Origin of the sequence: Streptomyces sp. QH1-20, from assembly GCF_041283565.1 — a bacterium.
GTDB classification, from domain to species: Bacteria; Actinomycetota; Actinomycetes; order Streptomycetales; family Streptomycetaceae; genus Streptomyces; species Streptomyces syringius.
The window spans coordinates 684160-740502 of the sequence record NZ_CP166299.1 but is presented as its reverse complement, the minus strand read 5'-3'; the positions used below and the strand labels follow the sequence as shown (position 1 = coordinate 740502).

General features: G+C 71.4%; 53 protein-coding genes and 1 pseudogene (2 of these 54 cut by a window edge). 24 read left to right on the top strand and 30 right to left on the bottom strand.

Annotated features, from left to right (window positions below; genetic code table 11):
* On the top strand, positions 1-782 hold the 3' end of the coding sequence (locus AB8O64_RS03475; protein ID WP_370417794.1) for a TIR domain-containing protein. The gene continues 5200 nt to the left of window position 1, outside the view; the window shows 782 of its 5982 coding nt (coding positions 5201-5982); its start codon lies beyond the left edge, outside the window; it ends in the stop codon at positions 780-782.
* A 328-nt stretch (positions 783-1110) separates the two neighbouring features.
* Here AB8O64_RS03475 and secD read toward each other — a convergent pair whose 3' ends face one another.
* The 7 genes from secD to AB8O64_RS03440 all read right to left on the bottom strand — a co-directional run bounded on the left by secD (position 1111) and on the right by AB8O64_RS03440 (position 9979).
* On the bottom strand, positions 1111-3447 hold the full coding sequence (gene secD, locus AB8O64_RS03470; RefSeq protein WP_370417793.1) for a protein translocase subunit SecD: 2337 nt from the start codon (positions 3445-3447) through the stop codon (positions 1111-1113).
* Between the two features lie 120 nt (positions 3448-3567).
* Entirely contained in the window at positions 3568-4038 is a 471-nt protein-coding gene (locus AB8O64_RS03465; RefSeq protein ID WP_370417792.1) for a hypothetical protein, read from the bottom strand.
* Positions 4039-4199: 161 nt separating this feature from the next.
* Complete coding sequence (locus tag AB8O64_RS03460; RefSeq protein ID WP_370417791.1) at positions 4200-5063, bottom strand: DMT family transporter; 864 nt, start codon at positions 5061-5063, stop codon at positions 4200-4202.
* A 214-nt stretch (positions 5064-5277) separates the two neighbouring features.
* Positions 5278-6381 carry a methyltransferase domain-containing protein gene (locus AB8O64_RS03455; protein WP_370417790.1) on the bottom strand — a complete coding sequence of 368 codons (1104 nt, stop codon included), beginning with the start codon at positions 6379-6381 and terminating at the stop codon, positions 5278-5280.
* A gap of 126 nt (positions 6382-6507) precedes the next feature.
* A complete protein-coding gene (locus AB8O64_RS03450; RefSeq protein ID WP_370417789.1) occupies positions 6508-7071 on the bottom strand; it encodes a TIGR03086 family metal-binding protein in 564 nt (187 codons plus the stop codon).
* Between the two features lie 130 nt (positions 7072-7201).
* Positions 7202-8677: a M28 family metallopeptidase gene (locus AB8O64_RS03445; protein WP_370423780.1), complete on the bottom strand. Its 1476-nt coding sequence runs from the start codon at positions 8675-8677 to the stop codon at positions 7202-7204.
* A 303-nt stretch (positions 8678-8980) separates the two neighbouring features.
* Entirely contained in the window at positions 8981-9979 is a 999-nt protein-coding gene (locus tag AB8O64_RS03440; RefSeq protein ID WP_370417788.1) for a serine protease, read from the bottom strand.
* Between the two features lie 309 nt (positions 9980-10288).
* Between AB8O64_RS03440 and AB8O64_RS03435 the strand changes: the two genes are divergently transcribed.
* The 3 genes from AB8O64_RS03435 to AB8O64_RS03425 all read left to right on the top strand — a co-directional run bounded on the left by AB8O64_RS03435 (position 10289) and on the right by AB8O64_RS03425 (position 12191).
* Positions 10289-11173, top strand: coding sequence for a hypothetical protein (locus tag AB8O64_RS03435; RefSeq protein WP_370417787.1), 885 nt, complete (start codon positions 10289-10291; stop codon positions 11171-11173).
* A gap of 77 nt (positions 11174-11250) precedes the next feature.
* The gene (locus tag AB8O64_RS03430) at positions 11251-11661 is read left to right on the top strand and encodes a VOC family protein (protein ID WP_370417786.1); all 411 of its coding nucleotides are present in this window, start codon (positions 11251-11253) and stop codon (positions 11659-11661) included.
* A gap of 95 nt (positions 11662-11756) precedes the next feature.
* Positions 11757-12191 carry a helix-turn-helix transcriptional regulator gene (locus AB8O64_RS03425; RefSeq protein ID WP_370417785.1) on the top strand — a complete coding sequence of 145 codons (435 nt, stop codon included), beginning with the start codon at positions 11757-11759 and terminating at the stop codon, positions 12189-12191.
* Here the strand turns inward: AB8O64_RS03425 and AB8O64_RS03420 are convergent.
* Complete coding sequence (locus AB8O64_RS03420; RefSeq protein WP_370417784.1) at positions 12188-13243, bottom strand: hypothetical protein; 1056 nt, start codon at positions 13241-13243, stop codon at positions 12188-12190. The two genes, AB8O64_RS03425 and AB8O64_RS03420, sit on opposite strands and share 4 nt — an antisense overlap.
* Positions 13244-13320: 77 nt before the next feature.
* Entirely contained in the window at positions 13321-14016 is a 696-nt protein-coding gene (locus AB8O64_RS03415) for a hypothetical protein (RefSeq protein ID WP_370417783.1), read from the bottom strand.
* A gap of 183 nt (positions 14017-14199) precedes the next feature.
* Between AB8O64_RS03415 and AB8O64_RS03410 the strand changes: the two genes are divergently transcribed.
* Positions 14200-14859 carry an NADPH-dependent FMN reductase gene (locus AB8O64_RS03410; RefSeq protein ID WP_370417782.1) on the top strand — a complete coding sequence of 220 codons (660 nt, stop codon included), beginning with the start codon at positions 14200-14202 and terminating at the stop codon, positions 14857-14859.
* Between the two features lie 406 nt (positions 14860-15265).
* A complete protein-coding gene (locus AB8O64_RS03405) occupies positions 15266-16381 on the top strand; it encodes a WD40/YVTN/BNR-like repeat-containing protein (RefSeq protein ID WP_370417781.1) in 1116 nt (371 codons plus the stop codon).
* A gap of 118 nt (positions 16382-16499) precedes the next feature.
* Here AB8O64_RS03405 and AB8O64_RS03400 read toward each other — a convergent pair whose 3' ends face one another.
* Positions 16500-17150 (bottom strand): DUF4360 domain-containing protein, encoded by a 651-nt coding sequence (locus tag AB8O64_RS03400; RefSeq protein ID WP_370417780.1) that lies wholly within the window; start codon positions 17148-17150, stop codon positions 16500-16502.
* A gap of 263 nt (positions 17151-17413) precedes the next feature.
* On the opposite strand from AB8O64_RS03400, the gene AB8O64_RS03395 reads away from it, so the two are divergent.
* Positions 17414-18748, top strand: a complete 1335-nt coding sequence (locus tag AB8O64_RS03395) for a cytochrome P450 (protein WP_370417779.1) — start codon at positions 17414-17416, stop codon at positions 18746-18748.
* Positions 18749-18770: 22 nt separating this feature from the next.
* On the opposite strand, the gene AB8O64_RS03390 is transcribed toward AB8O64_RS03395, so the two are convergent.
* A complete protein-coding gene (locus AB8O64_RS03390; protein WP_370417778.1) occupies positions 18771-19469 on the bottom strand; it encodes an ester cyclase in 699 nt (232 codons plus the stop codon).
* A gap of 150 nt (positions 19470-19619) precedes the next feature.
* On the opposite strand from AB8O64_RS03390, the gene AB8O64_RS03385 reads away from it, so the two are divergent.
* The 7 genes from AB8O64_RS03385 to AB8O64_RS03355 all read left to right on the top strand — a co-directional run bounded on the left by AB8O64_RS03385 (position 19620) and on the right by AB8O64_RS03355 (position 28237).
* Positions 19620-20567 (top strand): hypothetical protein, encoded by a 948-nt coding sequence (locus AB8O64_RS03385; protein ID WP_370417777.1) that lies wholly within the window; start codon positions 19620-19622, stop codon positions 20565-20567.
* Between the two features lie 7 nt (positions 20568-20574).
* A complete protein-coding gene (locus AB8O64_RS03380; protein WP_370417776.1) occupies positions 20575-21702 on the top strand; it encodes a hypothetical protein in 1128 nt (375 codons plus the stop codon).
* Positions 21703-21712: 10 nt separating this feature from the next.
* Complete coding sequence (locus AB8O64_RS03375; RefSeq protein WP_370417775.1) at positions 21713-24676, top strand: AAA family ATPase; 2964 nt, start codon at positions 21713-21715, stop codon at positions 24674-24676.
* Positions 24673-25827: a trypsin-like peptidase domain-containing protein gene (locus tag AB8O64_RS03370; RefSeq protein WP_370417774.1), complete on the top strand. Its 1155-nt coding sequence runs from the start codon at positions 24673-24675 to the stop codon at positions 25825-25827. Before AB8O64_RS03375 ends, AB8O64_RS03370 begins: the two co-directional genes overlap by 4 nt.
* Position 25828: 1 nt before the next feature.
* Positions 25829-26890, top strand: a complete 1062-nt coding sequence (locus AB8O64_RS03365; protein WP_370417773.1) for a serine protease — start codon at positions 25829-25831, stop codon at positions 26888-26890.
* A 41-nt stretch (positions 26891-26931) separates the two neighbouring features.
* Complete coding sequence (locus AB8O64_RS03360; RefSeq protein WP_370417772.1) at positions 26932-27672, top strand: N-acetyltransferase family protein; 741 nt, start codon at positions 26932-26934, stop codon at positions 27670-27672.
* A gap of 139 nt (positions 27673-27811) precedes the next feature.
* Positions 27812-28237, top strand: coding sequence for a hypothetical protein (locus AB8O64_RS03355; protein ID WP_370417771.1), 426 nt, complete (start codon positions 27812-27814; stop codon positions 28235-28237).
* On the opposite strand, the gene AB8O64_RS03350 is transcribed toward AB8O64_RS03355, so the two are convergent.
* Positions 28234-29565, bottom strand: coding sequence for a chloride channel protein (locus AB8O64_RS03350; RefSeq protein WP_370423779.1), 1332 nt, complete (start codon positions 29563-29565; stop codon positions 28234-28236). The genes AB8O64_RS03355 and AB8O64_RS03350 overlap by 4 nt on opposite strands.
* Positions 29566-29677: 112 nt before the next feature.
* On the opposite strand from AB8O64_RS03350, the gene AB8O64_RS03345 reads away from it, so the two are divergent.
* Positions 29678-30265: a potassium channel family protein gene (locus AB8O64_RS03345; RefSeq protein WP_370417770.1), complete on the top strand. Its 588-nt coding sequence runs from the start codon at positions 29678-29680 to the stop codon at positions 30263-30265.
* Between the two features lie 42 nt (positions 30266-30307).
* On the opposite strand, the gene AB8O64_RS03340 is transcribed toward AB8O64_RS03345, so the two are convergent.
* The 8 genes from AB8O64_RS03340 to AB8O64_RS03305 form a co-directional block, all read right to left on the bottom strand.
* The gene (locus tag AB8O64_RS03340) at positions 30308-31363 is read right to left on the bottom strand and encodes a PhlD (RefSeq protein ID WP_370417769.1); all 1056 of its coding nucleotides are present in this window, start codon (positions 31361-31363) and stop codon (positions 30308-30310) included.
* A 129-nt stretch (positions 31364-31492) separates the two neighbouring features.
* Positions 31493-32311 carry a helix-turn-helix domain-containing protein gene (locus AB8O64_RS03335; RefSeq protein ID WP_356455864.1) on the bottom strand — a complete coding sequence of 273 codons (819 nt, stop codon included), beginning with the start codon at positions 32309-32311 and terminating at the stop codon, positions 31493-31495.
* A gap of 641 nt (positions 32312-32952) precedes the next feature.
* Positions 32953-34113, bottom strand: coding sequence for a hypothetical protein (locus AB8O64_RS03330; RefSeq protein ID WP_370417768.1), 1161 nt, complete (start codon positions 34111-34113; stop codon positions 32953-32955).
* Between the two features lie 219 nt (positions 34114-34332).
* On the bottom strand, positions 34333-34707 hold the full coding sequence (locus AB8O64_RS03325; RefSeq protein WP_356455860.1) for a hypothetical protein: 375 nt from the start codon (positions 34705-34707) through the stop codon (positions 34333-34335).
* Positions 34708-34802: 95 nt separating this feature from the next.
* Complete coding sequence (locus AB8O64_RS03320; RefSeq protein ID WP_361930722.1) at positions 34803-35237, bottom strand: roadblock/LC7 domain-containing protein; 435 nt, start codon at positions 35235-35237, stop codon at positions 34803-34805.
* Between the two features lie 37 nt (positions 35238-35274).
* Positions 35275-36087, bottom strand: coding sequence for a transcriptional regulator (locus AB8O64_RS03315; RefSeq protein WP_370417767.1), 813 nt, complete (start codon positions 36085-36087; stop codon positions 35275-35277).
* Positions 36084-36503, bottom strand: a complete 420-nt coding sequence (locus AB8O64_RS03310) for a hypothetical protein (protein WP_370417766.1) — start codon at positions 36501-36503, stop codon at positions 36084-36086. The genes AB8O64_RS03315 and AB8O64_RS03310 overlap by 4 nt, the downstream gene beginning before the upstream one ends.
* 234 nt (positions 36504-36737) lie before the next feature.
* Entirely contained in the window at positions 36738-37220 is a 483-nt protein-coding gene (locus AB8O64_RS03305) for a DUF1453 domain-containing protein (RefSeq protein ID WP_370417765.1), read from the bottom strand.
* A 67-nt stretch (positions 37221-37287) separates the two neighbouring features.
* Between AB8O64_RS03305 and AB8O64_RS03300 the strand changes: the two genes are divergently transcribed.
* The gene (locus tag AB8O64_RS03300) at positions 37288-37905 is read left to right on the top strand and encodes a TetR/AcrR family transcriptional regulator (protein WP_370417764.1); all 618 of its coding nucleotides are present in this window, start codon (positions 37288-37290) and stop codon (positions 37903-37905) included.
* Positions 37906-37953: 48 nt separating this feature from the next.
* On the opposite strand, the gene AB8O64_RS03295 is transcribed toward AB8O64_RS03300, so the two are convergent.
* Positions 37954-39504 carry an AMP-binding protein gene (locus tag AB8O64_RS03295; protein WP_370417763.1) on the bottom strand — a complete coding sequence of 517 codons (1551 nt, stop codon included), beginning with the start codon at positions 39502-39504 and terminating at the stop codon, positions 37954-37956.
* Between the two features lie 292 nt (positions 39505-39796).
* Between AB8O64_RS03295 and AB8O64_RS03290 the strand changes: the two genes are divergently transcribed.
* Positions 39797-40159 carry a DUF4190 domain-containing protein gene (locus AB8O64_RS03290; RefSeq protein ID WP_370417762.1) on the top strand — a complete coding sequence of 121 codons (363 nt, stop codon included), beginning with the start codon at positions 39797-39799 and terminating at the stop codon, positions 40157-40159.
* Positions 40160-40224: 65 nt separating this feature from the next.
* On the opposite strand, the gene AB8O64_RS03285 is transcribed toward AB8O64_RS03290, so the two are convergent.
* Positions 40225-41613, bottom strand: coding sequence for a cytochrome P450 (locus tag AB8O64_RS03285; RefSeq protein ID WP_370417761.1), 1389 nt, complete (start codon positions 41611-41613; stop codon positions 40225-40227).
* Between the two features lie 285 nt (positions 41614-41898).
* Positions 41899-42354: a Crp/Fnr family transcriptional regulator gene (locus tag AB8O64_RS03280; RefSeq protein WP_370417760.1), complete on the bottom strand. Its 456-nt coding sequence runs from the start codon at positions 42352-42354 to the stop codon at positions 41899-41901.
* 384 nt (positions 42355-42738) lie between these two features.
* Between AB8O64_RS03280 and AB8O64_RS03275 the strand changes: the two genes are divergently transcribed.
* Together AB8O64_RS03275 and AB8O64_RS03270 are read left to right on the top strand one after the other, a co-directional pair.
* Positions 42739-43425, top strand: a complete 687-nt coding sequence (locus AB8O64_RS03275; RefSeq protein ID WP_370417759.1) for a DUF4142 domain-containing protein — start codon at positions 42739-42741, stop codon at positions 43423-43425.
* Positions 43426-43431: 6 nt separating this feature from the next.
* Positions 43432-44856, top strand: a complete 1425-nt coding sequence (locus AB8O64_RS03270; RefSeq protein WP_370417758.1) for a DUF1996 domain-containing protein — start codon at positions 43432-43434, stop codon at positions 44854-44856.
* A 127-nt stretch (positions 44857-44983) separates the two neighbouring features.
* Here the strand turns inward: AB8O64_RS03270 and AB8O64_RS03265 are convergent, their stop codons facing one another.
* Complete coding sequence (locus AB8O64_RS03265; RefSeq protein WP_370417757.1) at positions 44984-46102, bottom strand: PucR family transcriptional regulator; 1119 nt, start codon at positions 46100-46102, stop codon at positions 44984-44986.
* A gap of 530 nt (positions 46103-46632) precedes the next feature.
* On the opposite strand from AB8O64_RS03265, the gene AB8O64_RS03260 reads away from it, so the two are divergent.
* The 3 genes from AB8O64_RS03260 to AB8O64_RS03250 all read left to right on the top strand — a co-directional run bounded on the left by AB8O64_RS03260 (position 46633) and on the right by AB8O64_RS03250 (position 49893).
* Positions 46633-47184 (top strand): hypothetical protein, encoded by a 552-nt coding sequence (locus AB8O64_RS03260; protein WP_356455839.1) that lies wholly within the window; start codon positions 46633-46635, stop codon positions 47182-47184.
* Positions 47181-48689, top strand: coding sequence for an NADH-ubiquinone oxidoreductase-F iron-sulfur binding region domain-containing protein (locus tag AB8O64_RS03255; protein WP_370417756.1), 1509 nt, complete (start codon positions 47181-47183; stop codon positions 48687-48689). Before AB8O64_RS03260 ends, AB8O64_RS03255 begins: the two co-directional genes overlap by 4 nt.
* Positions 48690-48828: 139 nt before the next feature.
* A complete protein-coding gene (locus tag AB8O64_RS03250; protein WP_370417755.1) occupies positions 48829-49893 on the top strand; it encodes an SCO0930 family lipoprotein in 1065 nt (354 codons plus the stop codon).
* A 68-nt stretch (positions 49894-49961) separates the two neighbouring features.
* Here the strand turns inward: AB8O64_RS03250 and AB8O64_RS03245 are convergent, their stop codons facing one another.
* The 5 genes from AB8O64_RS03245 to AB8O64_RS03225 all read right to left on the bottom strand — a co-directional run bounded on the left by AB8O64_RS03245 (position 49962) and on the right by AB8O64_RS03225 (position 53784).
* Positions 49962-50612 (bottom strand): DUF4360 domain-containing protein, encoded by a 651-nt coding sequence (locus tag AB8O64_RS03245; protein WP_370417754.1) that lies wholly within the window; start codon positions 50610-50612, stop codon positions 49962-49964.
* Between the two features lie 93 nt (positions 50613-50705).
* Positions 50706-51347, bottom strand: coding sequence for a DUF4360 domain-containing protein (locus AB8O64_RS03240; RefSeq protein WP_370417753.1), 642 nt, complete (start codon positions 51345-51347; stop codon positions 50706-50708).
* A gap of 102 nt (positions 51348-51449) precedes the next feature.
* On the bottom strand, positions 51450-52511 hold the full coding sequence (locus AB8O64_RS03235) for a zinc-binding alcohol dehydrogenase family protein (protein WP_370417752.1): 1062 nt from the start codon (positions 52509-52511) through the stop codon (positions 51450-51452).
* Between the two features lie 100 nt (positions 52512-52611).
* Positions 52612-53049 (bottom strand): Rrf2 family transcriptional regulator, encoded by a 438-nt coding sequence (locus AB8O64_RS03230; RefSeq protein ID WP_370417751.1) that lies wholly within the window; start codon positions 53047-53049, stop codon positions 52612-52614.
* 81 nt (positions 53050-53130) lie between these two features.
* A complete protein-coding gene (locus tag AB8O64_RS03225; RefSeq protein ID WP_370423778.1) occupies positions 53131-53784 on the bottom strand; it encodes an aminotransferase class I/II-fold pyridoxal phosphate-dependent enzyme in 654 nt (217 codons plus the stop codon).
* A gap of 40 nt (positions 53785-53824) precedes the next feature.
* Between AB8O64_RS03225 and AB8O64_RS03220 the strand changes: the two are divergent.
* Positions 53825-54253 (top strand): annotated as a pseudogene (locus AB8O64_RS03220) (pyridoxal-dependent decarboxylase); the annotation flags it as partial.
* A gap of 46 nt (positions 54254-54299) precedes the next feature.
* Here the strand turns inward: AB8O64_RS03220 and AB8O64_RS03215 are convergent.
* Positions 54300-55430 carry a PP2C family protein-serine/threonine phosphatase gene (locus AB8O64_RS03215; protein WP_370417750.1) on the bottom strand — a complete coding sequence of 377 codons (1131 nt, stop codon included), beginning with the start codon at positions 55428-55430 and terminating at the stop codon, positions 54300-54302.
* 136 nt (positions 55431-55566) lie between these two features.
* Between AB8O64_RS03215 and AB8O64_RS03210 the strand changes: the two genes are divergently transcribed.
* A protein-coding gene (locus AB8O64_RS03210) for a PP2C family protein-serine/threonine phosphatase (RefSeq protein WP_370417749.1) crosses the window boundary here: on the top strand, positions 55567-56343 show its 5' portion. 363 nt of this gene lie beyond the right edge of the window; only the first 777 of its 1140 coding nucleotides appear in the window; its start codon is at positions 55567-55569; its stop codon lies beyond the right edge, outside the window.

Here is a 56343-nt window from a genome sequence, read left to right as displayed (position 1 = left end):
GGGCGGAGGCGTTCAGCGCCGACGGCGAGATACTCGCCACCGCGAACGACGACGACACCGTCCGCCTGTGGTACCGCAGCACCGGCGCCCATGTGGCGACGTTCGCCCAGCACCGGGGGCGGGTGCGGTCGATAGCGTTCCACGCGGACGGCTCCCGGCTGGCCACCGGCTGCGACGACCGGTTCGTCCGGCTGTGGGATCTCGCGGAGCACCGCCTGACCGCCGAGCTCGACGGCCACACCGACCGGGTCTACGCGGTGGTCTTCGGGCCCGGCGACGACTGGCTGGCGAGCGCGTCGTGGGACGGGCAGGCCGTCGTCTGGCGGGACGGCAGGCCCCGGCACCGGCTGACCGGTCACACGGGCCGGCTGTGGACCGCCGCGGCCCACCCGAGCCGCCCGCTGCTGGCCACGGCCGGCGACGACCGGGTCATCCGGCTGTGGAACCCCCTCTACGGCTTCGAGACCGGCCGTCTCGCCGGCCACACGGGCCGGATCCTCGCCGTCGCCTTCAGCCCCGACGGCTCCCTGCTGGCCAGCGGCGGCGAGGACGGCACGGTACGGCTGTGGAGCGTGCCAGCCGAGGGCGAGCCGACACCGCGCGCCACGCTGATCGGCGTGCCGGGCGGCTGGGCGGCGCTGGCGCCCTCGGGCGGTTACAAGTACGACGGCGACATAGCCGGTGAGTTCTGGCACGTCGTGGGGATGTGCCGGTTCGAGCCCGGCGAGCTCGACGACCATCTGCCGGGCGTTAGACGGCTGGCGACGGACGACCCGATCTGACCGGTGCCCGAGTGCAGGCTCCCCGACCGGTCGCGCCGGACGCGGTGACGCCGACGACGAGGCCCGGGCCTGCCCCGGGGTTGGGGCTCCGGGCTCGCCCGCACCTTCGCGCAGCGGGCACGGGACCACTGCGCGAAGGTGCGGGCGAGCCGCCCCGTGACGGCCTCCGCCGTCCTGGCGTCGCCGAGTTCGTCACGACCGCCCGCCACCATGCCCGTCTGATGCCCGAGCACCTGGCCGGGCAACTCCCCTGGACGTGCGTCATCCGTCAGGTCTCTCGGCCTGGCAAGGATGATCCGGGGCTGTCCGACAGGCGCTCGGGCCCCGCTCAGACCACCGCGCCCGAATCCCGCCGCGACCGCGCTCCCGCACGGGTGCGCACCGGCACCGGGCCGGGGCTGCGGCCCTCCAGAGTCACGGCGATCGGCGCGGCCGTCAGTACGGTCGAGACCATGCCGAACAGGACACCGGCGAGCAGCGCCAGCGAGAAGTCGGCCAGGGAGTCGCCGCCCAGGGCCGTGAGCGCGGTGAGGACGAACAGTACGCCCATGCCCGTGTTGACCGTCCGCGGCAGTGTCTGGAGGATCGCCTCGTCGACGACGGACGCCAGCGAGGCACGGACCGGCGCTTCGGGCTGCCGGCCGCGGGACCGGCGCATCTCCCGAACGCGGTCGAAGACGACCACCGTGTCGTTGACGGAGTAACCGATGACGGTCAGGAGCGCCGCGAGGAAGACGCTGTCGACGGGCTTGCCCAGCCAGGCGAACAATCCGACGACCAGCAGCACATCCTGCACCATGGCCCCGACCGCCGCCGTGGCGAACGTCCAGCGGAACCGGACGCTGAGATAGACGAGCTGGGCGGCGACCGCCGCACCCAGCGCGATGAGGGCCTTGCCGCGCAGCTCACTGCCCAGGGCGGGCCCGATCCGCTCGTCGCGTTCGACCGTGGCCGTGCCGCCGTGCGCCTCCAAGGACGCACGGATGCGCCGCTGGTCGTCGTCCGTCGTGCCGCCGGTACGGACGACGATGTCCCCGTCGCCCGCCTTCTGCACGACCGCACGCGGGAAGCCGGCCTCGCCGACGGCGGCACGTGCCTTCTCGACGTCCAGCGGACGGCTCGTGGCGTACTCGACGAGGCGGCCGCCGGTGAATTCGACGCCCAGGTGCAGACCGCGCAGCCCGATGCCGGCGACGGCGAGCGCCAGCAGCCCCCCGCTGACGGCAAGCCAGGTGCGGCGACGCCGCATCGGGCGGGGTGCGCGCCGCGCGAGGAAGGCGCGGACGCGGCCGCCCGAGGCCACACCGGCCAGTCCCGGCCGCCGCCGGACCACCTCCCGCTGCAGCGCCCAGTCCGCGAGGACACATGTGATGACCAGGGCGGAGACCATGGAGGCCGCGACACCGACCGACAGAGTGACCCCGAATCCCTTCACGGGGCCCGTCGCGAAGAAGAACAGCAGCCCGGCGGCGAGAAGCGTGGTGACGTTGGAGTCGACGACGGCGTTCCACGCCTTGCCGAATCCCTTGTGCAACGGCTTGCGGAGGTCCGCCGGCCCCTGCCGGCGCCGAGGGAGCCGCGCGTACTCCTCCCGGGTCCGTTCGAAGACCAGGACGTTGGCGTCGACCGCCATGCCGATGGTCAGCACGAAGCCGGCCAGCCCCGGCAGGGTCAGGGTGGCGCCGAGAGCCACCAGGGCCGCGTACGAGATCAGCCCGTACAGCGCCAGCGCGACGGTGGCCAGCACTCCGAGCAGCCGGTAGACGGCGATGACGAACAGCGCCGTGCCGATGAGACCGATGACCGCCGCACCGGCGCCGGCACGGATCGCCTCGGCCCCGAGTGTCGGGCCGACGGTGCGCTGCTCGACGACCTCGACCGGCACCGGCAACGCACCGCCCTTGACGAGCGCGGCCAGCTCACGCGCCTCGGCGGAGTCGAAACCGCCGCTGATCTGGGCGCTGCCGCCGCCGATCCCGGTACGACACGGCACGCTCCGCTGCATCGCCGGGGCCGAGACGACACGGTCGTCGAGGACGATGGCCACACGCCGGGAGGAGTCACCCGGTGCCGCGCAGGCGGCGGCACCGGTGACACGGGCCCAGGCCTTCTCCCCGCTGCCACGGAAGGACAGCGCGACCGTCCAGCCGTTGCCCGACTGCGTGTCCAGGACGGCCTTGGCGTCCTTCACATCACGACCGGTCAAGGCGGGGGAGCCGAGGTGCAGAAGGCGCCCCGGGGCGTCGGGATCGGGCAGGGCCCGGGTGCCCGGGGCCCTCCCGCTGCCACCCGCCCCTTCCGTGGAGTCGGCGGACGCGAGAACCGGGTGGAACGAGAGCTGGGCGGTGCGTCCGATGACCTCGACTGCCTCCCGGGGGTCGTGGACACCGGGCAGTTCGACGATGACGCGTCGCTCGCCGGAGCGCGTGAGCGACGGCTCCGCCACACCGAGCGCGTCGACACGCTGGCGCAGCACCTCGAGGGCCCGGTCGGTGGCGGTGGAGTCGGCACGGGTACCGGGCGAGTCCCGTGTCTCCAACACGATGTGGGTGCCGCCGCGCAGGTCGAGGCCGAGGCGGGCAGGGGTGGTCAGGGCGAAGTACAAGGACGCGACGACGACGGCGAGCGCGATCAGCGCACGCCACAGCGGGGCGCGGGGTGACATGGATTCTCCACTTCACGGCGTACGGGAGAGAGACGCCGACGCCGTGGACGCTCCGGCCGGCCGTCGCGCGCCAAGGCGTGCGGGCATGCCGGGGAGCGGGGCGGCCGACGTCTCGGGGTGTCAGCTGCTCCGTACGGAGGGAGGGCCGCGTGTGCAGCGTGAAGTGAGGACCGCCGGGGGCGGCGCGCGCTCCTGTCGCGGCCCGACGATCTCGCCGGGCAGGAGCGGGAGCCGCAGCGGCCCGGTGACCGGACCCTGCGTCATGACCGGGAGGGCATGCGGGCGTTGGCTGTGAACGACCGCGTGCGCGTCCGGTGTCGAGACCCGGGAGCGATCGTTCACCGCCGGATGGGTATCGGTCGGTTCGATCCGGGTCTGCGCGCGGCCGTCCAGGCCGGCCACCGGGGCGGTGGACGGGGACGGGGACGGGACCGAGGTGACGACCGATGCCGCGGATCCTGGCAGCGGCATGGCGGCGGCCGCAGTCGGAGCGGCCGCCGAGCCGGCCAGGAGCACGAGGAGCAAGGCCCACAGCCCGGCCAGGGCCGTGGCGACGGCGGTTGACGGCGCCCGGCGTACGCGCTCGCTCACCCGGCCTCCCGTCTCCTCGGCCCCGTGCCCGTCCGTGCCCGGGTCGGCCGGCCCCACGGCAAGCCCCGGCTCACCCTAACCTCCGGTGCCGCCGGGCTCCCAGGCGACAACGAGCCGACGACCGGCCGGGACAGTCCGCGCGATGGTGCCGTCGGCTCTCATCAGAGCTTGGACGGGCTCTTCGCGTCGACCCTCGGCAGGATCAGCACCCCCCAGGTGACCAGCACCGCCCCGATGCCCTCCGGGAGCAGCCACCAGCCGGTGCGTACGCGTTCGCCGTACACCAGCATGCCCAGGGCGAGGCTGACCAGGGCTTCGCCGAGGGTGAGGGCGGGCTGGGAGGCGATCAGCGGGCCGGATTCCATGGCGTTGGCGAGGAGGAAGAGCGCGCAGGCCCCGGTGGCCACGAACCCGTAGAACTGCCAGGAGGTGAAGAACGCTCCGGCGCCGTCCCGCTCGAAGACGTCGGTGGCGGCCGCCATGAGGGTGGCGGTCAGGGCGTAACCGATCGCCGAGGCGGAGCTGAACAGGGCCGCCCGGAGCGGACCGCGCGGCCTCGGCAGGGCGCCCAGGACGCAGAGCGCCATGGCTCCGCCCGTGGCCAGCAGGGCCAGTGCCCACGTACCGGCCGGGACCGCGCTGTGGCCGCCTGACGGTGCGGCGGCGGCGAGCCCGAGGCCGAGGCCGACGGCGACCATGACGGAGGCCGCCCATCCGACCGCGGGCAGCCGACGGCGGGCGAAGGCGGAGGCGATGAGGAGGGTGAAGGGCAGTTCGGTCACCAGGATGGGCTGCACCAGCGACAACGAGCCCAGGTTGAGGGCCAGCGCCTGACAGGCCGCGGCACCGAGGATCACGGCGATGCCTCCGAGCCACGCCGGGCTGTGGAGCAGGTGCCGGATCAGCCGGAAGCTGAAGGCGTCCCCGTGCGGCACCGTGCGGGCACCCGCGCGTTGCAGCACCGTGCCCGTGGCATTGCCGACGGCCGCCAGGAGGGCGAACAGCGCGGAGAGCGCGACTGGCACGAGACGGGTTCCTCCGGTGGCGTGTCATTCACTGATTACGGCGATCACACAGCGACGATCACACGGCCGGGCGCGCCCACAGGCAAGGCGCGCGGAGTGGCAGTCACTTCTCCGCATCGTCGGGCCGCTGACTGGGCATCTCCTCAGCTGTACCCGCCGGATGGCGCCGCACTCGGCGCGGCATGACGACAGCGCTGCCACGGCACCGCCGGGCTCAGCGGCGCAGGAGATACAGGCGCCAGAACATGTGCTCGATCGGGAGGACCTCGATGTCGGCGTAGCCGGCCCGCTGGGCGTACTCGCGGAAGAGGGGCGTTCGCATGACCGTGCCGGTCGCGGCGGACGGCTGTTCGGCCATGCCCGTGGGCAGGCAGTACAGCAGACTCGCCCCGTAGAAGAACCGCTGGATCTCGTCCGCCGGCGCCTCGAAGGTGTCCGGTACCCGCTCGTCGGCGATGAGTGCCACACCGCCCTCGGCCGTGATCCGCCGGATGGTGCTGAGCACATCGACCGGGCGGGCCATGTCGTGGATCGCCTCGAAGACGGTGACCAGGTCATAGCGCCCGGCGATGTCCGGATCGGCGGCGTCGCGCGCCCGGAAGTGGACCCGGTCCGAGACGCCCTCCGCCCTGGCGTTGGCGTGGGCGTCGTGGATGGCGGCGGCGTCGAGGTCGTAGCCGTCGACGGTGGCCTTGGGGTAGGCCTTGGCCATCACGATGGTCGACCAGCCGGCGCCGCAGGCGATGTCGGCGATGCGCGCCGGGGGATCGGCGAGCAGCCGGGCGTGCACCTCGGGGACGGCGGGCAGCCATTCGTCGGCCAGCAGATGCAGGAACTGGGGCCGGTTGCCTGCGGCGATCATCTCGCGGATGTCGCTGCCGTACACGGCGGCCGGCACACCGCCACCAGTGCGGAAGGCATCCATCAGCAGACCGGTGCGCGGCTGCATCATCCCACCGACCAGCCACCCGAGAAAGCCGAGGTAGTTCAGGCTGTCCCCGTCGAGCAGCACCTCGGCGTGCTCCGGCGGCAGTGTGTAGCGCCGCTCCCCGGAGGGCCGGGCCGGGTCGTCGACGTCCAGGATCCCCGCGGTGGCCTCCTGCTCCAGCCACTCCCGGGCGTACCGTTCGTGGACCCCGGCGGCGTCCGCGAGGCCGGGCGTGGTCAGCGGACCGTGGTCGGCCAGTGCCCGGTACAGGCCGAGTTTGTCACCGAGGTATACGCAGACCAGCTCCAGGGAGCCGATCCCCGCGTCGAACAGACGCCCGACGAAGGCGTCCCGCCGGTCGGTGTCGATCGGTACCGATGGGATGGTCATGTGCCTTCACACTCCCGCCGCACGGGCCGCGCCCGTCGGCCGGCGCCGCGCGCCGGAGGGGCGCGACAGGGGCTCCTACCATCGTCTGCCCGTCGCGGACCGCTGTCCACCGCCCGCCGGACCGGGTCAGGGCCGTCGGCCCAGGAGGGCGACGAGGCGGTCCTGGACGGGGGAGTCCTCGGGCACCGGCACGGGTGGGTCGAAGATGCCCGCTCCCTGCCAGCTCTTCGCCTGGGGTTCCACGACCGCGTACACGGCCCGGGCGAGTTCTTCGTCGAGGCGGTCGTCGGCGCCGATGCCGCGCGCCAGGTCCCAGGCGTGCACCGTCAGGTCGCAGATCATCTGCCACGCGTAGTCGCCCGCGGCGCCGGCGCCGGCACTGGTGTGTACCTCGCCGTCCAGCGCGCCGGGCGTGTGGAAGGCCTCCCGCGACGCCGCCGCGGCCCGGTCCCAGGCGCGCCGGGGGTGGTCCCCGAGCACATCACCGTCGAAGCGGTCCCCGACCTCGGCCAGGGTGGCGCCGCGCAGCAGCCACGGCGCCCAGAGGTGTTCGGCGGTCAGATGGTTGACCAGGTCGCGCACCGACCACTCGGTGCACGGCGTGTCCGCCGTCCACTGCGCCTTGTCCACCTCGCGCACCCGGCGGTCGAATTCCCCCATCGCCCTGTCGTACGCGTCGAGAAGTCGCATGTCTTCCAGTAGAACACCGGTGTCTTCCAGGACAACACCGGAAGGTGCGCGCCGCCCGGCCTCCAAGGACCCGTCGGCGCGGTGTACGGGGCTCTCCTCCCGCACACCGCGCCGACGGGAGATACGAGTGCTACTTGCCTGCCGGGCCGGTCAGCGAGCGGAGGTCGTGGGCGTAGATGCCGACCGCGTGCGCGATGACGTCGATGTTGGTGTCGAAGGCCTTGAGGTCGAGGTTCTCCAGGGTGTCACCGGCGTGGTGGTAGTTCGGGTCGTACGCGGTACCAGCCGTCCCGCCGTACTTCGCGGCCTGCTCCGCCGTCTTGATGCCCTCGGCGCCGGTGAAGGTGCCACCGGCCGGGATGCCGACCTCGATGAAGGGGCCGTAGTCGGAGCGGCCGGTGAAGTCGGTGCCCTCGTGCGGCTTGCCCTTGCGGTCGAGGAAGCCGTTGATCAGCCGCTCGATCTGCGCGGAGCCCTTGGGGCCGGGGCCCGCGCCCGTGTGGTCGGAGTCGTCGCCGTCGTAGACGAACTGGGCCGAGTTCGGAGAGGCGATCATGTCGAAGTTGAGGTACAGGGCGATCTGCTTGCGCTGCTTCTCGTCGAGCTGGGAGACGTAGTGCTTGGAGCCCAGCAGCCCGCCCTCCTCGGCCGACCACCAGGCGAAGCGCAGCTTGTTGGTGGGCTGCTTGCCGGACTTGCGGGTCTCCTCGGCGAGCTTCAGCGCGACCTCCAGCAGACCGGCGGAACCGGAGCCGTTGTCATTGATGCCAGGGCCCTCGGGCACCGAATCGAGGTGGCTGCCGAGCGCGACGACGCGGTCGGCGTTACCGCCCTTGGTCTCGGCGATGACGTTGCGGGTCTTCTTCTTGAAGTGCTCCTGATCGAGCGTCAGCGAGAGCTTGACCTCGCCCTTGGCGGCCGCGGCGGCCAGTGCCTCGCCGTCGGCCAGGGTGACCCCGGCGCTGGGGATCAGACCCTCGGACGGCTTGTCGAAAGCGCCTCGGACGGGGGTGGTGCCGCTGTGGTTGTAGACGACGAGGCCGATCGCGCCGGCCGCGGCGGCGGCCCGCTGCTTTTCGACGAAGGTGCAGGAACCGCGCTTGACCAGGGCGATCTTCCCGGTGAACGTCTCTGACTTGTAATCATCCGCCTCGCAGCCCGGGGTGGCGTCCACGCGGGCCGCGGCGATGGGCGCCTGGATGCCCTCCTTCGGTGTGGAGGGGGTGAACGTGAACGCCGTGACGTTCAGCGTGCGCGGGTCCGGGGAGACGACGGACAGCTTCTCGGTGTGCGTCTTGGCCTCCCAGATGTCGAAGTCCTGGTAGGAGACCCGGTATCCGGCTTTCTTCAGCAGCTTGTGGACGTAGGCGGAGGACGCCTCGTGGCCGGCGGTGCCGGCGGCGCGGTTGCCGCCGTTGTCGTCGGCTATTTCCTGCAGCTTCTCGAGATGGCGGTAGGCGCTCTTGCCCGAGGACGCCTTGACCAGCTTCTTGGCGAGCTGTTCCGCCTGTTTCTGCTGCCGGTCGGGGTGTGCGGGCGTCGCGTCGGCGGGAGCCGCCGCGAGCAGGACGGGGGTGGCCAGGGCGGTGGCGATGACGGCCGCCATCGCCCGGCGGCGGGGGTGTACGCGCACGGAGGTCCTTCCGGGCAGGGGCAGGCCATGCGGTGGTGGTGGCTGCCCTGATGCGGTGATCGTGGTCGTGATCCGGCAACGATCGGGGTTGAAAGGGACCGTAACGACTTCGCGCAGGTCAGGGGAGGGGTGAAGGGTGATTGACACAAAGTCGCCATACGCCGGTCATCCGTGCCCGGGAGGACGGCTCGGGAAGACAGTTCGGGAGGACGACGGGCGCGCGGACGGACCCGGCCCGGTGGCCCTGGGGGGAGACCACCGGGCCGGGAATCGGCGTCAGGCTGTCTGCGCCTGTTCGTAGAGGCTCTTGACCTCGTCACCGAAGTACGGGCCGTACATCTTGTTGGGCAGGAAGGTGTAGCCGAAGCTGTTCACCGAAGCCTGCAGACCGGCCCCCGTCGACTCGTCGAACGAGTCGAACCACGGCCCGCCGCTGGAACCGCCCGTCATGTCACAGGTCAAGGCGTGGTCCGTGGTGAACAGGAAGTGCTTGGTGGTGTTCCCGCTGCAGTGGATGAGCTGCTTGCCGTCGTACGGGGCCGCGGCGGGGAAGCCGAAGGCGTACATGGGCCGGTTGTAACCGCCGTTGAACTTCAGCCCCTGGCCGCCGACGACTTCGCCGAGCTTCCTGCCGTTCAGCGGTGCGACGACGGCGGCGCCGACGTCGTAGTTGATGCTCTCGCTCGCCACCCACAGGCCCGTGGCCAGCGTCTTGGCCGCCGCCCATGTGCCGTGCGGGGCCTGGCCGTCGTGGTAGCCGGGGACGAACACCCAGTTGGTGTGCCAGCTGCCCTTGAGCTTGACGCAGTGTCCGGCGGTGAGGACCGTGCTGACGTTGTGACTGGTGACCGCGTTCCCCGAGCAGGACGCGGTGCGCCCTTGGTGGGTGAAGAACACCCGGCCGGAGGTGGCGAGGACGGCACCGCCGCCGGTCCACGGTCCGCCGCCCTGCGGGAAGGCGCTGACGGTCGCCGGGCGCTCCACCGGGGCGGTGGGGGCGACGGTCGAGGTCTTCCCGGTCCGCTGCGGAATGCCGGGCGCGGCGCCGGGGGAGAGCGGGTCGCGGGGGTTGAGGAGGTCGAGGGGGGCTGCCGCGCGCATCCGGTCGGGTGTCCAGAAGTCGCGGGCCTGCTGCTGCGCGGTGGCTGTGGCCGCGAGGGTGCGGATGTTCGTGGGGGGCCTCGGCGGTTCGGCCGTCGCGGCCTGGGTGCCGGTGGTGAGCAGGGCGCCGACGGCCAAGAGGATGCCGGCTCCTAGGTGGTGGGGGCGTCTCACGCGTACTCCTTCCGCCGTGGTCGCGCGAGGTGTTCGCGCGAGCCGGAGGGCCGGGCCGCGGCTGTCGCGGTCCCGGGCAGGCGAGCGGTGCGGATTCGGCGCTGGGATGGGGGAATTGGGCGTGTGAGTCAGAGTGTCACGTATCCGATGTGATGTCAGGGCCACGTCAAGCCAATGTCATGTCCAGCCTGTCCGGGCACGCTTGGAGCGGCGACTGGGGCTACGTGATCTCCGCTACGATCCGCGTGCCCTCCGCGTGGGCGGAGGTGAGCCGGCCGGACGGCCCAGATGGCGAAGGGACGGGCAGCGATGCCGAAGAAGCGCAAGAAGAACCCCAAGACGCCCCGCAAGCAGGCCCCCGCACGCTCTGCTTCAGTGCAGTGGCCGGGGCCGGGTCCGGAGCCGGAGGGCTGGAAGGTGCGCGTGACGAAGAGCCGCGACGCGCTCGACGGCCTCGCCGACCGGTACCCGACCCCCCTCGACGGGGTGAAGGCGGTGCGTGCCGGCGAACACGTGGAGTGGATCGGCAGCATCGAGGGATCGATGATGCGTCACCGCATCGTGTTCGCCGACGACGGCACCGCCACCGTCGAACAGGCGGTCTTCGTCGGCGGTTGTCTCGAGCAGGCCCTGTTGTGCGCGTGGCATCAGGCAGAGGAGCCAGGACGGGATCTGTTCGAGACGGGCGTGCTCACCGCGCTGGACGACCTCCACGCGACGCTCCGTCCGGTCCTGGAGGCCGAGGTCCGCGACGTGCGCCCCGACTACCACGCCGCTGTCCTGCGGTCCTTCCGTGAGGAGCCCGAACGCAACGGCGCGGGAATGCCGGTGTTCGGATGGCGCGTCCTCCATCCCGTCAGCCCGGAAACGACGTGGGAGGACACCATCGATGCCGCCGCGTGGAACAGCTCGCTGACCATGTCCAGCTGGCCGGATCACTACGACCACGTCCCCGAGCTCCAGCCGGCCCGGCTTGCCCAGCTGCTTCGCGATCACGGTGTCCCGGCCGTGCTGTGCGCGGGCTGCGGCACCCCCATCACCGACCGCCACCCGCGGTGGACCGGTGTCTGGATCACCCCCGACAGTGAATCCGGCCCCGTGTGCCGGGACCCCCACGCCGACCGGGACGCTCCGGATCCTCTGCTCGGAACGTTCACCGACCAGGAGTTCGGCGACCCGCATCGTCCCGCCTGAGACGCGTTCGCGGATGCCCGGCCGATCGGTCAGGAATCGAGAAGCGCGGGTCAGGGAGCGCACCTAGCATCGTCGGCATGGACATCACCATTCACACCAGCTTCCTCCCGCACGACGACCCGGACGCGTCCCTGGCCTTCTACCGCGACACCCTCGGCTTCGAGGTCCGCAGCGATGTCGGACAGGGCAGGATGCGCTGGATCACGGTCGGTCCCGTCGGTCAGCCCGACACGTCCATCCTCCTGGCGCCGCCGGCCGCCGACCCCGGGGTCACCGAGGACGAGCGCCGTACCATCGCCGAGATGATGGCCAAGGGCACCTATGGCTGGATCCTGCTGGCCACCCGGGACCTCGACGGCACCTTCGAGAAGGTGCACGCCGGTGACGCCGAGGTCGTCCAGGAGCCGACCGAGCAGCCGTACGGCATTCGCGACTGCGCCTTCCGCGATCCCGCGGGCAACCTGATCCGCATCCAGGAGCTTCGCTGAGCGGTCCGGTCATTGCCGGGTCGCCGTCGAGCGCCCCGTCACCTGCCTCGGCACGCGACCAGAATGCTCGCGGATCGACGAAAGGGGATCCCCTCATGTGCCACCCCTCGTGGGGGAGCGCACGCGCCTCGGAGCAGCGCCTGAGCGACCTCGCGCGACTGCGTCGCGTCCGCGACCGGATCGACCGGGAGTACGCGCAGCCGCTGAACGTCGAGGCGCTCGCCCGCGGTGTGAACATGTCCGCCGGGCACCTCAGCCGCCAGTTCCGGCTGGCCTACGGCGAGTCCCCGTACGCGTACCTGATGACGCGTCGCATCGAGCGTGCGACGGCGCTGCTGCGTCGTGGTGACCTCAGCGTCACCGAGGTCTGTTTCGCGGTCGGCTGCTCATCGCTGGGTACGTTCAGCACCCGCTTCACCGAGTTGGTCGGCATGCCGCCCAGTGCCTACCGGCGCCGTGCGGCGGGCGCTGTGGAGGGGATGCCGCCGTGTGTGGCGAAACAGGTGACAAGACCGGTGAGGAAACGCTAGAAGGGGCGGGCGTACGGGTTGTCCTTCACCTGGTCGTAGATCTTGCGCAGCCACGGCTGTCGGACGGCGGGCAGCCGTGCCAGCGTGTGAAGGAAAACTCTGGTGTCGGGCTGGAACGACCCCCATGGATGACGGGGCAATGGATCGTCGCGGAGGACGCCGTCGGGCATGCGGCCTGTCACGGGAAGCGGCAGTCCTTCGTGGGGGAATGCCAGATACCTCCACACGTCGGCGGCCAACGGCACGGTAGCCGTGGTGGTGGACGGAAGCCAGGCCTTCCCCGTCTGCGGATGCTGCGGCACCAGGAGGATGTCGGGGACGGGGTCCGGGACAGGCAGGCCCGGGCCGGCCAATACCGCTCGCTTCGCCGGCGGCCCCGGCGGGAGCAGTGCGTCGAGCGCGCGGCCGAAGACATTCATGGCGAGGCCGTCGGGGACGGCCACGGGCCTGCCCGCCGAGCCTGCCAGCAGATGAGCCAGCGCCGCCCCGACCGCGGCCTCCCATCGGAAGCTCCATACCCCGGGGGGCTCGATGGGCGGCGTGCCGGGCTGCCGCGCCAGAGTCTCCCAGTCCACAGTCCGGCGGGCGGGGCCGTCGGCGGGGAGGCGGCGCACGGCGTGCGGGACGAGCCATACCGCTTGCCAGTAGGAGCAGTCGTCGATGCGGGTCGCCACCTCCTGCCCGCATCCCGCGCAGGCCAGGTTCGGGCCGTCCCTTCCGTCCAGCCCCATGCAGTAGCCTTCGCACCGCTCGGGGATCAGGACGGTGCCGCGGGTGTCGCCCGGTGCGACAACGATCGCTCCGGCCGGCCCGAAGGACAGGGTGTGCACGGGAGCGAAAACACCACGGGCTTCCGCTTCGTCCGCCGCGATCTCGCTCCAGGGCCGCCATGGCGGCCCGGAAGGCTCCGGGTCGACGGCGTACGTCCCCGGATCCATGAGCGCGGGCAGCATTTCGTGCCCGCCTCTGTGGCGGGCTTGGACGGGAAGCGCGATCCGCGTCACGGGGGCGGTCAGCACAGCGCCGCACCGCGCACACGCGAACACCGTCATGTTCTCCCCCGCCTCTGGCCACAAAGAATTATCCCGGCTCGACGATCGACAACTGACCGGTGGAGGGGATCCAGGTTTCAGCGCCCGACGTCGCTCGCGTCCAACACATCGGCCTTGGCCGGGGGCCGCACATCCAATGGCTTGTCGAAGGCGCTGAACGAGGTGGTGCTGTGGAATTCGGGGCCCTTGTAGACGACCTCGAGGATGTACGGCTTGCCACCGGTGGCGACGTAAAAGGTGTACGAGCCGCCCTTGTCCGCCTTGTCGGTCACCACCAACGGAATCACCGGGGTGCCGTCGAGCTTGGTCGGCTCGCCCTTCGTCGCTGTGCCGAAGGAGACGAATTCCCTGGTGCACTCGGCGAGACCGTCTCCCGCCTCCGCCTCGCTGGAGGGGACCTTGATCCAGCGTCTCTGGTCCTTCGCTCCGGTCGCGTACCGGCCTGACCGCCGCTCGAGGTACGCGCGATTCGGGCGGACGTAGTCCGTCGCGCCGATCCGGACCTGTTCGAGGCCGGCACCGGTGGCCCAGGTCGTCCTGGACGCACACCGGCCCTTGAGGTCGGTCGTCAGATGGCTGGAGTAGCCGGCACCGCCGGTCTTGGTGGTGTTCCCGTCGATGGTCACCGACGTGAGCGCGTTCATCGTGTCGTTCGCGTCGTCGAGCATCCGCTCGGCGGAAGGCTCCGCCGCCGTGGTGGAGCCGTCGGTGCAGCCGACCACGGCGGCACCCATCACCACACACGCCAGTGCAGCCGTCACCACGGCCGACATCGTTCGCACAAGACCCCCAGGTTGAAGTAGTCAAGGTTACCGGACCCCATGTCACCCGGCGGCGTCCCGAGTCGCCCGCCCACCCCGCGCCCGCCATCATGAGGCGATAGCGGGCCCGTACGGCCCCGCACAGCCGCCAGACCCCGCTCACCGGCGGGCTCGCACGAGGAAGGCTCCCTCGCCATGGCCGACGACGCCGCGCCCGCCCCGACCCGCGTCCTGGTGCTCAGTGCCTCGCTGCGGGCCGACTCGCTCAACACCCGGCTGGCGTCGCTCGTCGCCCGGCTGGTCAGGGACACGGGGGCCGCCGTCGAGCTCGCCCGTATGGGGGAGTTCCCCATGCCGCTCTACGACGCCGACGCCGAGGTCGCCGAAGGCCTCCCGGAGGGCACCCGTGCGCTGCGGGACCGGCTGGCGGCGTGCGATGCCTTCGTGATCGCCTCCCCGGAGTACAACGCCTCGATGCCCGGCGGCCTGAAGAACGCGATCGACTGGGTCTCGCGGGCAGGGCCGCAGCCGTTCAAGGACAAGCACGCCCTGCTGGTCTCCGCGTCCCCCTCCCTGGTCGGCGGCAACCGGGGGCTGTGGGCGCTGCGGATCCCGCTCGAACACCTCGGCACCCGCGTCTACCCCGACATGTTCAGCCTCGCCCGGGCGCATGAGGGGTTCAGCGACGACGGGGACCTGGCCGACACCGGACTCCAGGTGCGGCTGACGGAGGCCGTGACGTCGTTCCTCCGGCTGGTCGAGGCGGACACCCGCTATGTGTGCCTGCAGCGCCGTTGGTACGAGTTCCTCGGCGACTGCACGGACGCCCCCGTCACCCAGCGCGCCCAGGACTGAGCACCCCGCCCGCCGCCCGCGGGGCGCGCCGGTCGTCGCCCGCCCCGCGCGTGCGCTGCTTGACCCCTCACGTGACGTCAGGCCGCACTGGCGCGCCGGGCCGGGCGGGGCTCGGCGCGGACGGCGACGACGTCATCCCGGTCGGCGCGGTCCCGCATGCCGTGCTGTTCTCCCTGCTGGCCGCCGTGGTCCACCACGCGCGGGCCGGGTGGCCGAAGCCCTGGAACGGCTCACTCCGGTGCGTTACTGACGGTCCGGATGGCGTGGATCGTGCGTCAAGTGGCTTTCGCGACAGCAAGATTGGCGGTCGGCACCGTTATGCGACGCGGGCGGGGGCGACTAGAACGTGATCACCACGTCGTTCCGCGCCGACAGCGCCATGCCTGTGCCCCACAAGGGAGAGAACATGAAGCGGATCAGTGCGGCCGTCATCACGGCCGCTGCTGTCTTCGCCCTTGCCCAGCCGACCACCGCCCTCGCGGCGGGCTCCGCCTCCGCCTGGACGACCCCGTCCTGCGCCCGCGTCACCGGGGACGGTGCCGTCACCTTCACCCGGGACGACGGCGCGCATCTGACGCCGACCGGCGTCCCTCTCAAGCCGACGAGCTACACCTTCGGCCTGGTCGCCCTGGACACGCCCAACACGCTGCTCGCCACCCGCAACAGCGAGCTCCAGCGCTCCACCGACGCCGGCTGCACCTGGACCCGGATCGCGACCCTCGACGCCGGCCTCACCCACCTGACCGCCGCCCCCGGCGGCCGCGCCTTCGCGTGGGAGCGCAACGGCGGCTATCTCGCCCGCGTGGACGGCAAGAAGGTCACCCCGCTCACCGCGCCGACCACCGCCATCATGGGCCTGGGCACCGACCGGTCACGCCCTGGCCACCTGCGCCTGGCCGGCGGCGACGGCGCGCTGTACGACTCGACGGACGCCGGCGCGAGCTGGCAGCGCGTCGGGACGCCCGCCTTCGAGGCCGGGACCGGTGTCTACACCGTCGCCTTCGACCCCGCCGACCTCGATCACGCCGTCGCGGGCGGCATGGTGCGCGGCGGGGCGGTGACCACCGACGGCGGCGCCACCTGGACCGCGTCGACCGGCCTGACCGGCGCGGGCAGCCCCGCGAACCTCTTCGACGCCGTCGTCTCGCCCGCCTCCTCCTCGATCGTCTACGCCCTGGGCCTCGACCTCGCCCAGGCCACCCCGGGCTCGCCCGCCGAGGGGCGCCACCTCTACCGCTCGTCCGACGGCGGCCGGACCTTCACCAAGGTGGTCGACGACTCGGCCGAGACCAAGCTGACCAACGGCACCCTGCTGGCCCCGAGCCCGGTCGACCCCGACGTGCTCCACTTCGAGTACGGCACCTACTTCCAGGGCTACGGCACCGACCTCTTCCGGCTCGACGCCGCCACGGGCAAGGTCACCAAGACCCACAACGCCTACGACGGCATCTCCGCCATCGCCTTCAACCCCGTCCAGCCGACGGTGATGTATCTGGGCCTGGAGGAAGTGCGGGTCGACTGACCCGGTCCGGCCGACCACCGAGGGTCGCGCGCCCCGCCGGAGAAGCCTCCGGCGGGGCGCGCGTCGCTGCTCGGTCTCGACTACCGCCGGGCGCCCGCCCGGCAGCGCGCCTGCCCGGTCACTTCCTCGGGCACTCCTTCCAGGAGAGCCGGTAGACGGTGTTGATGGCACCGTCCGTGGAGTCCATCGCCAGGAAACTGGTGGTCTTCTTCGGGTCCGAGGTGCCGGCGGAGACGGTCAGCTCGGTGTTGATGTTGAAATTGCGGCGCTCCCCGCACGGTGCCCACACCTGCGCGGCGATGTCGGTGGTGTCGGTCGCCTGCCAGCTGTCGTGGAACGGGCCCTTGTGGGGGTGGATGTTCGTCGTGGTCTGGGACTGCCCCTGGAAGTAGTACGACGCCTTCTGCTGGCCGGTCGCGCCCTCCTCGAGATGTCCGAAGCCGCGGTAGTCGGCTTGGGCGATGGCGTAGGTGAAGCCCTGGGGAACGTGCACGATCAGATTCAGCTGGCAGTTCTTACGGAAGTCGGTCGGCTTGGCCCCGACGCCGACCTGGGCGAGATACTGGCTGTAGGTCACGGTGAACGCGGTGTTGTCGGGCGAGACGGCCACCGCGGCGGTGCCCGCCGGGCAGCCCGAGCCGTTGACAGTGGCGATCTCGATCACAATCTTGTCGGGCGGCGCGGGGAAACCGGCGGCCGATGCCGGCGTGGACAACGCCGGGGTGCATAACGCCGCTATCGCGCTGCACGTGACAAGCACTCTGGACATGGCGCTCCCAGGGGGTAGGCGTGGGCCGTGCTCCGGCGCGCGGGACCTGCCGGGCGGATTTCGGGGCGGAGGGGTGCGGAGAGATTCGGATACGCGGCAGAGCGGTGCGCGGGAGTCCGCAGACGAATGTGTCATCAATTCCACAGGGCGATACAGAAGTCAATACAAGCCGTCCGGGCCACAAAGGGAAATCAGCCGCTCTGCCACGGGTTGCCGACCGCCGAAAATCGGCGTAGACATCCGGCCGAACCCGCCGTGCCGCTTTGTGGGAACCGCACAGAGCGGCCCCGGGGCTGCTGGCCGGGGTCACCGTCGGCCGGACGGCGGCGATGGGCGAGGATGAGCGGGTGCCCGACGCCCTGAATCCCGCAGATCCCGCCTTCGCACGCGACCCGTACCCGTACTACGCGCGGCTGCGCGCGCAGGGTCCGGCGGCGCGGGTGGCGCTGGCCAACGGCACCCATGCCTGGCTGGTCACCGGCTACCGGCAGGCCCGGGAGGTGCTCGCCGACCCGCGCTTCTCGAACGTGCCGCCGCGTGCGGCGGGCCGTCCCAAGCCCGACTCCCCGGCGCAGCGCGCCCGCGGCTGCCTCGCCCGGCACATGCTCAACACCGATGCCCCCGACCACACCCGGCTGCGCCGCCTGAGCACCGCCGCCTTCACCCCGCGCCGGGTCGACGCGCTCCGGCCGCGCATCGAGCGGCTGACGGCGGACCTGGTGTCCGAGGCCGGTGAGCGGCTCGCCCGGGACGGGAGCGTCGACCTGGTGGACGCCTTCGCCTTCCCGCTGCCGGTGTTGGTGATCGGTGAGGTGCTGGGGGTGCCGGAGGTCGATCGCGCGGATCTGCGTACCTGGACGTACCGGGTCGGATCGCCCGCCGACGCGCTCGCGCCCGGTGCCGTCGACGAGGCCTGGACCAGCCTGCACACCTACTTCACCGAGCTGATCGCGCGGAAGCGGCGGGCCCCCGGCGACGATCTCTTCAGCGCGCTGGTCCGCGACGCGGGTGAGGGCGGGCTCGATGACGGCGAGCTGCTGGCCATGGCCTTCCTGCTGCTGTTCGCGGGCTACGAGACGACCATGAACCTGCTGGCCTCCGCATCGTTGCTGCTGCTCACGCATCCCGCGGAACTCGTCGCCGCGCGGCGGGAGGGGTCCGCTCGCTGGGCCGCCGTGACCGAGGAGGTGTTGCGGCACGCGAGCCCGCTGGAGGGGACGACGTGGCGGCGTACGACGGAGCGGGTGGAGCTCGGCGGGGGACTCGGCGGGGGAGTGGACATACCGGCCGACGCCTCGGTCCTCGTCGTCCTCGCGGCCGCCAATCGCGACCCGGAGTACTTTCCGGCGCCGGACGCGTTCCGCCCGGGCCGTTATCTGGCCGACGGCGGCCGGGCGGCGGCCCATGTGGCCTTCGGCCATGGTCCGCACTTCTGCCTCGGTTCGCGGCTGGCCCGGCTGGAGGCGGCGATCGCCCTCCCGCTGCTGTTCGCGGGGCTGCCCGGGCTGACCCTCGCCGCGGACCCCGCGGCGCTCGACTACCGCCCCGGTCTGCTGGTCCGCGGCCCGCGCGTCCTGCCCGTCCGCGCGACCGTCTGAGCGCGGCTTCGGACAGGGGCGCCTACTTCTCTGTCGCGCCGACCTGGCGCATCACGCGCAGCAGATCGTAGGTCCACCAGCCTTCCTGGATCTTTCCGTCGCGGAAGCGGAAGATCGTGACCCCGGTCATGTCCGTGGTCCGGCCCGTGGCGGGGAGGCCCATGAAGACGTCCTGGTGCGTTCCGCGCCAGGACCAGCGGGTGACGACCTGATCGCCCTCGGCCACCTGGCTGTCGATCGTGAAGTCGAAATCGAATGCCTTGCGCCAGCCGGCCACGTCCGCCTTGATGACGTCGGACCCGACGGTGGTCTCCTCCTCCTTGGAGACGTCGTGGTCGCGGTAGTCGTCGGCGAAGAGTTCGTCGATCAGGTCCAGGTTGCCCCCGACGGCTATCTCCTCGTAGAAACGGCGGGCCGTCGCCTTGTTGAGCTGTTCGTCGCGTACTACGTCGAGGTCGGTGAATGTCGGCATTCCGTCGCAGAGCGCCACCATCTCTTCGAAGATGCGATTGGTCTCCGGCAGTTTCGAGTTCTCCATCGCCTGCTCGTACGAGGGGAACTCGATGATTTCCACGTAGTGCTCACTGTCGGAGCGGTCCCGGCCGATGACCGAGTGGGTGGCGGTGCGTTTTCCCTCGGTCAGTTCGAGCCAGTTGTCCAGGAGCCGGTTCATGTCGTCGTACCTACGGGTCTTGCAGTCCACTATCTGTACGAATGTCATGGGGCATCGCCTCCGGGTGATATCTCCATGTTAGGCCCCCTACCAGGGGGTAGCCGGGGCGGCGGGGAGCGACTCGGTTGGCGGTCGTTTCCCGGCGGGCCAATACTGAGAGTGACGGGAAAACGGTGCGGTGGGGGCGCGGGAGGCACGATGCGACCCAGGATCGTCTACGTCCACGGCAACGGGAACAAGGTCCGCCCGGAACTGCTCAAGTCCCAGTGGGACACGGCACTTTTCGGCGAGGACATGGCCGACGTCTCCCGCATGGCGTACTGGGCCTCCCTCCGGTACGACGCGCCCCTGCCCGACTTCCGGCCCGACCCCCTCGACGGGGCGCCGGACGGGGAGCTGGAGGCGCCCGTCACCGCCCTCGTGGAGCCGACCGAGGAATTCGTGGCGAAGGTGCGCGCCCAGGCCCGGTCCGAGGCCGGCCCCGGGCTCGAGGGGATGCCCGGCGCCGACGCGGCGGGGGAGGAGGCCCTCGACGCGTGGCTGCGCGGCATGACCTATTTCGCGGACACCCTCGCCGAGGGCACGGCCGAGGACACCGGAGCGGACGTCGGCGCCTTCTCCCCGCTCGAAGCGCTGCCGCTGCCGCGCATCGTCCGCGACCCGGTGTTCCGACTGCTCGTCAAACACACTTTCAAGGACGTCCACGCCTACTTCTTCAGCGAGGCCGGACCGGCGATCCGCGAGGTGGTGAAGGACGCGCTGGACGGTCTGGACGGCGCGCCCCTCGTGGTGGTCGGCCACAGCCTCGGCACCATCGTCGCCTACGAGGTGCTGAGCGAGGAGAAGACGGACGTCGATCTCTTCGTGACCGTCGGATCGCCGCTGGCGATCACCGAAGTGCGCGACCGGCTGGCCCGGCCGCCGGCCGTCCCGGCCGGCGTGGTGGCCTGGCGCAACGCCTCCGACCTGCGGGACGTGGTGGCACTCGACCACACCCTCGCGCAGGAGTACGCACCGTCGGAGCGGGTCACCGACCTGCTGGTGACCAATGACAGCGCCAACCACCACGGCATCAGCCAGTATCTGAGCGCTCCACCGGTCCGGGAGCCGGTCCGCCACTTGTTCGAGTCCTCCCCGGGTGGGTAGGTGTGCCATGCCGCTGGCCGAAACGGAATGGGACCTGGTCATGACGTGGGTCCGGGAACACCTCCTGGACACCACCGATCCTCATGCGCAGCTCGCCCTCTACGGCTTCCCCCCGGAATTCGTCGGCGCGCTACGGCTGACAGCCGTCGCCGGGGACAACGCCCGGGTCCTGGTGGCGGCGTCACGCAAGGGCATCGAGCGGCAGGTGAAGCTGCTCGAGGTCATGGCCGACATCGACGAGCTCTCCGTTCTGCCGGAGGCGGCCAAGGCCGCCGAGTTCCTGGACCGGCTGCGTGAGGACGCCCGCGCCCACGCCTCCCAGGACCACTTCCGCACCTGTGTGCTGAAGAACGGGACCGAGGCCTTCATCGACCGCCAGCAGCTCCGCCAGACACTGCGCGAGTTCGTCGAGGACCCCGAGAAGCGCGTCCTGCTCGTCGACGGGGATCAGGGCAGCGGGCGCTCGTACACCTACAACCTCATCCGGCACGTCGGCCAGCACTGCGGCTTCAGGCCCGCGCGCGTCACCCTGTCGCGCACGGCCACCGCGGACAAGGTGATCCGCCGCCTCGCCGAATTCGTCGCGGACCCCCGCGCGGGCATCTCCCCCTTGAACCCGACGGAACTGAACGACCTGCTCCCCTCGATCGACGAAGCCGCGCACCGGGTGATCAGCCGGGCGACCGCCGCCGACGACCAATTCTGGCTGGTCCTCGACGAATGCGATGCGCTCGATGTGAACTCCGACGTCTGGGACTGCATCGGGCAACTGGCCCTCGCCATCTACGAACACGCCGCCGTCCGCGGGGACGACTCACCCCGGATGGTGCTCCTGGGATACGGGCCGACGATGCGTCAACTACCCTTCGAACTCAGGGGAAATCTGTGCCGGGACACGGCGCGCGCCGTCGAGCCCGCCGATCTGCGTGCCTTCTTCGACCAGTACTTCCACGACTTCCCCCCGCCCCGCCCAGAGGGCGGCCCGGCCGAGGAGCCCGACATCGGCGAACTCGTGGACGTGGCCGTCCAGGAGGTGCTGCGCGCGGCGGAAGCGGAAACCTGCGAGGGCGCCTGCTACATGCGGAGGGTCTGCACGGCGACGGAGGAGGCCATCCGTGTCTACCAGTCACTCTAGGACCCGTGAGGTGTTCGCCGCCCGGCTGCGGCAGGAACTGCGCGCCACGCGGACGCACCCGCGCGAGATCTCGGACGCGCGCCGGGCCTACCGGGAAGCCGCCTGCCTGCTCACTCAGTTCGACCCCACACGGCTCAGGCGGCCCGACGAGGAGGAGGCCGCCGGCGGGGCCATCCTGGAACTCGTCGACGACTGCACCGCGCTGGGCATGAAGGACAGGACCCGCTGGGCCCTCAAACCCGAGGCGCGGCGCACCGCCCTGCGCGGGCTGGCCGGCCCCGAGGCCGCCCGGCTCGCCCTGGAGCGCAACCTCGGACAGTGCCCCGAGGGCCCCGGGCCTGAACGCACCGCCCTGGCCCATCTCTCCGGCGAGCCCTTGCCGCTGGGGGAGCAGGACGCCCAGGAACTGGCCGACACCCTCCAGGCCGTCCTGTGGCTGTCGGAGATCCCCGGGATCACGGGACTGCCCGACATCGGTCAGGTGCAGCACGCGCTGGAGCGCGCCAGGATCCTCCAGCCACTCGAACGCCTCGTGCGGGACCCCTTCCAAGGACGCACCCGCGAACTGGACGAACTACGGGCCTACGTCGGCGTCCCCACCGAAGCCACCCGCGCCCGGACCGAGGAGGAGGGCCGGAGCAGCACGTCCTTCACCGGGCGCGTCCGGGAACCCCCACTGGTGATCCACGGGCCCGGCGGCATCGGCAAGAGCACCCTGCTCGCCAAGTTCATCCTCGACACCCTCCATGACCCCGAACTCCACTTCCCCTTCGGCTACGTCGACTTCGAGCGGCCCACGCTCTCGATCCACGAGCCGGTCACCCTGATCGCCGAGCTCGCCCGGCAGCTCCGCGTCCAGTACCCCACAAGCCGCGCGGAGCTGGATCAGCTGGCGGGCGAGTGCCAGCGCAGGGCCGCCACCCAGCGGGAGGAACGGGAACGGGCCGCCCAGCTGAACCGGCTCTCCACCACCCGGCCGACCCTGGGCCGCAGCGCCTCGCGGGAATTCCAGACACTGGCCACGTCCGACGAGACCGACCTCATCCGCCGGCTCGCCGACATCCTCGTACGGGCGGTGGCGACCCCGGCCGGGCAGAGCGGCCCACCGCTGCTCATCGCCCTCGACTCGTTCGAGGAGGCCCAGTACCGCGGCTCCCCGGTGATGGGCAGGATCTGGGCCCTGTTCGTCGCGCTCCAGACGGCCTACCCGCGGCTGCGGGTCATCGTCTCCGGCCGCGCACCCGTCGCACACCCCGCCCGGACGGTCACCCCCCGCACCCTCGAACTCGTCGACCTCGACCCCCAGGCCGCCGTCGGACTCCTGGTCTCCTGCGGCGTCGAGGACCCGGACGTGGCACAGGCCCTGGCCGACCGGGTCGGCGGCCACCCTCTCAGCCTGAAACTGGCGGCCAGGGCGGCCGTACTGGCCGGGAACGAGACCGCCCCCATGGGCGAGCTGATCCGCAGCCTGCCCGCCCGGCGCCGGTACCTCTACCGCAAGGTCGACCAGATGCTCGTCCAGGGCATCCTCTACGACCGCATCCTCAACCACATCGCCGACGAGCGGGTCCGCCGGCTCGCCCACCCCGGCCTGGTGCTCCGCGTCATCACCCCCGAGATCATCAAGGACGTACTCGCGGAGCCCTGCGGACTTAGGGTCGACACCCTGGAGGAGGCGCGCCGGCTCTTCGAGGAACTCTCCCGCCTCGACCTGGTGGAGACGGCCGGGCCCGACGCCGTGGGGCACCGCGCCGACGTCCGCGCCATCATGCTGCGGCTGTCGGGCAACGACCGGACCGCACTCACGCGCACCGTCGAACGCCGGGCGGTCGACTACTACGCGGCCAGGGACGGACTGGAGGCCCGCGCCGAGGAGATCTACCACCGGCTGCGGCTGAACGAGAACCCCCGCTCGGTGGAGGAGCGCTGGCTGCCCGGCGTCGAACGGCTGCTGGCCGGCGCCCGGCAGGACATGGCGCCGAGAGCCGCCGGCTTCCTCGCCGCGCACCTCGGCGGGGACACCCCCGACCACGTCATGGCCGACGCCGACCAGGAGGACTGGGAGCGGATCGCCGCCCGCGAGGTCGAGGACCTCCTCGCGCAGGGCTTCACCGAGGAGGCTACCGCCCGGCTCGCCGAACGCCGCCCCTGGACACCCTGCAGCCCCCTGCACCCGCTGCTCCTGGAAACCCTGAGCCGGAGCGGGCTACGGGAGGAGGCACGCAGGGAGGCGTCGGAGGCGATCGACCGGGCGGAGGAGGCCGGCTGCGCCGAGCAGCGGCTCGAACTGCTGCTGCTCTCCGCCCGCCTCGCGGAGGAGGACGGCGACCGGGAGAGCGCCGACCGCGAACTCCAGGTCGCGGAGGGCGTCGCGGCCGGCCTGGGACAGGACCTCGAAGCCATGGGCGCCCTGCTGGCCCGGGCCCGGCTCACGGCCGGCACACCCGTGGACCCCGAGGTCGACAACCAGCTCGCCCGGCGTCTGCGGCAGTTGCCCGACGCGACGCTGATGGACCAGCCGGTGCTGGTGCGGGCCGTCGCGGCGGAAGTCTACGAGCGGGACCCGCGCGCCCTCGACCACGCGCTGGAGGTCGTCGGGCTGCCCGGCACCGACGACGGCGTGCTGGAGGACATCGGAGCGGCGATCAACCGCGCCGCGTCCCACCGGCCGCAGCTGCGCGGCGCCCTGATGCAGATCCTGGACACCGCCGTCGGCACCCCCCGGCCGTCGAGCGAGCACTCCAGCATCATCGGGATCCTGCGTGAGGTCCGCGATCGCGGCACCCTGAACGACCTCGCCCGACGGCTGCTGGTGCTGCGCGACGACAGCGGCGAACTCCTCGCCGGAGTGGCGACCGCCATGCGCAGAGGCACGGCGGGCCCCTCCGCCCGGGCCCCCGCGACCAGCGCACTCATGGCCCGGCCGGGCACCCCGGCGGAAGGGAACGGCCCCCAGCGGCCTGATGAGAGATGAACGCCTACCTCGCGCCCGACGAAGTCGTCCAACTGCGCGACGCGGCGATGGAGGCGGGACTCGCCGACCCCATGGTCCGGGAGTTGCTGTTCGACGGCATCATGAACAAGTACCGCGGCACGCTGCCGCTCGTCGCGGCCCCCGGCCGTCAGCTGCACTCGGATCTGAACCAGATGAACCGCGTGGAGCGGCTGATCGACGGATCGGTCCCCCTGGAGACGTGGCTGCGCAACGCTGTCGCCCAGACCGTCGAGGCCGGACCGCTCGCCGTCATCCAACGCGCCCTGGACGACGTGGCCCGCACCGCATCGGGCGAGCCGGACATCAGCGCCGCGCTGCCCACCGGGGAGACCAAGGAAGAAATCATCCACCGGGACGACACGGTGCCCTACGAGTTCCTCCGCTCCGGCAACGCGGCGGGGGCGGCGGTCGCCCGTATCAAGGTTCCCCCGTACCAGGGCGGCGCGCCCCTCCAGCCGAACGGCTTCCCGCATTCGGGAACGGGCTGGCTCATCGCTCCCACACTGCTCGTCACCAACCACCACGTGGTGAACGCCCGGTCCGGCACCGGCGCCCAGCGCGCGCTGGCCGACCCCGCGGACCTGCGACTGCAGGTGCAGCACTCGCGGTCCCGCTTCGACTACGACGCGGACGAGGTGGAGACCGAAGAAGCGACCGCCAGTGACCTCGTCGCCTGGGACGAGGAGCTCGACTACGCCGTCCTGCGGCTCACCGCCGAGCCGTCCCGGCCCGTGCTGCGGGTGTCCGCGCAGCCGCTGACGGTGGGCAAGGGCGAGTACGTGGCGGTCAACATCATCCAGCATCCCGGCGGTCAGCCCAAGCGCGTCGCCCTGCGCAACAACCTCGTCTACGAGGCGGACGAGCGCGACGTGCGCTACTTCACCGACACCCGCGGCGGCTCCTCCGGTTCACCCGTCTTCACCGACGACTGGCAGGTCGTCGCCCTCCACCGGGGGACACGACGAGTGGAGGACGTGAACTTCCAGGGCAGGAGCACGGCCTTCGTCAATGTCGGTACCCAGATGAACGTCATCATGCGCCACATCAAGGAGCACTACGGGGAGGTCCACGCGGAGATCGAAGCAGCGCAGTCGGAGCCGGCGCGGGTCAGCGCGCCGCAGGAGGTGTGACATGCGACCGAAGTCACCGGTGGCGACCGGCACCGAGCAGGTCTTCGGGGACCTGAGGGAAGTCGCTGACCGCGTCCGCGCGGGCCTGGAGGCGGAACGCCCCGAATCGACGGAGGAACTCCTCCCGGACGAGGCCCCGGCGGGGCAGATCGCCCAGTTCGCCCAGTCGGAGCGCGACCGGGTCCTCACGGCGGGCGCGGACGGGCTGGAGAAGCTCGCCGCCGGCCGCACGGACGAGATCAGCGACGACGAAACCTTCGGGATGGAGGCCATCGTCCTCCTCGAAGGCAGACCCGCCATCCTGATCCAGAACCAGGACTTCGCCTCCCAACAGGGCGACTGGGCGGTGCTCGACGGGCAGCGGGCCGCCATCCGCGACTCCCTCGCCCGCGTCGGCCGGGTGGAGGTCTCGGGACACACCAGCCTGGACTGGCTGGGCACGGCCTTCCTCGTCAGCCCTGATGTGGTGATGACGAACCGTCATGTCGCGGTGGAGTTCTCCCGCACCGACGGCACCGGCTGGACCTTCCAGCAGGGCATGGGCGCCCGTGTCGACATCGCCGAAGAACTCGGAACCGCGCCGACGGAAGGCGAACCCTTCGCCTTCGCCGTCACGGAGGTGCTGGGCATCCACCAGGACGTCGACATGGCACTCCTGCGCGTCGACCCGTCCTCCGGCACCCAGCCCCTGCCGCTCCCCCTGGCGGTAGCGGCCGACGCACCGCCCGACGTCCCCGGCCACCCCGTCTACGTGATCGGCTACCCGGCGTGGGACGGCCGCCGCAACGAACCGGAGTCGATGCGCCGCATCTTCATGGACGTCTACAACGTCAAACGCCTCCAGCCGGGCACCACGACGGAACTCCTCCCCGAGGAGTTCACCGTCAAGCACGACTGCTCCACCCTGGGCGGCAACAGCGGCTCCCCGGTCTTCGACCTCACCGACCACCGCGTCCTGGGCCTCCACTACGGCGGCCGCTACGGCATCGGCAACTACGCCGTCCCGCTGTGGCAGATGGTCGACGACCCGCTGCTGAGCCGGGCGGAGGTCAACTTCGTGTGACTGCCGGGGCGGCGGCCTCCGGCCAGTCCCAGCCCAGTTGAGTGAACATCCCCAGCCGGTCGCTCACCGCCCTGATCTCGGTGATCCTGCCGTGGGCCGAACGCGTCGAGTTGCCTCTGGAACCCGTCGAACGCGGCTTCCGGTCGTCGGCCTCGCCGTGGGCGCCCTGCGTCGGCACGGCATCCGCCGCACCGTCCCGGACAAGGCGGACCAGGCCCGCAACCGTAAGAAGCGCGGAGCGCACCGTGGCTGCGCTCGGCGCGGAAACCGGTTTGCCTCACCGTGCCGCAGGAGCGAAGCTCGCCCCCATGACCGCAGATTTCCTCGTGCGTCCGGCCCGGCCCACCGATGCCCGGGCCTTGGCCGAACTGCGTTGGACGTTCAAGCAGGAGGACTACGACGGGCAACCGCCGGCTCCTGCTCGGCGCCTGGAAGAGGCCGAGCGTTGGATCCGCGACCGGCTCAGCGACGGCCGCTGGTTGGCCTGGGTCACGGAGACCGAAGGTGAAATCCGCGGTCACGTCTTCCTCTGTCCGGTGGAGCGGATGCCGGAGCCCTATGAGGACAACAATCCGGTCGGCTATGTCACGAACTTCTTCGTCATGCCGTCACAACGGAACAAAGGAGCCGGCTCGGCGCTCCTTGAGGCGCTGAAGCAGCATGCACGCGGCGCCGGCCTCGAGGGCTTGATCGTCTGGCCTTCACAGCGCAGCATCCCGCTCTATCAGCGGTCCGGATTCCGGCCTCCGGAGGAACTGCTGGAACTTCCACTCGACACCTGATGACACCCGCTTCCGACACCCGCCCCCGGCCCCTTCTTCGATCTGCCGGTCCGGGCCTGACATGGGACGATGGGAGAAGGAGGCCGCCGATCGGCCTGCTCCGGTCAGCGACGAAGCTCATCTGTGAAGGAGCCCGACAATGACCACGCACGCAGGCGGGACGAGCACCGCCACTCGGGATTCCGGCCACGGCCTTGTCTCCGGCTGGACCGCGTTCGCCGCGATCCTGATGGTGTTCGGCGGGCTGATGGCGATATTCCAAGGGATATCCGCCATAGCCAAGGACAACGTATTCGTCGTCACACGCGACTACGCCTACCAGTTCAGCCTGGCGGGCTGGGGCTGGGTGCATCTGATCCTGGGCATCGTCGTCATGCTGGCCGGCTTCGCGCTGTTCAAGGGCGCGATGTGGGCCCGTGTCACCGGTGTTCTGCTCGCGGGCCTGAGCATGATCGCGAACTTCATATGGCTGCCCTACTACCCGCTGTGGGCACTGGTGTTGCTCGCCATCGACGTCTTCGTCATCTGGGCGTTGTGTGCCGGACCACGGCCCACCACCACCTAGCGCGAAGCGGCGGGGGCGGGAGCCGGTTGGAGCCGCACCGACACCACATACGAGATGACGACGGCCACGATGACGAGCGGCATCACGGTGAGCCCCTCGGAGCCCAACAGCAGGGTGGCCAGCAGAACGGACGTCATCGGCAGCTTGAGCATCGCGACCGCCATGGCCCCGACGCCCATCGCGAACCCCGCGGTGAGGGTCAGCCCGGGCAGCTCGGACAGCAGGATGCCGCCCGCCGCCCCGACGAACATCGCGGGGAAGATGGGGCCACCCCGGAAGGCGCTCAGCGAGACGCAGTAGGCGAGTGCCTTGCAGACGACGAGGGAGACCAGCGCCGCCGTGGAGTAGGTGGCGCTGTGCGCCAACAGCCCTTCCAGCGCCGTCTCTCCCGAGTACATCACCTCCGACGGCTCCCGCCCCGTGCCCGCCCCGTAGCCGATCGCGAGCCCGGCGACGGTCAGGCCCGCCACCACCGAGCCCGCCACCCGCCGCCGCTCGACGCGCCCCTTCAGCAACAGGGCGAGCCGACGGACTCCCGCCCCCGCGAAGGCTGACGCGATACCGATGACCAACGCCCAGCCGAACTCCGCGACGGTGGGCGACGCCGCCCTGGGAATGTCGTGCAGCGCCAGCCCGTACGTACCGAGCCCCGTCCAGTCACCGAGCCCCGTGAAGATGAGCGCGCCGGTCCCGGCGGCCAGCAGACCGGGCGCCAGCACCGTTCCCAGCAATGGTCCGGCGAGCCCCGAGACCTCCATCAGCAGGAAGGCGCCGAGGAGCGGTGAGCCCAGCAGTGCGCTGACGGCCGCGAAGCTGCCCGCCGCGCCCACCACGGCCACCGCCCGGGCGTCGGGGTTCCGCGCGGCCAGGCGCAGCGCGCCCACCGCCAGCCCGTCGCCGATGGCGATGAGCGGCGCCTCCGGGCCGAGCACCGCGCCGAGCCCCAGCGAGGCCAGGGCGGCGCAGACGATGCCCGGAAGGTCGGCCAGGGAGGGCGCGCCCCCTGCGGAGAAGCCGGACGCCGGTTCATGCCCGCCGTGCCCCGGAAGGTGACGTACCGTCAGTCCCACCAGAGCACCCGCCAGGGCCAGCATCGGCAGCGGCCACCACGCAGGTGTGCCGTGGAAGCCCAGGGCCACCGGCAGGTCGGTGTAGACCAGTGGTTGCAGCTCGGTGACCAGCGCGAGGAAGCCGAACGCCACCGCGCAGACCGGCGCCCCGATGAGCGCGGCCAGGGCCAGCAGCCCCAGGTAGCGCCGGGTTCGCAAGGGGGCGTAGGGGTCTTCCGGCATCGCCGCCGATGCCGGAACGGGTGCGCCGACCGACATGCGTGCCGCCTCCTCGCCGGGGTGAACGCCGGTGTCCTCGAAGATCCGCGCGCCCGGCACAAGCCGGACGACCATCCGCCAGTAAACCACCCGAAGGCGGTATAAATGCCGCATGGCAGCTCAGGGCAGCCGGGCGGGCCCCGGGCGAAAGAAGCGCCGCCGGGTGATGCTCCGTCACTTCCTGCGCTCGACGACAGCGGTGACCCTGCTGGTGGTGCTCTACTACCTGGCCCCGCTGGACCGCGCGCCGGACGCCGGGGCGGCGCTGGCCCTGGCCGCGGGACTGTCGCTGTTCCTCGCCCTCGTCGTCCACCAGGTCAGGGCGATCGCGCGCTCCCCGTATCCGCGGCTCCGGGCCCTGGAGGTACTCGTCACCGCCGTGCCGCTGCTCCTGCTGCTCTTCGCCGCCGCCTACGTGCTGATCGAGCACGGCCACCACGGTTCCTTCTCCCAGGCGTTGAGCCGCACCGACGCCCTGTACTTCACGGTGACGGTCTTCGCCACCGTGGGGTTCGGCGACATCGTGCCCGTGACGAGGAGCGCCCGCGTCGTGACCACGGTGCAGATGCTCTTCGACGTCGTGGCGCTCGGCCTGCTGGCGAAGAGCATTCTCGGCGCCGCCGAGGCCGGGGTGCGACGGCGGTCCGCACAGGACACCGGAGAGCCGGGGGCTCCAGGGAACGGGTCCGCGGAATCCTGACCGGCACCGGAGCCGGGCGGCTCGCCCGCGCGTCCGCGCCGCTCAGGCGCACCAGGCGCCGCGGCAGGACGCGGCGACGAAACCGGGCCCGAAGGCGAGCAGCAGCCCCTCCTCGCCGTCGCCGGGCGGGTCGTCGTGGGTGCGGGCGAGAACGTCGAGGACCGCGACGCCGCCCAGGTTGCCGTTCTCCTCCAGGCTGCTCCAGGAGTGCCGGAGCACCTTGGGCTCGATGTCGAGCCCCCGGGCCACGTCGTCCAGGATGCGGGGTCCGCCGGGGTGGACGGCCGCCCAACGTGGCGGTGCGGTCACCGGCTGTCCGGCGCGCAGCCAGTCGTGCAGGGCGGGCATGACGTCACCGGCGGCGTTCGCGGCCTTGCGGGTCGAGTCGAAGTGCAGGCCCGCGTCGTCGAGGCGGCCCCAGTAGCGGTCGTGACTGTCGGGGAGCCAGTACTCCCAGGTGTCGTCGATGCGCAGCCCCGGACCGCGCGGGGTGTCGGTGACGACGCAGGCACCCGCGCTGTCCCCGAACAGCGCTTTGTAAATCATGCTTTCCAGGGTGGTGTCCTCGTGATGGTAGATCGTGCTGATCGTCTCGGCGGCGACGACCAGGACGCGGCTGCCCGGCTCGGCCCGCACCTCACGGGCCGCGCGGACGAGGGCTTGAGCGCCCCCGACGCAGCCGAGGGTGGCCATCGGGATCCGGCGGACGTCGGGGCGCAGTCCGAGCGCGCCCGTCAGGTGGACGTCGAGGCCGGGTACCGCCCACGAGGTGGTGTGACTGGTGACCACGCAGTCGACATCGGCCGGCGTCAGCCCGGCGGTGGCCAGGGCCGCGCGGGCCGCCTCCTCGGCGAGCCGGGCGGAATCGGCGAAGGCCACCTGGTTGCGCTCCCCGATCGGGGCGGTGCCGGCGACGGTGGGGGAGCGCAGCGGCCGGGTGAAGCGCCGGGTGTGCACTCCGGTGGCCCGGATGACGCGCAGGATCGAGCCCAGCCGTGGGTTGTCGCCGTGGTGTTCGCTGATGTCGGCGCAGATGTCATCGGTGGTGACGACGTGGTCGGGCAGGGCTATCGAAGGCATCGAGACGTAGGAGGGCACGAGGGCTCCACGAGGTAGGCGGGCGCGGTGTGGCTCAAACCTATGTGTAAAGGTGTCGCAAATTCGCCTACGGGTGTCATGGGATGTGCTCTGCCGATACGGAGTATTACCGGGGCGTCACCGTTGGTATCACCGGGCGTGCAGCATGGGCTGACGAGGCCTCCGCTCGCCGCGGTGGAAGACGAGGATCATGAGGCGGGCGCGGGGCGAGGCGAGGGGTTCGGCCGTGCACAGCGACACCCAGCCCGGGCCCATTTGCGCGTGGTCGAGAGGACGCTCGTCCCCGTCGGGGTGGATGTACGCGCCCCCGCCGGCCTCGTAGAGCGGGCCGACCACCGGGTCGGCGAGGATGTCCGCCTCCAGCGCGGTCAGCGTCTCGTCGTGGGGCAGCGCGGCCACGGCGGCCCGCATCTGGGGCAGGACGAACGGCAGCCAGTACTCGGTCCACCCGGTGAGCACATCGCGGGCCTCGGGTGCGAGCGTCATCCAGCGCATGGTGTTGGCCGGGACCTGTCCGCTGGGGAACATGGCGGCGAACGCCTCGTTGTAGGCGAGGACGTTCCAGGACTGGTCGTTGAGGTACGCCATGTGGGACATGCTGTTGACGACCTCCTGCCACGCCCCGGGGACCTCGGTGCCGGACCGGGGGTGCAGCGGGTACGGCGGGTCGCGGTGCACGGTGTAGAGCCACAGCAGCGTCCACTCGTGCTCGTTGAACGCGAGCAACCGGGCCACGTCCCGCAGCAGATCCTCGGGCGGGTTGGGGTGATTTCCGGTCTCGAGCCGATTGAAGGTCCCGGGCGCACGGTGCAGCAGCTGGTCGATCTGTGACTGTGCCAGTCCGGGGGCCCTGCGCCCCTGCCGGGCCGGGCGGGCGAGGCCGTGTTCCTCCGGGGCTATGAGAGCCCGGCGCGCACGGAGCAGCTTCTGCAGTGCTTCCTTGTCCACGTACGAATCCCTAATATCACGAGCGGCACCGCCAGGGGAAGGCGATTTCATTGGACAGTTTTTCCACCGAAAATCTCGGGGAAGAAATGATCGCATCCCTCATGCATGATCGACCTGTGGGTCCGCGTCATGACAGCGGCGCTGACCTGGGCACCTCACCCTATGTGAGGCCCAATCAGGGAGGGTACAATTCACTCGTCGACCGATCGAAACGGGAAGCAGAGGGCGGCCGCCATTCGCCCGCAGCTGCCGAGATCCGCGTTACGTGACCCGCTTTCGGGTCTGTTCCCCGTACTCATCGACGCCACCCCGGCGGGCATCCGTGCTGAAGTCTCGCAGAGACAGTCCACGGCATTGCGACCGCCTCTCGGCCGGCTCCATGGGCACGGAATCCCTCTGCGGTTCCCCCCGCGGTTCATCCGCGAACCGGCCGGACGGATGGCATCGGCGCCATCCCCCGCCGGGAGAGGTTCGTCCCAGGATGCGACGCTGATCCGCGGCATCCGGGGTGGCTGAACTTCGACGGTAGCGAGGGCTGTCGGCAACCGGCCGACGGCCCCGCTCGCCCCGGTACCGACCACGCCGGCCCAAGGCGCTGACGGCTACCGCTCCGCTTCATTCCCGCCCGGCCCGGGGCGCGCTCAGCGCGCGGTCGGCCAGCCGGGCATCTCCCGGAACCACCGCGCCTTGTAGAGCGAGCCGCCGGGCATGAATCCCGGTTGGCGCCCGCCCTCGGTGGCGAAGCCGACCGTGTTCGCGAAGTCGGCCCTCCACGACGGCTGCGCGTAGATGATCCCGTCGGTCGGTGACAGGCCGATGGATTTCATGCCGGAGAGAGGTTGCCCGGCGTCGTCGCGCTGCCTGACGTGGGAGCTGAAGCCCTTGAGACGCGTCTCGGAAGCACCCGAGGCGGAAGGGGAGACGAAGGCGGCCCGGTCGATGTCGAAGACGAGGACCGTCAGGTCGGTCGTGATGATCAGTTCGCGCTGCCCGGGGACCGGAGCGATGTCGTGCGGCCCGTCGTACCACCCCGGCCACTCGACCAGGGCCGGAGACTGCCGCATGGTGTGAACGGCCTGGGGGGAAAGCGGCTGATCGCTCACGGGGTCGTACCGGTAGGCCACCAGGAGGCCGTGGACGGCGGGGGAGTCGGCCCCCTGCTGCGGCCAGCGGTCCGTGCCGACCGCCCAGAGGACCTTCGCGGTCTCGTCCCACAGCAGCCCGTGGGACGACGGAAGCCCGCCCACCCGCTGGATCGGCTCCGTGGCGATCCGCCGGTCCATCGAATAGACCCACACCCCGCCGGCGGCCGAGGTGCTCGTGTCGGCCACGGCGATCCTGTTGCCCGGCAGCATCTCCACGGAGTGCATGTTCGTGTGGTTGCAGGCACCGAAGAGAAGGTCGCCCTTCGGATAGGAGAGGACCACGACGCCGTTGCCCACGATCGCGGCGATCCTCGTTCCGTTCGCGGCCCACTTGGCCTCGGTCACGCCGTAGCTCTCCCGCAGGCACGACAGGCCGGGTTCCTTGCCGGGAGGGACCCAGGACCACAGGGGAGTGACGTTGCCCCGGGAATAGACGTTGATCTGCTGCTTGATGTCCCGGGTGCCGCGCAGACCGGTGATGAACAGAGGCGCGGCGGCGACATCCCGCGCGAGCGGGCGCGACGGGCCCGGCGCGGCGTGCGCGAGCGGGGCGGTACCGCCGAGGACGAGCAGCCCGGCCAGGACTGCGAGAAGGAGCCGGCCGGCGCAGGGCAGCGGCTTCCGCGCGGGCGCGGCTTCGTCTCCGGACGACGACACGGGGGCTGCTCCTCGGCTGCAGAGCGGACGACGGTGCGTGGCCCGGCCAGCCGATCACTGTTCGGACCGCGCCGCCATTTCTGCTGGCCCATGTGGCGTAGGCCCTCCGGACGACGCCGAGCCCGCCCCCGGTCCGCCCGCCCGCGACGAACGCGTCGTCGAGGGCGGCGGCATACCGTGCGTCGACTGAGGCGTGCCGGCGCGGGGCGTCCGGGTGCGTCAGACCTCCAGGTCCGCCTCTATCCGCCGCAGTTGGTGCCGTGCCATCGCCAGATTGGCCCGCTTGCCGTCGAGCACCAGGTAGAGGAAGAGGCCGTTGCCGCCACGGCCGGTCAGCAGCCTGATCAGGTGATACTGCGAACCGAGGGTGATGAGGATGTCTTCGATGCTGTCCTGGATGTTGAGCATCTCCATGGCCCGCAGCTTGGCCCGCACCACGTCGGTGTTGCCCGCTGCCGCGACATTGAGGTCCAGTGCCTGCGACCCGCCGAGCGTGCCGAGCGCCATGCCGCTGCCGTAGTCGACCAGAGCGACGCCGAGGGCGCCCTCGATCGACGTCATCGCATCCTGCAGGGCCGCTTCGGTGTTCGCCATGAGAATCCCGCTTTCGTCATTGATGGTCATCAAGGGCCGCCCCGTTCCCACGGCTGTCCGCCGACGGAACAGGGGGTGAAAAAGAGGTGCCGTGGTCACATCTGCCGTCGACGCTCCAGTGCGCTGTCGACGAGCTCCGCTATCCGGGTTCCCGCCCTGCGGGCCTCCAGGTTCAGCCGGCCCACGTTGGCGTCGGCCGCCGCCAGGAGCGTCAGGACGCACGACGAACCGGCCGCGTACGTCGCCACATAGCCGCGCTCGCCGCGCACCAGCAGTTCACGGAATCCGCCGTGACCCACGGCGTCCGTCAGCCGCGCGCCCACCCCCAGGGCCGCCGCGGTCAGCGCGGCCACCCCGTCGGGCTCCATGTCGGTGACGAGATGCGCGATCACCAGCCCGTCGGTGCTCGCCACCAACGCACCCGTCAGATGCGGTACGCGGACCCGTAACGCCTGGAGCTCGGTGAGCACCTCGGGTAGGGCCGTCATCGACTGTCTCCTTCCTGTCCATTGCCTCAAGGCGCGTCTCATCATGGGAGCGGGGCATCCCGACGGGGGGACGGAATGGTCACAAAGCCTCCAACGCGTCACGGATCCTGATGAGCAGGGAGGTCTCCGGGACGCCCGGCGCCTCGGGCAACGGCGGGCCGTCCTTGGGCACACCCGGGTCCGGGGGCCGGATCAGGCCCAACGCCGTCAGCCGCCGGACGTCCAGGAGGGTGGCGAAGGCGGGGCGGCCGAGCGCCCGGGCGATCTGTACCGGGGTGCGTACCCCGTCGGCCGCGCGCAGCACCGCCCGACGGCCGCACGCCGCCTGCGCGCCGCGTCCGCGGCCCCGGTCGGCGTCGGGCACGGGCACGACGGGCGCCGCGTCCACCGCCGCGCCCGGCCATGCCTGTTCCAGGAGCCGGCGCCGTCTGCGCACCTCCCGTCGGAGGGCGGGGACCGGCACCGGCCGCACCGGGCCGAGCCAGTGCCGGGCCTCGCGGAGGAACCGCTCGGGCGGGCGCTGACCGTCGCCCAGGGGGTACAGGACGAAGTAGGCGGCATCGAACAGCGCGCTCAGGTGGCACAGTTCGAGTTCGCCCTGGCTCAACCGGCCGTGCTCGACGAGGAAGTCACCGGCCCGGTAGCCCGGGCCGCCCCGCGCCACGGCCTCCTCCCAGGTCTCCGGCGACAGCCGCCCCCGGGCGGTCAGCCGCCACCCCACGTCCGGCGCGGCCGGGCTCTCCGCGTGCACCACCGCCCCGTCGCACAGATAGAGCGCACCCACCGGCCCGTGCAGCGCCCCGGTGGCACCTTCGCAGGCCAGCCGGGCCAACGGGTCCTCGGCGTACCGGTCCTCGACGGCCGCCGGCGCCGGTATCGCGCCCGCGGTCACGACAGGACCAGCGCGGCGGTCAGATCCCTCAGCCGGAAACGGGCGACGGCCAGATTGGACTCGGCGCGGTCGAGCCAGAGGTAGAGGAAGACGCTGCTGTCGAAGGCGGTCTCCACGAAGCGGATCAGATGGTATCCGCCGCGCGCGGTGACGATGAGGTCCTCCACGGGCCCGTCGGCCTGTTCGGCGCGTCCGTCCTCCACTGCCCGTTCAGGCTGGTCGGCCTGGGTGAACGCGCTGCTCTCGAAGGTGAGCCGGGCCAGCTCGGCGGCCTCCGCGGCTGCCGTCTCGTGGTCGTGGTTGGGGCCCTCGCCCGCCACTCCCAGGGCGAGTCCGGTCGTCCAGTCCACCAGACTCGCTCCCCGGACACCGGGGATCGCCAAGGCCTCGGATAAGCACGCGTCGATACCGGACACACAGACCTCTCCAGCCGCGCCGCGGCGGCGCACCGTCGCGACTCGTCAGACACAGACAACAGCTACCAACGGCATGTCGGCTGCGACGGAAGGTAATCGAAAACGGAACCGCGCGTGGTGGTTTTGGCAAATTCAACCGGCATAGGTCGAGCGACGCACCGGATGCCGACGGACTGCCCGCCCTGGGGCGGCCACGGCCCGCCACGCCTGCCCGGGCGGGCACGTGCCCGCGCGTCAGCGCCGCCGCTCCCGCTCCGGAGCGAAGGGTATGCCGCTCGCCAGTCCCCGGCAGCCGACGACCAGCGCCTCACCGAGGAAGCCGACACCGATGGACAGCTGGACCGGCCGCGCGTTCGCGTGCATGCCGAGCCGTGTCGCGAGGAAGCCGTAGCCGGCCATGACCAGCAAGGAGCCGAGGATGACGAGGAAGGTCCGGCCGGTGTAGCGCTGCCACAGCACCCCTTCCTTACCGAAGAGCTGGACGGTCGCGCCGCGCAGCGCGCCGAGCGCGATACCGAGGAGGCAGCCCACGACGACCCAGACGAGGTCGGTGCCGGTCAGGCCGTCGGCCTTGCACAGGGCCCAGACCCCGAGGCCGGTGAGGACGAGAGGCGGCGCGAACAGGTCACGGGCGTTGAGCGGTTCGCCCCTCAGCCGCTTGACCACCACCACGAGCGCGACGACCGCGATGAGAGCCGCGAGTACCCAGACGTTCATGACCCACCCCTTTATAGCTCAACCTTGCTAAAAAAATAATTTAGCTCACCCGTGCTATAAAGACAACATGCCGAAGATCGTCGACCCCGAGGCCCGCCGCCAGGCCGTGGCCGCCGCCGTTCTGCGCGTCGTCAGCCGGGACGGCCTGGAAAAGGCGTCACTGCGCAATGTCGCCGACGAGGCGGGGCTTGCCATCGGATCGGTCCGTCACTACGTCACCGACCAGGCCGAACTGATGATGCTCGCCCTGCGCGAACTGGGTCGCCGCGTCGACCGGCGGGTCTACGCCCACGCCGAGCAACTGCTCGACCCGGATGCCGACATCGACCGCCGTGCCCGCACCGAGGATCTCCTCGCGGAGCTTCTCCCCCTCGACGAGACCCGCCACGAGGAGGCCGTGCTCTGGCTCGCCTTCACCACCGCGGCGCGCACCCGGCCCGAACTGCGCGCCCGCGCGGACGCGTTGCACGAGGGCATGCACGCCTTGGTGGTACGCGTGCTGCGTGAATGGCAGCGGGTCGGCGGCCTGCCGGAGGCCCTCGATGTGGAGACGGAGGCGCTGCGACTGTCCGCACTGCTCGACGGCCTCGCGCTCCAGGTGGTGCTGCAACCCGCCCACGTCACGCCGGACGACGCCCGAAGGGTGCTGCGACGCCACCTGGGCGCGCTCAAGGCAGGGTCCTAGGCCGTGTCCGCGCACCTCGGCGCGGACACGGGCGGGACCGGTGGTGGGTCAGACCGCCGCCTGCTCCATCATGCGGCGCAGCAGCTTCTTGTCCGGCTTCCCGGCGTCGGTCAGCGGCAGCGCGTCGAGGAACTCGATGCGCGCCGGTTCGTACATCGTGCCGCGCTCGGTGCGCACCAGCTCACGCAGGCCCCGCTCGTCGACCCCGCCGTCGCGTGTGGGCACGACGACGGCGTGGACCTGCTCCATGCGGTTGGCGTCCGGGACGCCGAAGACGGCGCTCTGCAGGACGTGCGGGTGGGAGTTCAGCAGGTCCTCGAGTTCCGTGGTGTACACATGGCCGCCGACCACCACGATCATGTCCTTGAGCCGGTCGACGATGGTCAGATAGCCCTCGTCGTCCAGGTGCCCGATGTCGCCGGTGTGCAGCCAGCCGTCCCGCAACACCTCGGCGGTCAGCTCCGGCTGCTTCCAGTACCCCTGCATGATGCCCGCCGAACGGACGCAGATCTCGCCGTGCTCACCGGGAGGCAGGTCGCGCCCGGACGCGTCACGGATGGCCACCTCGACGCCTTCCAGGGCCTTCCCGACGGACCAGAGGCGCTCGGGGTGCTCCGGGTCGTGGTCCGCCTCGGTGAGCACGCTGATGCCGCCGGCCTCGTTCTGGCCGTAGAACTGGTTGAGGACGGGGCCGAAGCGCCGTACCGCCTCGGCGATGCGGGTCGGGGAGGACGGGCAGCCGCCGTACGAGATGCGGCGCAGGCTGGAGGTGTCGGTGCCCTCGGCGTCCGGGTGGTCCATCAGCTGGTACAGCAGCGGCGGCAGCAGGAACAGGTGGGTGATGCGTTCGCGTTCGATCGCCGCGAGCACGGCCGCCGGCTCGAAGTCCTCCATCAGCACCACGGCTCCGCCGGTGCGCAGGGCGTGATCGGCCATCATGCCGGCGGCGTGGGCGAGCGTGGTGCACACCAGCTGCCGGATCGGCTGGCCCGCCTTGGCCATGATGTCTTCGGGTATGACGTCGTGGAACCACTGCACCTGGTCGAAGGAGGTGCAAATGGCCTTGGGGTGGCCGGTGGTGCCGCCCGTGTGACGGATGGTGCAGGTGTCCTGCGGCCGGGCGGGGCTGGGGAAGGGATCGGCGGACTCGTCCGCGGCGAGTTCCAGCAGGTCCGTGCCCACCTCGGCCGGGCCGAGCGTGAGGACGCTCTTCACCGGCGCCTGCCCGGTCAGCTCACGGGCGCGATCCGCGTACCGCGGGTCGACGATCAGGGTGTGGGTCTCGACGTCGCGGACGATGGTGGCCTGCACCTCGGCCGCGAGCTTGCTGTAGAGGTGGTTGACCCGGCAGCCGAGCAGATTGGCGGCGTAGCGCACGGCGATGGTCTCGGGCAGGTTCCCGCTTAACAGGGTGACGGTCTGGCCGTGACGCACTCCCTGGGTGTGCAGTGCGCGTGCCATGCGGTGGACGAGGTCGTGGAGCTCGCGGCCGGTGACGCGTCGGTCGTGATGGATCAGGACGTGCCGGTCGGGTGTGGCTGCGAGGACGTCGAGGGTGTGCTCCACGTAGGTGCGGAAGTCGTTCGCGTTGAGGGGCATGCGCAGTTCCTGGATTCCCTGGGTTCCTGATTCATGGTGTGCGGTGCCCGGGGTGCGGCGGAAGCCGCGTCGGCCGGTCGCGGCCCACGGACCGGCCCGGATCCCGACAACTTTGGTAGCCCAGGGCAACTAAAGTGATCTTATCTCTTCACCTTCAAAGGCTCCAGGCCGGGCGGCGTGACGCCTGGATTTCCTTGCCCGAAACGTCGATATCCGGTCAGTGGCCCCGACGGCTCCGGCGTGCGGCACCGCATCGTAGGGTGGCTTTTCCATGCTGACGGGGGGAAGCGACATGAGCAGCGGTACGCGACAGGCGGCGGATACCGCGGCCGAGGGCCGCAACGGGCCCGCCCGCGTCGCCCTCTGGGCTGCCTTCCTGGGTATTGGCCTGATCCTGGGCATGGTGGCGACGCCGATGTTCTGGCTGATGTGGGGCGGGTGGTACACGCTGTTCGTGTTCCTGTGTGCCTGCGTCGCCATCCCGGCCGGGCACCTCGGCCGCAGCCGCGGCAAGCGGCTGGGCGGCCGCGACCGCGGTGCGGCACTGTTCGCCATCGTCGCCGGATGGCTGCTGATGCTCTGCTGCCTGCTGCTGGTGGTCGCCTACGCCGGGCTGGTGGCGGGGCTCGCGGTCCTGGTGGACTCGGCCCGCTGAGCGGCGGGCCGCCCCCGTGCGGCCCGGGCGCCGCAGCACGTGTGCAGGGTGACCCCCGCCCGCCCTCACCGGGCCTCGGCCACCATGGGCAGCCGATCGGGGTGGATGTTCGCCCGGGTGACCATGCGGACCCGCGCGCCGGGGTACGGGCGCAGCCGCCACCGCCCGCAGACGGTCGCCACCGCCATGGTCATCTCGGCCAGGGCGAACGTGTCGCCGACGCACTTGTACGCGCCCGCGCCGAAGGGGATGAACGCCCCCTTCGGCAGGGCGCGCGCCCGCTCGGGCAGCCAGCGGTCGGGGTCGAACCGCCGCGGGGCCGCGAACCAACGCGGGTCGTGGTGCAGCGCGTACGGGCTGTAGAGGAGCTCGGCCCCGCCGGGCACCGACACGGTCCCGAGCCGGACGGCGGCCGTCGTGCGGCGCGTGATCATCCACGGCGGGTACCGGCGCAGCGTCTCCAGCACGACCCGGCCGGTGAAGGCGAGGGCCGGCAGATCCTCGAAGCGCGGTGGCCGGCCGCCGAGCACGGTGTCGACCTCGCCGTGAACGCGCTCCTCGATCTCGCGGTGGCGCCCGAGTTCATGGAAGAGCCAGGCCAGGGTCGCCCCGGTCGTCTCCACCGCGGCGACGGCCAGGCTGGTCACATGGTCATGGACCTGCCGGCCCGTCAGACCGCGGCCTTCCGCGTCCCGCTGGGTCAGCAGCAGGGACAGCATGTCCCCGCGGTCCTCTCCGGTGTGGCGGTGCGCGGCGATCGCCCGTCCGACGAGCCGTTCCATGGTGTGACGGGCGCGGTCGAAACGGAGGTTCGAGGCGACCGGCACGCGCGCCCACCACTCCGGCAGCACAAGACGCACCATCATGCCCCGCGAGAGAGCCGGCAGCGCCCGGTGGAACTCCGCGCTGGCGCGGGTGCCCAAGCCCGAGGGGAGCAGGGTGTTCGCGAGCACACCGAGCGACAGGTCGTTCATCGCCCGGTCCACCGCGACGACCTGCCCCGGGCGCCATTGCGCGACGACGCTTTCGGCGACCCGGCCCATGACGGCGGCGTAGGCGGGGATCCGCTGGTGGTGGAAAGCCGGCTGAACGGCCCGTCGGGCCCGGTGATGCACCTTTCCGGAAGAGGCCACCAGACCCTCGCCGAGAAAGAGGGACGCCTTCTCGAAGAGCCGGCCGCGAGTGATATCGCGGGCCCCGCCGACAAGAATGTGCTGGACCAATTCCGGATGCGTGAGGGCGTAGAAGGGCAATGCCCCGAGCCGTAGCCGGACGACGTCCCCGTGCGCGGCCAGCGACGTGACGAAGTCGAGGGGCCGTCGCATCAGCGGAACCGTGTGACCGGCGACGGGCCAGGCGCCCGGGGCCCATGCGACCGCGCCGGTCGTGGCCTTGTCATGACGCGGCGTATGCCCTGTGCGCCGCGGGGTCAGTGTTCGGGATCGAGGGTCCATGGTGTCTCCCACCTCGTATTCACTCGTCACACCGTTGGCCTCCCCATCCAAGTCGAGTGCGTGGGTGCGGGGCGGACGCCACCAGGGGTATCGGAAGCACGCGGCGCGGCCCATCGGTACCCGGGCTCCCCGATTCCCGGCTCCGCGCCCCCTTGTGGGGCCGGGGAGACGGATTTCAAGCGGCCGACGAAGAAACCATCCGATAAATGTGCTCGCTCTATTTAAGGCTCGTGGCATTTATGGGCGCGGGCCGATTCCCGGGACACCAGCCCGCGAGGGGGCGGGTCACAACGGTTCGGCGGTGTGCGGGACATAGAGGTCCAGCAGCCGGCTGCGCGCCGTGTGCAGCCGGTGTCCGAGCACCTCGGCCACCGCGCGCATGACGGCGAAACCGAGCGCGGGGTTCTGCTCGCACAGCGCCCGCGCGTCGGCGCCGTCGAACTCGTACGCCCGCACGGGGCTGAGCGCCTCCGCGCCGAACCCCCACTCGTACGGCGGGAACAGCCAGGACCAGCCGAGCAGATCCCCCGTGCCCAGCGTCTCCACGGTCACCACCCGGTGCCCGGGCAACTGGAGGTCCAGGGTGACCGCGCCGGAGCGGATGACCCAGAAACGGTCCGCCGTGCCGTGTTCCTCGAAGATCCGGGCGTCCTCCGGGAAGGAGACCTCGCGGGCGAGCTCCATCAGCCGGTCCCGGTATTCCGCGGGCAGGGCTCTGAGCAGTCTCTTCGTTGTCGTCATTGCCGAGAGCCTCCTCGCCGCCCGCGGCGCCGCTGACACGTCGCCGCCCCGCCGGTGGCCCGCCGGGGCCCATGTCCGCCGCCCCGTGCGCGCAGCCTGCTACCTCCATTGACCCACGCCCGCCAGCGGGCGGCATCCCGAGCGTGAGACAGGGACACGTCACCCCGCCCGGAACGGCACACCTCCAGGGAAGAGCCGCACGGTAGCAGCGTCCGGGAGGGGAGAGGCCGGCTTTGTCAGAGGCCGCGAATCCTCGTCTGCCCGACTTCACCGGCGGCTAGCGTCCGTGGGCATTCCGGCGGGGCGGCTTCCGGCAAGGGGCGTCCTCCGGCAGGGCGTGCGCTGCGGGCGCCCGAAGAAACCGAGGAATCCGAGGAAGGTGTCATGCGATCCGTACGTTCCCTGCGTTCCGCCCGTTCCCTGAGCGGTCTGCGGCCCGTCTCCCGGCGGACCCTCGGTACCGGGCTCGTCGTCGGCTCACTGGCCGCGACGCTCCTGGCGCTGCTGATCCCCGTGTATCTCTTCGGCAGTGCCGAGCCGGCGGCGGCGACCGCGCGCACCGCCTGGACCGACGACGGAGGCGGAATCACGAACACGCGGTCCGGTCCGCTGACACCGCTGGACCGGGACTTCGTCCGCCGGGTACGACTCGCCGGGCTGTGGGAGAAGCCCGCGGGGAGCCTCGCTCTGGAGCGCGGCACGAAGGACACGGTGAAGACCGCCGGCCATCATCTCGTCGACGGTCACACCGAGCTGGACCGGCTGTCCATCGAAACCGGTCAGGCCTTGGGTGTGACCATGCCGCAGCGGCCCACCGCCGAACAGCAAGGGTGGCTCGACCAGTTGGAAGGCGCCCAGGGCGCCACGTTCGACCGGCTCTTCGCGAACCTCGTGCGGGCCGCTCACGGCAAGGTGTTCGGGCTGGTGGCGCTCGTACGCGACCGCACCGCCAATACGGCGGTGCGGGACCTGGCGTCCCGCGCCAACACCGTCGTCCTCGACCACATCACCGTCCTCGAGAACACCGAACTCGTCGACTTCCCCCACCCAGGTGACAACGAAAAGAAGTGACCCCACATGATGCGACAGGCCCATAAACGCTCGCAGTTGAGGACCCGGGCGGTGGTCGCGGCCGCGGCGCTGCTGCTGGGCGGCGGTGGCACGGCGATCATCGCGGCCAACGCCTCCGCCGGCGGTGCCCACGACACCGCGCGACAGGACACCGGGCAGAGCACGCACGGCGCCGCGGCGGGATCGGCCCCCGGTGAGACGACGACCGTCTCCTGCCCCGACGTCGGCGAACGGCTGCGCGAGGTCCCCGCACCGGCGCGGACTTCGGTCTCCCGGGGCCTCTCCCAGCTCGACGCCCAAGTGGCGAGCGCCTACGAGCAGATGGCGTCGAAGGGAACCACCCCGGACGCCGTGCTGGGGGAGCTGAAACGCAAACGCGCCGAGACCATCGGCAGCATCACCGATTCCATCAAGGCGGCCGACAGCGCCGCCGTGCCCGCGCCGGAGGACCTGAGCGCACTGAGCGGGTGCCGGACCCGGCAGATCACTACGACCGCGGCCGACGACTCCTCCCGCCCCTTGGCCTCCCGGCTCGGCGAGCAGGGCAAGGCCGGCGGCCCCTCCCGCGCCGACTTCGCCGACATCAGGACCGCGCCGACGCGGCCCGGTGCTCCCGCGGCCCGCCGCGGCGGCTCGACGGGCACCTTCGCATCCGTGTGCGGTCGCAACGAAAATGGTCACTTCAACCCCGACAACGTGATCGTCACCCCGGGGGTGCGCAACGGCGCCCACCATATGCACGACTATGTGGGCAATAAATCCACCGATGCCTTCTCCACCGACAACAGCCTCGCGAGGGCGGGAACGACCTGCACCAACGGGGACAAGTCCAGCCACTACTGGCCGGTGCTGCGGACACTGGACGGAAAAGCGGCGCCGGACGCCAATGCCCCGGGCGGCGGCCACGACGGGAACATGGGAACCGTTCTGCGCCCCGCGTCGGTGACCCTGCAGTTCCGGGGCAGCCCGGTGACAAAGGTGACCGCGATGCCCCGATTCCTTCGCGTCATCACCGGTGACGCCAAAGCGCTCACCAACGGCCTGGCCAACGCGAACGCCTCATGGAGCTGTGCGGGATTCGAGAACCGGCAGTTGAAGGACAAATATCCGATCTGCCCGGACGGCGCGCAGGTCGTCCGCACCTTCGCCTTCCAGAACTGCTGGGACGGGCGTAACACCGACAGCGCCAATCACCGCACCCACGTCGCCTTCGCCCGCGCGGACGGCTCCTGCCCCCGTGGTTTCAAGGCCATTCCGCAACTGGTGCAGCGCATCACCTACGACGTACCGGCGGGCGTCCCCTTCGCCGTGGACAGCTTTCCCGAGCAGCTGCACAAGCCGGTCACGGACCACGGCGACTTCATCAACGTCATGTCGGACGCGCTGATGGCGAGGGCGACGGCGTGCATCAACGATGGCCGCACCTGCTGACCGGACATCACCCGCACCACCCGTAGAACCCCCGGCGCCCGGTGCTCCCCACCCCCACCATCCACCGGGCGCCGGGAAGGCGGCGGCCCCGAACAGCCGAGTTCGGGGCCGCCGCGCCGGGTTTGTCTCACAGGCCGTTGATCCGGGCCCGGCCGGCCGGGCTCAGCGGCGCGGCGGCCGCCCCCAGGGCCCGCACCGGGCCGTGCGCCCGTGACCGCAGCTGCCGGGCCTGGGCCAGCAGCCGTCGGCTGCGCAACGCCAGCTCCAGCTCGAAGCGGGTGCGCGGCTCGCGCATCGCCGGTCCGAAGAGCTTCTCGATCTGGCGAAGGCGGTAACGCACCGTCTGGGGGTGCACCTTGAGCGTACGGGCCGCCTCCGGCGCGCCCCCGCTCTCCAGCCAGGCCAACAGCGTCACCTCGAGCCGCTCGCTCTGCCGCGGGGTGAGGTCCTCCAGCGGGCGCAGCCACCGCGCGGACAGGGCCCGGGCCAGGGATTCGTCCTGGAGCATGAGCAGCTCGGAGAGGTGGTCGTCGACGAACGTGACGCGTTCGGCCGGACCGCCCATCGCCGCCGCCAGGGCCAGCAGCCGCCGCGCCCAGCGCAGCGAGGAGGCGGCGTCCACGACCGGGACGGAGTGGCCGACCGCGGCCACCCGGCCGCCCAGCGCCGACTCCAGGGCCGCGCGGGCCCGCGGCCCGGGGTCGGGAATCAGCAGGCACAGGTCGGCCTCGACGGTGCCGGGCAGCCCCTGACCGAGGGCCGCCGCCAGTTGCGGGGTCAGCGCGGGTGTCGGCTGCGGAACCAGATGGGGCGCCAGGGAGTGCGCGTCGTGCGGGCCGGCGAGCACGATGGCGCGCACCCGGCGGGGGAGCGGCCAGCCGGCCCGGCCGGCCAGTTCGGTCAGCACGTCGTGGGGGATGTGCCGGTCGTCGGCGAGCGCGGTGAACAAGGCCTGGCGGGCCCGGGTGCCGGGCATGGCGGTGACGACCTGTCCCGGTTTTCGCCGCGGTGTGGGTATGCGCTCCGGCCCCGCGGCGGGCCGCAGTCCCAAAGTGAGCAACAGTGCCCTCTCCACCGCCTCCTGCGTCGCTTCCCTGCCGATGCGCTGTGATACCGCCGAGAACGCGGGCGTACTGCGCTGCAGTTCTTCGGCCAACTGCGCGGCGACTGCGGGAAGTTCCTTTCTCAGGACCCGAGTCCACTCACCGCGCGGCCGCGACCAGATGCGGTTCAGAATGTCGCACATCGTCTACCTCCGGACTTCCGTACCGGGCGGGAGGGCCGGGAATACCGCCGGGGGCCTCTCGCCTGAGTGGGCATCATCAACAGCCGATCGCCGCCGTGGGGACAGCCGCGCGTGAATTTGTCACAGCACGATAAACCTTATGAAGATCCTGCGAAGTTGGACGATGCTTCTGCACATTCCACCGCCGGACCATGAGTGCCCGGACGGTCACACCACGTGAATTCGATGATCGCCTTGTCGGCGAATAGCGCCGATGCGAGGGATTTCCGGATTTCTCAGGAACACGGGCAGTCGTGAGGACCACCGCCGGCCGCCTGTGGGAGAACCAGATGCATATGTCGCGAACGCAAACGCTCCTGCCCCGCCCTCGACCCCGGGGCCGCTCGGGCGGTGGAGGCCGCCGCCGAGCCCCCCAGTCCCCACCACGCCCCCGACCCCGGCCGCGGGCCCGGCCGCAGACCCGGCCTTCCGCGCGCCCCGCCCTGCCGGCGGCGATCCTGCTGCTGCTCGCCGTCGCCGTCCAGGCCGGCGTGGCCGAACGGACACAGGAGTTCCTCGACTTCGGCGCGGGAGTACTCGCGCTCGTCTCGCTCACCTCCACCGTGCTGTGGGGGCTGGCCGCAACCGACCGACGGCTGCTGGGCTCGGCCCACCGACTCCTCGCCCAGGGCGTGCACCGCGGACTGGCCGTGGCCGGGCTCGGTTTTCTCGCCCTGCACATCTGGGTGAAGGTTGCCGAGGACCGTACCAGTCCGACGGCGGCGACCGTCCCTTTCACCGACAACACGCAACCCTTCCTCATCGGACTCGGCACACTGGCCGGGTATCTCTTCATCGCGGTGGCGGTCACCGGCGCCGCGCGCAGTGCCTTCACCGGCGGCGGTCGCTCCGGCCTGTGGCGGACCCTGCACATGGCGGCCTATCCCGCGTGGGGCGCGGCCCTGGTGCACGGACTGCACGCCGGCCGGCCCGCCGCCGGCTGGGTCACCGCGGCGTACGCACTGTGCCTGAGCGGCGTCGCCCTGGCCCTGACACTGCGCCTGCGCACCCGGCAGCGTGAGGCGCGGGGAGGGCGGCCATGAACGGGACCATGCCGTCACTCGCCACCGTCGGGCCGCCCCGGCTGCTGGCCGGACTGGACGAGACCGCGTGGATGGACCGGGCGGCGCACACCGCCGTGCACGGACCCGCACCCGAGCTGAACGTGAAGGAGCTGACGGCGCTCGCGGAGGACATCGGCCTGCGCGGCCGCGGCGGCGCCGGGTTCCTGTTCGCCCGCAAGCTGCGGGCCGTCACCGACTCACTGCGCCGGACCGGCGCCACCGCCGCCGTCGTCGTCAACGGCAGTGAAGGCGAGCCCGGTTGCCTCAAGGACACCGCCCTGCTGTTGTTCGCCCCGCACGTGGTCCTCGACGGCGCCGTCCTCGCGGCCAAGGCACTCGGCGCGCACGAGGTCGCCATCGGCGTCACCCGCTCCGATGTCGAGGAGTCACTGCGCCGGGCGATCGCCGAGCGCGGCTCCGCCGGACCGGGCATCGGGGTGACGCGGCTGCCCGAACGCTTCGTCACCGGCGAGAGCTCGGCCCTCGTACGCGGCATCGACGGCGGCCCCGCGCTGCCCTCCGGCCGCAGGATCCGTACCAGCGAGAGCGGTCTGGGCGGGGTGCCCACCCTGCTCTCCAACACCGAGACCTTCGCTCAACTCGCCGTCGCCGCACGACTCGGAGCCGTGGGCTACGGCGCGGTCGGACTGCCGACCGAGCCCGGCACCGTCATGCTGACCGTCGCCGGAACCCACGTGGTGGAGACCCCGACCGGCCTGCCCATTCCCTACGTCCTTCAGCTGTGCGGCACCGCACCCGGCCAGGGCGTACTGGTCGGCGGCTACCACGGTGGCTGGCTGCCGCCGGACGCGGCGCGGGCGGCCACCGTCTCCCGCGACTCGCTCGCCGCGGTCGACGGCGTCCTCGGGGCCGGTGCCCTGCTGCCCCTGCCCGAGACCACCTGCCCGGTCGGCGAGACCGTACGGGTGGCCGGCTGGCTGGCGGAGCAGTCAGCCGGCCAGTGCGGCCCCTGCGCCCTGGGCCTGCCGGCCCTCGCGGACGCCCTCGCCGACGCGGCGGACGGCGGCGGGCAGCGCGCGCTGGACACCGTACGCACCCGGATCGCAGCCGTGGAGCGGCGCGGCGCCTGCAGTCACCCCGACGGCTCCACCCGCTTCGTGTCCTCCGCACTCACCGTCTTCGCGGAGGAGTTCGCCGCCCACGCCCTGGGACACGGGTGCGGACGCCCGACCCTCGGCGCGCTGCCGCTGCCCGCCGAGGAACGGACACGAACCACCGCGTCGGCAGCTCGTACCGGCGGTACGGCCCCGGCCCCGGCCCCCGCGGAGCAGCTGCTGGTGGACTGGACGTTGTGCAGGGGGCACGGGCTGTGCGCGGACCTCCTGCCCGGGCTGCTGCGGCTGGGTTCGGACGGCTACCCGGAGCGGGCCGTCATCCCCGTGCCCGGGCGGATGCGGCAACGGGCGCTGCGGGCGGTCCGGCGCTGCCCCGCCCTCGCACTGCGCGTCGAGGTCGCCGGCTGAGCGGCGCGCGCCTGCCTTCCGGCCTGAAGTTTCTGTCCCCACATGACAAATTCCGGGACCCGCTGAGCGCATGGCGGACCGGCCCCGTACCCCCACGGCAACGGCGGACCATCGCCGGGCCACGAGCAAAGGACAGTTCATGAACAAGCTGCGTCACGCCTCCCTCGCCGGGGCGGCGATCACGGTCATGATGCTGACGGCGGCATGCGGCGGCGGTGAGAAGACCGCCGAGGACGACTACGGCAAGGCCCCCGCCGGCAGCAGCTCGAAGATCGGCGACGGATCCACCTCGGGCTCGGGCGGCTACGGCTCCGGTGGCGCCTCCGGCTCCGCCGCCGCGGACAAGAACGCCCCGGCCAAGCAGCTGGCCGTCCGCGAGGCACCGGGGATCGGCCCCGTCGTCGCGGACGGAAAGGGCCTGACGCTCTACCGCTTCGACAAGGACACGGCCAAGCCGCCGGCCTCCCGCTGCGACGGTGACTGCGCCAAGGCGTGGCCGCCGGTCCCGGCGGACGACGCGAGCGCCACAGCCGGTCTGGACGCCGAGCTGGGCGAGGTCAAGCGCGCCGACGGCACCATGCAGCTCACCCTCGCCGGTTGGCCCGTCTACCGCTATGCCAAGGACGCCGCGCCCGGTGACACCAAGGGGCAGGGCGTCGGCGGCACCTGGAGTGCCTTCGCCCCGGACGGCAAGAAGGCGGGCGCGGCCGGCGGGGACGAAGGGAAGGACGGCAAGGACGGCAAGGACGGCAAGGACGGCAAGGACGGGAAGGAGGGACAGAAAGAGGAGGAGCAGGAGGGCGAGAAGGAGAAGCAGCCCGAGGAGGAGAAACCGGCCGCCGACGGTGTCCTGGTCAAGGACAACCCGACACTCGGCAAAATCCTTGTCGACGGCCAGGGCCGCACCCTCTACCGCTTCAACAAGGACAGCGCCTGGCCTATGAAGTTCGCCTGCAATGACGCCTGCCTGGACACCTGGAAGCCCGCCAAGCCCGTCGAGAAGAGCGCCGTCCGCGGCGTACCGGAGAAGCTGATCACCACCGTCACCCGGCCCGACGGCACCAAGCAGCTGGCGGTCGACTGCTGGCCCGTCTACTGGTTCACCGGGGACAAGAAGGCCGGCGACATCACGGGCCAGGGCAAGCAGGGCTTGTGGTTCGCCGTCGACGACCAGGGCAAGAAGGTCACCACACCGGCGAGTTGACGCTCGCCCCCGGCCGGCCGCCCGCCCCTCCTCCCCGGGGCGGGCGGCCCGCGGTGCGCCGGTGGACTTCACGCCGCGGGGCAGGTCTTCCAGGCGAAGTGGTAGAGGGTGTTGATGCTGCCGTCGGTCGAGTCCATCGCCATGAGGCTGGTCGTCCTGGCCGGATCGGACGTGCCCGCGTCCACCCGCAGCTCCGTGTTGATGTTGAAGTACCGCATGGCCCCGCAGGGTGCGTAGACCAGGGCGTCGATGTCCGTGGTGTCGGACGTCTGCCAGTCGTCGTTGAACGGACCGGCGAAGTGGTGGTTCATGAAGGCGGTCTGCGACATGCCCTGGAAGTAGTAATTGGCTCGCTGCAACCCCGTGGCCCCCTTCTCCAGGCGCGCGAAGCCGCGGTAGTCGGCCTTGGCGACCGCGTAGGTGAATCCCTGCGGGACGCGGACGTTCAGGCCGAGCTGGCAGTTCTTGCGGAAGTCCGTCGGCTTGGATCCGACGCCCACCTGTGCGACGTAGTGGCTGTAGGAAACGGTGAAGGCCGTGTTGTCCGGTGAGACCGTCACGTTCGCCGTCCCGGCGGGGCATCCCGACCCGTTGACGGACACCACATCGATGAGGACCTTGTCCGGCGGGGGCACCCCGTCCGCGGCGACCGCCCTCGGTGCCATCGGGGCGGCGAGCAGCACCACGGCCGCGCCGCCGGTCATCACCGGTCTCCACATGGACGTTCCCCCTCCGACAGCCCTGGCGCCCGCCCGTGCGGACACCCCCTGATGTGCCTGCGGGATCACCCGCGGTCCGGCCCCGCGGCCCGATCAGGGGCACTCCTTCCAGGCGAAGTGGTAGAGGGTGTTGACGCTGCCGTCCGTCGAGTCCATCGCCATGAAGCTGTTGGTCGTCGTCGGGTCGGAGGTGCCGGCGCTCACCCGCAGCTCGGTGTTGACGTTGAGGATCCGCTGGGTGCCGCACGGCGCGTAGACGAGGGACTCGACGCCCGTGACGTCGGATGTCTGCCAGTTGTCGTTGACCGGGCCGGCGAAGCGGTGGGTCACCGAGGTCGTGTGCGACATGCCCTGGAAGTAGTAGCTGGCCCGCTCCATGCCGGTGGCCCCGCTCTCCAGGTACGCGAAGCCGCGGTAGTCGGCCCGGGCGATCGCGTACGTGAATCCCTGCGGGACGCGGACGTTCAGGCCGAGCTGGCAGTTCTTACGGAAGTCCGTCGGTTTGGATCCGACGCCCACCTGGGCGAGGTAGTTGCTGTAGGTCACGGTGAAGGCCGTATTGTCCGCCGCGACCGCCACGGCGGCGGTCCCGGCGGGGCAGCCGGACCCGTTGACCGCCAGCACATCGATGACGACCTTGTCGGGCGGTGGACCCGTCTCCGCGGCCGTGGACGGCATGGCCGGAGCGACCACGAGCACCGCGGCCGCGCCGCCGATCAACACCGGTCTGAACATGGAGACCTCCACGGTTCGGCGCGGACTCGTTCCGCGGTCCATGCCACCACCGGCACCGGGGCGTGTACAGGCCAGGTTGAGCCGACCCTGTGCGCCTCGCGGTTACCGCTCGGTGTCCTCGGCGGACCGCGGGACGACGCCCGACGAACGAACGGCTCCCTCCGCGGCGTCCTCCGTGGTCAGCAGAACGCGCCCGAACGGCCGGTCCTCCATCAGGTGGCGCTGTGCCCGCGCCGCCTGTGCGAGGGGGAAGACGCGGGCGACGACGGGGTCGAACCGGTCCTCGGCGAGCCAGCCGATCAGGGTCTGCCGTGCGGCACGTGTCACCTCGGGGGAGAACATGTCGAACATGTAGCCGATGGCGCGTGCGTGCTTCCAGATCAGATCCGTCACATCGAGCGTGCCGCGGGTGCCCCCGGCGTAGCCGATGGCGACGTAACTCCCGCCATGGGCCAGGCTGCCGACGGCGTCCCGCAACAGCGGGCCGGCGACGCCGTCGAGGACCACGTCCACGCCCCTGCCATCGGTCAGCCGCGCCACACCGTCGCGCAAGGACTCCCGGGACAGATCGATGACGTGGTCGAAGCCGGCCGCGCGGGCCCTTTCGGCCTTCGCCGTCCCGCCCGCCGTGGAGATCACCAGCGACGCGCCGAGTTGCCCCGCGACCTGCGCCGCCCCCATGCCGACCGCCCCGCCGATCCCGGGGGCCAGCACACTCTGTCCGGGCCGGAATCCGACCAGCTCCGTGAGGGCGAGGTAGGCGGTCGCGTGCCCGGCCCCGGCGGAGAGCGCGGCCATCCGCCGATCACTCACCGAGGAGGGCAGCGGGGTCAACGCCTCGGCGTACTCCGCGACGTACTCCCGCCAGGTGCCGTCCGTGGTCATGCCCCGCCCCTGTCCGTGGATCGCGACGCGGGTGCCCTCGGCCAGTCCGGACGCACCCGGATCGACGACCACGCCGACCGCGGCGCCGCCGGGGATGATCGGCAGCGGTTTGTGCAGGGACGGTGCCATGCGGCCCGCGCGTACGGTGTCGTCAAGGGGGCTCACCGTGGTGTAGGTGATCCGCACCAGAGCCTGCCCGTGCTCGGGTACGGGGACCGGTAGTTCCACCGGTCGCAACACGTCGTATCCACCGTGCTCCCGGTACCGGATTCCCAGCATCGGACCTCGACCTCCCTCTGAAGAGAACAAAGTTTGTTACATCAAGAGCCGTGAAAAGGCGCCGGAAGAAGGTGCCGTCGAACGCCTCCTGGGCCGTCCGCTAGCGCTCTCCCGGCGCCAAGGTCTCGCGCAGCACATCGGCGATCGAGGTGCCCTCCAGCGCGCGCCGCGCGGCCTGCTCCACCTCGTCGTACACCTGCTCCAGCGCGGGCCGGATGCCCACGCCGACGGGGCAGCGCTGGTTGGGCTCGCCCCGGTGCAGCCCGAAGAGCGGTTCGGTCTCCACCGCCCGGCGGACCTCCGACAGGGGGATCGACTCCGGCTCGCGGATCAGCCGCCAGCCCGCCCCGGCGCCGTGCCGGACGTCGACCAGCCCGGCCTTGCGCAACTCGCCCAGGCAGCGCCGGATGACGACCGGATTGGTGTTGACGCTGTCGGCGATCTGCTCCGAGGTCACCACCTCACGACCCCGGCCGCGTACCAGCGCCATCCACACAAGGACGTGAACGGCGACGGTGAGCCTGCTGTTGGCAGCCATCACGCCTCTCTTGTTGTAACTGTGTTGGTTACACCTAAGGTGTCGTCAGGAGACTTGTCAAGCGCGGGTTTCCCTCCGGGCTCAGTCCCGGCAGACCTCGTCCAGCACCGCCGCGATGTGGTCGAGTGCCGCAGCCGGCGGGGTGTAGGGCACGCGCAGGTGGTGGGTGAGCGTCGCGTCGGCCGCGAAACGCGGGCCGGGGGAGAGGTCGATCCGATGCGCGCGGGCGCGCTCGACGACCACGTCGGACCGGATGCCCGTCAGCCGCAGCCACAAGGCCAGCCCACCGGGCGGCACCGTGAAGCGCCAGCGGTCGTCCCCGGCGAGCAACGCGCTCAGCTGGTCGCGCTGCCGCCGCAGTTCCGTCCGGCGTCGCCGCAGCACCGGGTCGGGGTCGCCGAGCAGTTCGACGGCGATCATCTGCTGCAGCGGCGCCGCGGACAGCGGCCCGCACAGCGCGTTGCCGCTCAGTTCACCGATGAGCCCCGCGGGGCCACGGATCCAGCCGACGCGCAGCCCGCCCCACACCGCCTTGGCGGCCGAGCCGATCAGCACCGCACGCCGGATCCTCGGCTCGGGGCCCACCGCGTCGCGCAGATCCAGCTCCCTCATGGTCTCGTCCACGACGAGGCAGACCCCGTACCGAGCGGCCAGTTCGGCGACCGCCCGGCGGGCCCGTGCGGTCATGAGCGCACCGGTCGGATTCTGGAGCCAGAAGTCGTAGCGTTCCCGCAGCGCCGCGACGGCCCGCAGGTCGTCGAAGTCAACGGTGTTGACCGCCTATCTCGGCCCCTTGGGCGACACCCCCGATTTCGTTCATCTCACCCCGGAGAACTCCCGGCGCCTGCGCGCGCTCGCGGCCTGGTTCGCCCTGCGTGCCTACGGGCGTGACGGACACCGCGAGATCGTGGAGCGCTGCGTGGCGTGCGCGCAGACCGTCGGGCGGGCCGTCGAGGCCCTCGACGGCCTCCGGCTCCTCGCGCCGGTCCGGCTGAACGTCGTCTGCTTCACCCTGGCGGAGAATCCCACCACCGAACGCCTCGCCACGCTCGCCGACGCGCTGGCCGGAGAAGTCTTCCTGACACCCACCGTCTACGCCGGACTGCCCGCGCTACGGGCGGCCTTCAGCAACTGGCGCACGACCGACGAGGACACCCGGCTGATCGTCAAGGCACTGGAAGACGCGGTCCGTTCGTCGCGGTAAGGCCCGCGTGCCTGTCCGCGTGCTTGCCCTCCGGCGGCCGGGGACGTCAGGACGCCTCGCGGTGGATGGCCACCACCGCGGCGTCGTCGCCCAGATGGCCCCGGACGTGGGCCATCAGGTCCTCGCGCAACTCCTGCATGAACGTCTCGGGACTGTTTTTGTCCCAGGCCGCCGCCCGTTCGGTGAGCGGGAAGAAGACACCGTCGGGGTCGCGGGCCTCGATGACCCCGTCGGTGTAGAGCAGCAGCAGATCACCCGCCTCGAAGTCGAACGTCTCGGCCTCGTAGTCGTCCGGTTCATTGAGCCCGCCCAGTGCGCCCAGGCCGATGGGCAGATGGCTCACTCCCGGCCGGAGCGTGCTGACCCGGTTCCGGTGGATCAGCAGGGGCGGCGGGTGTCCGCAGGAGATCAGGCGGACCACGGGTTCGTCGTCCGGGAGGTCCAGCAGGATGGCGGTCGCGAAGGATTCGTTGTCGTCCGGTTCGCTCGTGGTGCGCCACTGCGTGGTGTCCCAACGCACCGCGCCGTCCAGATGGACGGCGAGCCGGGCCAGCGTGGCCTGCCGGTGGGCGGCCGCGCGAAACGCCCCGAGCAGCAGGGCGGCGTGGCTGATCGCGGCCAGGCCCTTGCCGCGGACGTCGCCGATGAGCAGACGCGTGCTTCCGCTCGCCGTGCGCGCCGCCGCGTACAGGTCGCCACCCATCTCGGCCTCGGCTTCGGCGGGCAGATAAAGACAGACGATGCGGAGGGGGCCGCTGCGGCGGGGCAGCGGCTGCAGAAGGACGTGCTGGGCGACCTCGGCCACGGACTTCACCCGGTACAGTTCCCGCTCCCGGCGGTCCCTCACCAGGCAGAAGACGACCAGCAGGCCCGAGACGACGATCAGCGCGGCGACCTGCGCCTGGATATTGGCGGTGTCGATCACTCCTCTCGCCCCGCCGATCACCAGCTGTGCCACGACGGTGAGCACACCGACCAGTGCCGTCAGACGCGCGCCCGCGAACGCCACCGTGATCGCGGGGGCCGCCACCAGCAGCGGGCCGAGATGGATGTGCCGCGGCGCCAGGATGTCGATCACACAGACCGCGACGATCAGCCCGAGCGGGATCACCACCAGGGCGGGCGCGTGGCCCGGCTGCCAGGTATGGCGGACGTGCGTCAGTGGCCGAAAGGACACCTCTTCAGTCTGCCATCTGCCGCCGTCCCCGCCCGGCAGGCCATGATCATCTGCGTCCCCTTGTCACGTCGTCGCATACTCCGGCGGACGGGGGCGAGGAGTGGACCATTGAGGTCCCAGGGGGCAGCCTGGACTCATGCGGTGGCTTTTCCGCTCACCCCCTCGGCCAGGAACGCGTACGTACAGCCGGGTCCTCTTCACACTCGGTCAGTGTGTACCGTTCGCGATCGCTCTGCTCGTGGTGGCCATCGAGTTCTCGCCCGCACACTTTCTGTACACGGGCCCTCTCCTCACCGCGACGCCGGCGCTGGCCGCGGTGACGATGGGCCCCCGTGGCACCGTCGCGGCGGTGGCCGTCGCCCTGGCCGTCAGTGTGGCCACCGCGACCCACAACGACGCATGGGGCAGCCAGCAGGTCTACACCAATTTCCTGGCACTCTTCCTGGTGTCCGTGGCCGGTATCACGTTGAGCAGCGCCGTGCGGACGCGCAGGCAGGGCGAGCTCGACCAGGTCCGCCGGATCGCCGCGGCGGCGCAGGAGGTCATCCTGCGGCCCGTACCCGCCCGGCTGGGCCCGGTCCGGGCGGCCAGCATGTACCTCGCGGCGGAGACGGGGGCGCGGATCGGCGGTGATCTGTACGAGGCCGTGCAGACCCGCTACGGGGTCCGGATGATCGTGGGAGATGTGCGGGGCAAGGGGCTGCCCGCCGTGCGTGCGGCCGCGGCCGTGCTCGGCGCCTTCCGGGAGGCCGTGCACTACGAGGACGACCTGGTGGAGGTCATGAACCACTGCGCGGCCGCGCTGCGCCGGGAGTGCGCCGTACCGGGTGCGTTCGATCAGGAAGCCGTGGCGGAGGGTTTCGTCACCGCTCTCGTGGTCCAGGTGCCGGACGGGCCCGTGGTCGAGGTGGTC

What these genes read in the sequence shown, in the direction of transcription:
- AB8O64_RS03265 (WP_370417757.1), bottom strand. Translation starts at nt 46,102, where the DNA reads ATGTGCGACATTCTGAACCGCATCTGGTCGCGGCCGCGCGGTGAGTGG.
- AB8O64_RS03305 (WP_370417765.1), bottom strand. Translation starts at nt 37,220, where the DNA reads ATGAACGTCTGGGTACTCGCGGCTCTCATCGCGGTCGTCGCGCTCGTG.
- AB8O64_RS03320 (WP_361930722.1), bottom strand. Translation starts at nt 35,237, where the DNA reads ATGAGACGCGCCTTGAGGCAATGGACAGGAAGGAGACAGTCGATGACG.
- AB8O64_RS03365 (WP_370417773.1), top strand. Translation starts at nt 25,829, where the DNA reads ATGCGACCGAAGTCACCGGTGGCGACCGGCACCGAGCAGGTCTTCGGG.
- AB8O64_RS03380 (WP_370417776.1), top strand. Translation starts at nt 20,575, where the DNA reads ATGCCGCTGGCCGAAACGGAATGGGACCTGGTCATGACGTGGGTCCGG.
- AB8O64_RS03385 (WP_370417777.1), top strand. Translation starts at nt 19,620, where the DNA reads ATGCGACCCAGGATCGTCTACGTCCACGGCAACGGGAACAAGGTCCGC.
- AB8O64_RS03280 (WP_370417760.1), bottom strand. Translation starts at nt 42,354, where the DNA reads ATGACGACAACGAAGAGACTGCTCAGAGCCCTGCCCGCGGAATACCGG.
- AB8O64_RS03290 (WP_370417762.1), top strand. Translation starts at nt 39,797, where the DNA reads ATGAGCAGCGGTACGCGACAGGCGGCGGATACCGCGGCCGAGGGCCGC.
- AB8O64_RS03450 (WP_370417789.1), bottom strand. Translation starts at nt 7,071, where the DNA reads ATGCGACTTCTCGACGCGTACGACAGGGCGATGGGGGAATTCGACCGC.
- AB8O64_RS03435 (WP_370417787.1), top strand. Translation starts at nt 10,289, where the DNA reads ATGCCGAAGAAGCGCAAGAAGAACCCCAAGACGCCCCGCAAGCAGGCC.
- AB8O64_RS03285 (WP_370417761.1), bottom strand. Translation starts at nt 41,613, where the DNA reads ATGGACCCTCGATCCCGAACACTGACCCCGCGGCGCACAGGGCATACG.
- AB8O64_RS03275 (WP_370417759.1), top strand. Translation starts at nt 42,739, where the DNA reads ATGCGATCCGTACGTTCCCTGCGTTCCGCCCGTTCCCTGAGCGGTCTG.
- AB8O64_RS03410 (WP_370417782.1), top strand. Translation starts at nt 14,200, where the DNA reads ATGGCCGACGACGCCGCGCCCGCCCCGACCCGCGTCCTGGTGCTCAGT.
- AB8O64_RS03255 (WP_370417756.1), top strand. Translation starts at nt 47,181, where the DNA reads ATGAACGGGACCATGCCGTCACTCGCCACCGTCGGGCCGCCCCGGCTG.
- AB8O64_RS03415 (WP_370417783.1), bottom strand. Translation starts at nt 14,016, where the DNA reads ATGTCGGCCGTGGTGACGGCTGCACTGGCGTGTGTGGTGATGGGTGCC.
- AB8O64_RS03425 (WP_370417785.1), top strand. Translation starts at nt 11,757, where the DNA reads ATGTGCCACCCCTCGTGGGGGAGCGCACGCGCCTCGGAGCAGCGCCTG.
- AB8O64_RS03270 (WP_370417758.1), top strand. Translation starts at nt 43,432, where the DNA reads ATGATGCGACAGGCCCATAAACGCTCGCAGTTGAGGACCCGGGCGGTG.
- AB8O64_RS03350 (WP_370423779.1), bottom strand. Translation starts at nt 29,565, where the DNA reads ATGTCGGTCGGCGCACCCGTTCCGGCATCGGCGGCGATGCCGGAAGAC.
- AB8O64_RS03355 (WP_370417771.1), top strand. Translation starts at nt 27,812, where the DNA reads ATGACCACGCACGCAGGCGGGACGAGCACCGCCACTCGGGATTCCGGC.
- AB8O64_RS03245 (WP_370417754.1), bottom strand. Translation starts at nt 50,612, where the DNA reads ATGTGGAGACCGGTGATGACCGGCGGCGCGGCCGTGGTGCTGCTCGCC.
- AB8O64_RS03455 (WP_370417790.1), bottom strand. Translation starts at nt 6,381, where the DNA reads ATGACCATCCCATCGGTACCGATCGACACCGACCGGCGGGACGCCTTC.
- AB8O64_RS03325 (WP_356455860.1), bottom strand. Translation starts at nt 34,707, where the DNA reads ATGGCGAACACCGAAGCGGCCCTGCAGGATGCGATGACGTCGATCGAG.
- AB8O64_RS03295 (WP_370417763.1), bottom strand. Translation starts at nt 39,504, where the DNA reads ATGCCCCTCAACGCGAACGACTTCCGCACCTACGTGGAGCACACCCTC.
- AB8O64_RS03445 (WP_370423780.1), bottom strand. Translation starts at nt 8,677, where the DNA reads ATGGCGGCCGTCATCGCCACCGCCCTGGCCACCCCCGTCCTGCTCGCG.
- AB8O64_RS03345 (WP_370417770.1), top strand. Translation starts at nt 29,678, where the DNA reads ATGGCAGCTCAGGGCAGCCGGGCGGGCCCCGGGCGAAAGAAGCGCCGC.
- AB8O64_RS03400 (WP_370417780.1), bottom strand. Translation starts at nt 17,150, where the DNA reads ATGTCCAGAGTGCTTGTCACGTGCAGCGCGATAGCGGCGTTATGCACC.
- AB8O64_RS03370 (WP_370417774.1), top strand. Translation starts at nt 24,673, where the DNA reads ATGAACGCCTACCTCGCGCCCGACGAAGTCGTCCAACTGCGCGACGCG.
- AB8O64_RS03420 (WP_370417784.1), bottom strand. Translation starts at nt 13,243, where the DNA reads ATGACGGTGTTCGCGTGTGCGCGGTGCGGCGCTGTGCTGACCGCCCCC.
- AB8O64_RS03300 (WP_370417764.1), top strand. Translation starts at nt 37,288, where the DNA reads ATGCCGAAGATCGTCGACCCCGAGGCCCGCCGCCAGGCCGTGGCCGCC.
- AB8O64_RS03230 (WP_370417751.1), bottom strand. Translation starts at nt 53,049, where the DNA reads ATGGCTGCCAACAGCAGGCTCACCGTCGCCGTTCACGTCCTTGTGTGG.
- AB8O64_RS03240 (WP_370417753.1), bottom strand. Translation starts at nt 51,347, where the DNA reads ATGTTCAGACCGGTGTTGATCGGCGGCGCGGCCGCGGTGCTCGTGGTC.
- AB8O64_RS03235 (WP_370417752.1), bottom strand. Translation starts at nt 52,511, where the DNA reads ATGCTGGGAATCCGGTACCGGGAGCACGGTGGATACGACGTGTTGCGA.
- AB8O64_RS03390 (WP_370417778.1), bottom strand. Translation starts at nt 19,469, where the DNA reads ATGACATTCGTACAGATAGTGGACTGCAAGACCCGTAGGTACGACGAC.
- AB8O64_RS03250 (WP_370417755.1), top strand. Translation starts at nt 48,829, where the DNA reads ATGAACAAGCTGCGTCACGCCTCCCTCGCCGGGGCGGCGATCACGGTC.
- secD (WP_370417793.1), bottom strand. Translation starts at nt 3,447, where the DNA reads ATGTCACCCCGCGCCCCGCTGTGGCGTGCGCTGATCGCGCTCGCCGTC.
- AB8O64_RS03430 (WP_370417786.1), top strand. Translation starts at nt 11,251, where the DNA reads ATGGACATCACCATTCACACCAGCTTCCTCCCGCACGACGACCCGGAC.
- AB8O64_RS03405 (WP_370417781.1), top strand. Translation starts at nt 15,266, where the DNA reads ATGAAGCGGATCAGTGCGGCCGTCATCACGGCCGCTGCTGTCTTCGCC.